A 57,671-nucleotide genomic window follows, 5' to 3' on the forward strand; every position below is an offset into this window, starting at 1 on the left:
TTGTATCAATAATGTAATCTTGTTTTTCATTTTTGTTAGAAAATAGCTTTCTATAAATCTTCTTTAATATTGTTTCCATTCACAAGGTGTATAAATTAAATTATATGATTTATTTACAGATTTCCCTCCAAAAATCTGTAATTCTGATGGTATTATTTCTATTGAAATAATACCATCTAAGAAATCTATTGTTGATAATCCATTATTTAGGGATAATGAAAAGTTATAAATCCCATCAAAAACATTTAATTTGTCAATAATTAATTCGATTATTTTAGAGGTTGAATCTAATTCGATTCCCATTTCAGAAGTTCTCCATGCAGCAATACCGTTTCCATATACATCATTCATTCTAACATTAATTCCTAAATCGTTAAAACTTTCTTGAATATCTAACTCAATTCTTAATTTAATTTTCTCCCCCATCTTAAAAGATGTTTTTTCTAACTGTGAGTCAACATCAATTAAACTTAGAGATTTTATATTAGTTTTAAATTCGGACTTAAATTTTTTAACAAGATTCTTTGTTTTTAGATTAGCATTATTTCCTAATAAATATGAATCAATTGTTTTCTGTATTTCTCCAGAATATCTTATTGTGCCATTCTCCATATAAGCTCCATAATCACATAAGTTTTGAATCGCAGCCATATTATGACTTACAAACAAAATAGTACGTCCTTCTCCTTTGGTTACATCTCCCATTTTACCGAGACATTTCTTTTGAAATTCGGCATCACCAACAGCAAGAACCTCATCAACAATCAGAATTTCTGACTCCAAATGTGCTGCAACAGCAAAAGCTAAACGAACATACATTCCCGAAGAATAACGCTTAACTGGCGTATCGATATAACGTTCTACTCCTGCAAAATCTACAATTTCATCGAACTTACGTGTAATTTCTTTACGCGTCATTCCAAGAATTGCTCCATTCAAATAGATATTTTCACGACCTGTCATTTCAGGATGGAAACCTGTACCAACTTCTAACAAAGAAGCAATACGTCCTTTGTATTTTATAGACCCTGTTGTTGGCTTTGTAACTCGAGAAAGTAATTTCAACAATGTTGATTTTCCTGCTCCATTTCGCCCAATAATCCCAACAGCTTGCCCCTGTTCTACTTGAAAATTAATATCTTTTAATGCCCAAACGTAATCCGAATCTCCTTTTTGAGTACGATCATTGGTTTCTCCAATCTTAAGATATGGATCTTCTTTCCCTCTTACATTTGCCCACCAACGTTTGATATCATGTTGCAATGTCCCAGTTCCGACCTCACCTAAACGATACTGTTTTGAAACATTTTCAACATCTAAAACTATATTTTTTGACATAATTAAATTCTTAAAAATTAAACAGTATCCATAAATGATTTCTCTACCTTATTGAAGATAATCGTACCTATCATAAGAATAACAAAAATAACAGCTGTTGAATATGTTAACATTCCTGCATTAAAATCTCCAACACCCAAATACGCATATTTAAAACATTCGAAAATTCCTGTCAAAGGATTGATATCTGCAATCCATCTGTATTTTTCTGGAATAGATGATACTGGGTATACCACAGGCGTAACATACATATATAAAGAAACTCCAAAACTTAAAAGCATAGACAAATCTTTATATTTTGTCGTCATAGAAGAAAAAATCATTCCTGTTCCCATCGCAAATGCAGCCATCAAAATAATTAAAAATGGTGTTGCCAACACCCATAAATTAGGATGAACATTCTGGTCTACAATCAAATAATAGATTAAAAAACCTAAGAAAAGACAAAATTGTACAGCAAACTGCATCAAGTTGGACGTTACGATTGCTAAAGGCATTACCAAACGTGGAAAATAAACTTTCCCAAAAATAGAGGCATTTCCTCTAAAGACATTCGAAGTATTATTTAAACAAGAAGAAAAATAATTCCATAAAATAACTCCTGATAAATAAAAAGGAATTTGCGGTGCACCATCTGTTGATAGATTTGCAATATTTCCAAATACAATCACATACATAATTGTCGTGAATATTGGATTGATAAAAAACCACAAAGGTCCTAAGATAGTTTGTTTAAAAGAAGTTACAAAATCTCGTTTAACAAGCATATAAACCAAATCTCTATATCTCCAAACTTCTTTTAAGTTTAAAGAATACAATGATGATTTCGACTCAATAACTTGTGACCAATTTTGATTTGTTTCTGAGTTCAAACTCATAAAATAAATAAATTTAGGTTGTTTAAAATTTTAGGTTCTTTTTTCAGAACCTAAAACTATTTAATTATATTGTTTTTCGTAATAATTTTGGTAATCACCAGACGTCACATTGTCTAGCCATTCTTTGTTTGATAAAAACCAATCGATAGTTAGACTCAAACCTTGCTCAAACGTCACACTTGGTTTCCAGCCTAATTCTTCGTTGATTTTAGTCGCATCAATTGCATAACGCAAATCGTGACCTGGACGATCTTTCACAAATGTGATTAATTGTTCTGAAGTTCCCGCTTCTTTACCCAATTTTTCGTCCATTTGTTTACACAATTCTTTTACCAAATCGATATTTTTCCATTCGTTGAAACCTCCTACATTGTAAGAACCTCCATTTTTTCCTTCATGGAAAACTAAATCAATCGCTTTGGCATGATCGATCACAAATAACCAATCGCGCGTATATTTTCCATCTCCATAAATTGGAAGTGGATTTCCATTCAGAATATTATGAATACATAACGGAATTAATTTTTCTGGGAAATGATTTGGTCCGTAATTGTTTGAGCAATTCGTCATCACAATTGGTAAACCGTACGTATCATGATATGCTCTCACAAAATGATCTGAAGATGCTTTTGATGCCGAATATGGTGAATGCGGATCATAAGACGTTTCTTCTGTAAAAAACCCTTCATCTCCTAAAGCTCCAAAAACCTCATCTGTCGAAACATGATGAAAACGCTTTCCTTCGAAATTATTGTTCCAAATCGCTTTTGCAGCATTCAACAAATTCACTGTACCAATCACATTTGTCATCACAAAATCTAACGGATTTGTTATTGAACGATCCACGTGAGATTCGGCAGCTAAATGAATAACACCATCTGGTTGATGCTTTTCAAAAACCTCTAAAATATGTTTTGCATCCGTAATATCAGCTTTTACGAATTCGTAATTTGATTTACTTTCGATATCTTTCAAATTCTCTAAATTTCCTGCATATGTCAACGCATCAAGGTTGATAATCTTCGTTTCAGGATATTTCAAGACAAATTCTCTTACAACGTGAGATCCGATAAATCCAGCCCCACCTGTAATTAAAATAGTTTTCATAGTATTTTAGTTGTTATTTTTAATCGTTTCCAAACAAATCGCGCGTATAAACTTTCTCTTTCACATCAGCTAATTCAGGTGCATTTCGATTCGAGATAATCACATCACATTCTTGTTTAAAAGCTTCAAAATCATTCACCACTTTTGATCCAAAGAAAGAATCTTCTTTCAGAACTGGTTCATAAACCACCACTTCAATTCCTTTTGCTTTGATTCGTTTCATTACTCCTTGAATCGCAGATGCTCTAAAATTATCCGAACCTGATTTCATAATTAAGCGGTAAACACCAACTTTTTTAGGATTTTTTGCGATGATAGAATCTGCAATAAAATCTTTTCGCGTTCTGTTTGCATCAACAATTGCTTGAATAATATTATTCGGAACTGCATCATAATTAGCCAATAATTGCTTCGTATCTTTTGGCAAACAATATCCACCATAACCAAATGATGGATTGTTGTAATGTGAACCGATACGAGGATCCAAACCAACTCCTTCGATAATTTGCTTGCTATCCAAGTTGAAAGTTTGTGCATAGCTATCTAACTCATTAAAATAAGCGACACGCAATGCTAAATAGGTATTCGAAAATAATTTGATTGCTTCTGCTTCTGTTGAATGTGTAAACAACGTTGGAATATCTTTCTTAATTGCTCCTTCTTTCAAAAAATTAGCAAAAACTTCTGCTCTTTCGCTTTGCTCACCAATAATAATTCTTGATGGATACAAATTGTCGTATAAGGCTTTTCCTTCTCTCAAAAATTCAGGAGAAAATAGAATGTTTTGATAATCTAATCTTAATTTTAAGTCCTCTACAAAACCAACAGGAACAGTCGATTTAATAATGATTATTGCATTCGAATTATATTCCTTAACATCCTGCACAACCGACTCTACACTTGATGTGTTAAAATAGTTTGTTTTCGGATCATAATCAGTAGGTGTTGCGACGATTACATATTCTGCATTTGTATAGGCAGTTTCTTTGTCTAAAGTCGCAAGAAAATTAAGCTCCTTATTCTGCAAAAAATCTATAATTTCTTTATCTTCAATTGGAGATTTTTTTGCATTGAGCATTGCAATCTTTTCTGGAACAACATCTAACGCCACTACCTCATTATGCTGAGCCAATAAAATCGCGTTAGACAGACCAACGTAGCCTGTTCCCACTATTGCTATTTTCATTTATGGTTATTTAAAATTAGTTTAAGAGAACAAATTTAGTAAAATTCTCTCAATTCGTACACCAATTTACTAAAAATGAGCAAATAGACAAGTATATTTACGTTTATAAAATTGTAAAAATTGTTATTTCATTTTCAACGAACCGTTTATCTTGTTCTTCATTTGTCAAACTGTAAAAAATATCAGTCAAAATTAGTTCTGTTTTAATATTCAAATTAACTTTACAAAAGTTAAAAATATAAACGTAATGTCTGTAAATAAAGAAATCAAACGTATCACTACCGAAACTGTGCGTAACATGAAATTTACCGGAGAAAAAATTTCGATGTTAACGGCTTACGATTTTACAATCGCTTCGCTTGTAGATGCGGCTGGAACTGAAGTTATTTTAGTTGGTGATTCTGCGGCTAATGTAATGGCTGGTCACGAAACTACTTTGCCAATTACTTTGGATCAAATGATATACCATGCACAATGTGTCGTTCGTGGAGCAAAACGCGCTTTAGTTGTAGTTGATTTACCTTTCGGAACTTATCAATCTGATCCGCAAAAAGCCTTAGAATCTTCAGTTCGAATCATGAAAGAATCTGGTGCACATGCAATCAAATTAGAAGGAGGGAAAGAAATCGAAGAATCTATTCGTCGTATCGTAAATGCTGGTATTCCTGTTATGGGACACTTAGGTCTTACGCCACAATCTATTTACCAATTTGGTTCATATAAAGTACGTGCAAAAGAAGATGCGGAAGCAGAAAAATTAATTAGCGATGCTAAATTATTAGAAGAATTAGGATGTTTTTCATTAGTAATGGAAAAAATTCCAGCTGATTTAGCTGCTAAAGTAACAGCCTCTGTTAATATCCCTACAATTGGAATTGGAGCAGGAGCTGGTTGCGACGGACAAGTTTTAGTTGTACATGATATGTTGGGATTAAACAACGAATTCAAACCAAAATTTGTTCGCAAATATTTAAACTTAGAAGATCAAATTCATCAAGCTGTTGGACAATATGTTGCTGATGTAAAATCGGGCGATTTCCCAAATGTTAATGAACAATATTAAATAAGTCATGAGTAATAAGTTTTGAGTAGTGAGTTTTTCAATAACAACTTGAGGAAATTCTAACTCAAAACTTTTATCTCACCACTCAAAACTCACTTATGAATCCAGAAATTTTATTCGAAGATAATCATTTGTTAATCATCAACAAAAAAGCGGGTGAATTAGCACAAGGAGACGAAACAGGCGACATTCCACTTATCGATAGTCTAAAGGACTATATAAAAGAACGCGATAACAAACCTGGAAATGTTTTCTTAGGGTTGGTGCATCGCTTGGATCGTCCAACTTCTGGTGTGTTGATTTTTGCTAAAACTTCGAAAGCTTTAACACGAATGAACGAAATGTTTCAGAAACGAAATATTGACAAAGTTTACCGTGCTATTGTACAAAGCAAACCGCCAAAAGATTTTGAACGTTTAGAACATTATCTAAAGAAAAATCCTAAAAATAATAAAACAACAGTTTATTCTAAACCTACTGCTGATGCAAAAAAAGCAATTTTAGAATACACTTATTTAGGCGCTTTAGATTCTTTTCATTGTGTCGAAGTGAAGTTATTTACAGGTCGTTCACATCAAATTCGCGCGCAACTTTCTTCTGTTGGTTCTCCTATCAAAGGCGATTTGAAATACGGCGCTAAACGTTCTAATCCTGACGGAAGCATTTGTTTGCACGCTCATCGCATTACATTTGAACATCCTGTCAAAAAAGAAGAAATGACAATTGTAGCTCCAGTTCCGAAAGATGCAATTTGGCAAGCAACGAACAAATTTAATTCGTAAATTTGTCGCTTATTTGTTTGTCAAATGAATAGCATTTTTTATTTCATAATTTATCAAATTTCACGTTTACCTCTTTCGGTTTTATACAAATTCTCGGATTTTCTGTTCTTTCTGCTATACACAGTTATTGGTTATAGAAGACGTGTCATTAGAACAAATTTAGAAAACTCTTTTCCCGAAAAATCTCAGGAAGAAATCAAAGTAATTCACAAGAAATTTTATGCAAATTTTTGTGATTATTTAGTTGAAACTTTAAAAAGTTTTTCTATTTCTCAAGAAGAATTGGACAAACGATTTACATATTCTAATCTCGACGTTTTTAATGAAATAAAAAATGAAAAACGAGATGTCATGATGATGTGTGGGCATATTTTCAATTGGGAATGGTTTATTGGAACGGTAAAACATTTACCAACAAAAGAAAGTGCAGCTGTCTACCATAAAATTAGAAATCCTTTTTGGAACGATAAAATCAATGCAATGCGTGGTCGTTTCGGAACAAAAGCGTTAGATATGAAAGATGTGTTGCGTTTTATGATGAAAGCTCCAAATGATGGAGAATTAGCCTATTTATTTGTCGCAGATCAAAGTCCAAAACAATCGGCTGTTCACTATTTTATTGATTTCCTGAATCAGAGAACGCCTGTTTTTAATGGTTTTGATAAAATTGCACGCCGCAAAGATATGGCTGTTGTCTTTTGTCAAACCGAAAAAATAAAACGCGGTCATTATCACACAACTTTTATTCGACTACAACCTCAACAAGAAAAATTTGAAGAAAATGAAATTGTTCATCAATTTTTTCATCATTTAGAACAAACCATTCAACAACATCCAGATAATTGGCTTTGGAGCCACAAACGTTGGAAATATGCCGATTTGTAATTTTAAATATTCATGAAAACAGCAATTGCAATCCTAAATTGGAATGGCGAAAAATTATTGCCTCAATTTTTACCTTCAGTTATTAACAATTCTAAAAATGCAACAATTTATGTAATTGATAATGCGTCGACTGACAATTCAATCGAATTGTTGACAACTCAGTTTCCTTCTGTCAAAATCATTCAGAACAAAGGAAATTATGGTTTTGCACAAGGCTATAACGAAGGTTTAAAACAAATTGATGTAGAATATTTCTGTTTATTAAATTCGGATGTCGAAGTAACTGAGAATTGGATAGAACCAATTGAAAAGTTATTCGATAATAATTCTGATATTGCGGCTATTCAACCCAAAATATTAGACTACAAAAACAAAGAATATTTTGAATATGCTGGTGCCGGAGGAGGTTTCATCGATAAGTTTGGTTATCCATTTTGTCGCGGACGTGTTTTTTCAACTTTAGAAAAAGATAACGGACAATATAATGATTCCACACAAATTTTTTGGGCAACTGGCGCAAGCTTATTCATCCGAAAAAAAGATTTCTTTGAACAAAATGGTTTTGACGAAGAATTCTTTGCACACATGGAAGAAATCGATTTGTGTTGGCGATTAAACAATGCTGGGCGAAAAATTTATTATTGTGGAGAATCAACTGTTTATCATTTGGGCGGTGCAACTTTGGATAAATCCAATCCAAAAAAATGGTATCTAAATTACCGAAATAGTTTGTGGATGATGCTTAAAAATCTACCTACAAACAAACTTTTTCCGATGCTTTTCACTCGTCTTTCTATGGATGGAATTGCTGCTGTTGCCTTTTTACCAAAACAAGGACTTCCACATGTTTGGGCTGTTTTCTTATCACATATGCATTTTTATTTTGGTTTTATAAAAATGTATAAAAAACGTCAACAACATCAAATCAAAAATTATTCAGATAAAGAATTATTGCCATTTCAGTATTTCATACAAAAACGTCAGTACTTTAAGGATTTAAAATAATCTGTCTTCAAATATTAAATCATTTCTTAAAATTTCTATAAATTTTTAATTCTATTATTGTAGAATATAAAAATATTACTATCATTGTAGAACAAATCAAACTACAATGAAAAAAATAGTTACATTATTTACTTATTTCGTTCTACTTACCACTATTTCTTTTGCACAAAAGCTTGAAGTGAATTATCAAGAGATTGTAAAAGTAAATGCAGAAGAATTTAAAGGTTCTGTAAAATTTTCTACAAATGGTAAAGAAAGTACAATTCCGACTGATGTTTACAATGACATGATTAAGAATATGCAAGAGCCAAAAGATTTTATCTTAACAATCAATGAAAACGAATCATCTTATAAAAAAGTCGAAAAAATAGATAATCAACAAGGAGGAAATGGAATGAGAGTTTCGATGAGTTTTGGAGATTCAGGAAATGGTTTATTCAAAAATTTAACTACAAAAGATTATTTGAAAAGTGTAAAATCATTTGACAAAACTTATACAATAAAAGATAAATTAACCGAATACAAATGGCAACTGACGCGTGAAACAAAGAAATTAATTGGTTTTGATGTCAAAAAAGCAACAGCAATTGTGGATAGTACAACAACTGTAATCGCATGGTATGCTCCAAGTATTGCGATAAAAGATGGACCTGGAATTTATAATGGTTTGCCTGGTTTGATATTAGAAGTAGAAATCAAAAACTCAAAAAATAAAGGAATCGAAAGTAGTACTATTCGTGCAACAGAAGTCAAAGAAGTCCCAAATCTAAAACCAATTGAAAAGCCAAAAGATAAAAATACAATCACCAACGAAGAATATAAAGCGTTAAGTGAAAAAGCAATGGAAAGGCTAAAACAGATGAGCTCTGAAGGTGTTAGTAAGGATTAAAGAAAATATTTTCATCCTTCATTAAACATTTTATACTATTTCTTGTCTAAGAGCTATAATCACATTTAAAATGAAAAAAATAATTTCAGTTTTTATTTTTCTATTTAGTTTTTCTGCCTTTGCGCAACAAGAAAAAGTAGAAATTTCGTACACAACGCGTATTATTTTGCCAGACGATTTTACGTTTCAACCTCCGGGAGGTGGCAATGGACGTACGATGCCAAAAGAAATGCAAGAGCAATTCAAGAAAAATATTCAGGAGCCGCAAGAAGCTAAGTTGACTATTTTGGGAGATGAATCTTTGTATAAAATGGTTGAAAAAATATCAAACGATCAAAGTCAAGGAATAAGGGGTCCACGTGGAGGCGGAATGCGAATGATGTCGATGAATGGAGATAATATTTATAAAAATAGTACAAATCATTTGCTTTTAAAAGAGCAAAGTATGATGGGAAAAAACTATGTTGTAAAAGATTCTTTGCAAAATTTTGATTGGAAATTAACGCGTGAAACGAAAACAATTTTAGGAAACGAAGCCAAAAAAGCAACTGCTATTATTGATAGCGTTCAGACAACAGTTTGGTACATTCCAACTTTGAAATATAAAACTGGTCCAGAAAATTATTGGGGATTACCAGGTTTGATTGCAGAAGTACAAACAGAGATTAACAGAGGAATGTTTAAAGGTTCTAAAATTATTTCTTTGACAGATATCAAAACATCAACAAATACAAAACCAATCGAAAAACCAAAAGATAAAGGTGCTATTTCGCAAACAGAATTTGATAAATTGATGCAAGAACAACGCTCACGTTTCGAAGAAATGAGAAATTCTGGCGTAAATAAACGAGATTAAGGTTTCTTAAAATTCGATTAATTTTCATAAAAATTGGTTCAATTTCATATTATAAAACTTATATTTAATTCTAAATTAATCTTAAGAAATAAAATACTATGAAAGCTTTAATCATCGTAGATATGCAGTACGATTTTTTACCAGGAGGTTCGTTGGCTGTGAATGATGGAGATAAAATTATCGAACGCATAAATAAATTGCAAGAAAAGTATGATGTTGTTGTGGCAACACAAGATTGGCATCCGGCAAATCACAAAAGTTTTGCTTCGCAACACACAGATAAACAACCTTTTGATGTAATCGAATTAGGTGGAAATCGTCAAGTTTTGTGGCCAGATCATTGTGTACAAGGCACTAAAGGAGCTGAAATACACAAAGATATCAAGCAAAATAAAATAAGTGCAATCATCCGAAAAGGTATGAATCCAGAAGTTGATTCGTATAGTGCTTTTTTTGATGTGAATAAAAAGAATCCAACAGGGCTAAATGGATTCTTGAAAGATCATAATGTAACAAGTGTATACATATGCGGTTTAGCGGCTGATTATTGTGTGTATTATACAGCAAAAGATGCTTTGGCATTAGGTTATACGACATATATTTTAGAAGGAACAACAAAGGCTATTAACCAAGAACTTTTTGATGAATTGAAAGAAGATTTTATCAAAAAAGGAGGAAATGTCTCGACGTATTTATTATAAAAAAAAATAAATCGCTAGATAAAAATGTCATTTGAAAATACTTAACTTTTTGAATGACATTTTATTTTTTAGAATAAATTCAAAAAATATCTGTAACATTAGTCTACAAAAGCAGACTAATTAGACAAATACAACAATTATGAAGAAAGCAATCTTAACATTTGCCTTAGGAATTGTCACAACTACAGTTTCTATAGCACAAGACAATAAAACACTAAATATCGATGCAACTTATGTAATGGAAGTTAAAATGGATTACGAAAAAACCATGAAAACTATTCCAGAAGCGTACAGAGCTCAAGTTGGAGGAATGCTAAAAGCCGAAATTGATGCAGGAATTTTTATGACGTATTTCTTTAAAAGTAATTCTAAGTATTCTACTTTCACATTAGAAGAAAAAGTCAATAATGGACAAGGTGGATTAGGAATAATCGCTCAACAAATGGCTGCTATGGATAATAAACCAACTTATAAAGACTTTACTGTAACTCCAAATTTGTATTACAAAGAAGTTGATATGGGTGTAAAACAATATTTGATTAAAGATCAAATTCCAGATTTTAAATGGAAAATCTCACGTGAAAAAACTGATATAGCTGGTTACAAAGCGACAAAAGCAGAAGGCGTTATGATGGATTCTATTCCTGTGACAGCATGGTATGCTCCAGAAATCCCTGTAAAAGATGGACCAACTTCTTTAGCTGGATTGCCAGGTTTGATTATAAAAGCTGAGTTTGAGGCAAATGGAGCCAAATTAATTTACACATTGAAAGATTTAAAAATTTCTGAAAAAGAATTGAAAATTGCTTTACCTACAAAAGGAGAAGTTGTAACACAAGATCAATTTATGAAAATCGTAATGGATATTCAGAAAAAAATGCAAGAACAAATGAATGGAGGTCTAGACACTAAATAATTCATTCAAAACATATAAAAACACATCTGTTTCTAACACATAAACAGATGTGTTTTACAAAAAACTCTATTTGAGTCATCAACTAAAAAATACATATGAAGAAATTACTCTATCTAATTTTATTTACTTCTGCAGCTCAAATCTCGTTTGCGCAAGAATGTAAATTAAAAGGATCTGTTGCAAATGATGCTGGAATTCCTGTTACAGACGCTTCTGTCTCTATTTTTGATAGTAAAAACGAAGGCAAAGGTTTTGTTTTTACAAGTAATATGGGTGAATTTGAATTCAAATTGCCTTGTGGACAAAAATATGACATCGAAATTGAGCAAGCTGGTTACGAAACATATGTTGAGAATGTTGATTTGACTGAAAATGTCAACAAAAAAATAAAGCTTAAACAAGGAAAAGAAATTTCCTTAAAAGAAACAATTGTAAAAGCTCAACAAGCAATCAAAGTAAAAGGTGATACAATTGAGTTTGATGCAGATTCTTTCAAAGTTGGAAACGAGGAAACATTAGAAGATATTCTTAAAAAATTACCTGGAATTGAAGTTCAGAATGGTAAGGTAATGTACAAAGGTAAACCAATGTCGCAAGTAACAGTTGGTGGACGTGAAGTTTTGGGTGGTAACGAAAAATTATTGAACAAAAATTTACCTTCGGATGCGGTTTCTAAAATACAATTAAACACGAAGTTTAAATCAAATCCTTTTGCTTCTTCATTACAAGAAGATGACGAACAATTCTCGTTAAACATCGAACTAAAAGATGATATGAAACGTCTTGCATTTGGTAATGTAACACTAGGTGGAGATGCGGACAAACATACAGATGCACAAGCAAAGATTTTCTATTTCTCAGAAAAAACAGACGGGACATTAATCAATGATTTTAATACATTCGGGAAACAAGTTTTTGATCAAGATGATTATATGAGCTTCTTTGGTGGGTACTCTGAATTTAATTCTGAAGGAAGTATCTATTCATTAAGAGGAAATTCGAACAATCTAAACTTAATGACAAAAAATGATGCGCCGAGTATGAATACCTATAATGGTGCTGTGCATTTTGGTGTTGAACCAAATAAGAAACTAAAAATCTCTGGGTTTGGTTTACTTAATACAAATAACATTCGTTACAATTCTAAATCAGAACGTTATTACAACAACATCGAAACACCTTATACAACTGTCGATCAGGAACAAAATAAGAGCAATATTTTGATGGGAATGTCGCGTTTGCGTTTAGATTATAATCCGAATGATAAAGGACAAATTAAGTATCGCTTAAACTTTAATTATTTAGATAGCGAAAACGAGCAATTGGTTAATAGTTATTATAATGATCAAAAAAATAGTTTTAGAAATGTAAATTCTGAACAAAAGAATTACTCTTTATCACAAACTTTATCTTATATCCGCAAAGTTGGTCGCGATGATAATGTTGGTTTATATTTCCGTCATCAATATCAAAAAGACACACCAGATTACAATGTTTTATCAACAGCAAATCCGTTCTCATCTTTTAATTTGTTCAAAAATTTATCTCAAGTAAATAATCAATATAATATCAATCAAGATCAAAACTTTGTTTTGAATACTGTTCAATTATATGGAATCTACAATCACTTGTTGACAAATACATCTAACCTTAAAGTGAAAGTTGGAACAAATTTCAGTACACAAGATTTTGAGAATAAAATCTATGATTTCCAAAAATTAATGAATGATAATTCATTAATCAGTAATACAGATTTAGATTACAACGAGACTTTTGCTGATGTAACGTTGACAAAAAAATTAGGAAACTTTCAAGTAGATGCGGGAGCTGGAGTTTCGTTCTTTAATGAGAAATCGAAATACCAAGATGGTGAAAAATTAAATCGTTCGGAAACGAAATTTTTACCTCACCTAAATTTGCAATACAAGTTCAACAATGCAACAAGTGTTCGCGCTAGTTATACACAAAACTATAGCTATCCGTACACAAAAGATTTTAATGACTCGTATACCATTCAAAGTTATCAATCGATTTTCTATGGAAATAGAAACTTAAGACAAGCTTTGACACATACAGCAAGTCTTAATTTTAGTCATTTTAACTCATTCACATTCTTTAATATTTTTGCGAATTTGAGTTATACATTACAAGAAAAAAGTATACAAACACAATCTGTTCTAAACCGTGATTTTATCATCTCTGGAAACGATACAATTGTAAATAACTATCAGTTCAATACCTTAATTAATTCTGGTAATAATCAAGAAACTTATTCAGGATATTTCATGATTGGGAAGCGTTTTGCTAAATGGTACAATGCACGATTAACAGGTAATATTTCTACTTCTAATTATTATACCATTACACGAAATATTGAATACAAAAATGGGGTTGTAACAAATGATCAATTAAACAATGTTAACAACAAGAGTTTTAATCAAACTTATAATTTAGAAAACTCTTTTACATTCAAAAAGAAATTTGAATTGAAGGCTGGGGTTAATTTAAACCTAAGTAAATATCAATCATTATCTGAACAGAAATTTACGAACTGGCGTCCATACGGGGAAGCTGCTTGGTCCGCTACAAGTAAATTATTAGTTCAGACCGATTTCTCTTATCGCTTACAATACCGTGATGGAGTAGAAATAAACACAGCAAAAGAGTGGAATGCTTCTGCACGATACAATATTGCGAAGAAAACTTATTTGACTCTTACAGGTGGAAATTTATTAGGAAACAACGTAATTGTTTCGAATGGATTTAATGATAACTACATATCGACTACAACTAAAAATGTTTTGGGAAGATATTTTATCGTGAGTTTACGATATAAGTTCTAAAATAAATGAATTAAATAGTAAAAGCCCTTCTATAGAAGGGCTTTTATTATTTAATCACTTGTGGATAATCAAACAAATTATTTGGATCATATTTCTTTTTCAACTTTTGCAATCGAACCAAATTATTTCCGAAATAAGCATTATTTGCATCAGGAAAATTAATATCCGGATAATTTCGGTATTGTTTCACATTTCCAAGATTTCTTAACAATTGTTGTACTTCTTCAAATGATTTTGTCAACTTTTCTTCTTGCGAAGGCAAATCCCAATACGCTTGTAATTCGCTTAAATAATTAATATCACGATGCGGATAAGCAGAATCTGAAGCTTTGACTTCATTGATTTTTCCACCCAAAGTATTGATCTGATAAATCATTCCTTTAGAAGCAACAACTTTTGCAAAAATATCTTCCAAACCTTTTTCTATATCTTCAATTCCTGTGTACAAACCAGCTGAAGAATTTTTGAAATAAATTGGTTCTGTTACGCCATAATAATTTTCGAGCGCAGCAGCCAGATTTCTATTTTTCATCGGTTTGTAATCATTCGCTAGTGGAATTAAACTCGAAAATATTTTCTCAAAATCTGTTTGATTTACTGCAAAATTGGTAAATAAAATGGTCAAAAACTTTCCATTCAACACAAAAGCAGAAAAAGCTTCTTTAGGTAATTTTTCCGTTGCTTGGAACCAAAGTCGAATTAATTTGACAAATTTATCTGATGTTAGATTTGTAAACTTCATACGATATCCGCTGAAAGATTGTGGGACTGGATAAGTTTTGAAATGTAATTCCGTTACAACGCCAAAATTTCCATTTCCGCCGCCTTTACACGCCCAAAGTAAATCGGGATCTTTATCAGAGTCGATTGTATTTCCTTTGTAATCGATCATTTTTACACGAAGCAGATTATCACAGGTCAACCCATATTTTCGGCTAAAAAAACCATAGCCACCGCCCAAAGTCAAACCACCAATAGCCACAGTTCCACATGATCCAGCTGGAATAATTCTTTTCTTAGGTAAAAAATTAGCATAAATTTCCTGCAATAAACAAGCTGGTTGTAATTTCACTTTATTCTCTTGCAACCACGTAATTTTGTTCATCAGTCCAAGATGAATCAACAATCCGTTATCAACATTCGAAAAACCTTCAAAACTATGCCCTCCACTTCGAATTGCAATTTTTAGTTTCTTTTCGTTTGCTAATGCAATTGCTTTTTTTATTCCAGTTTCTGATTTACAAACTGCTATAATCTTAGGAAATTTCTCAATTCTTTTATTGAATGATTTTCGGTATTGATTATACTTTTCATCATCTTTTGTCAAGATTATTAAATCATCATCCAAAAAATCATCAAACGAATAAAAAGACATAAAAAAAATCCCTAAACTACCTGTACCAAGTAGTTTTAGGAATTCTCTTTTTGTATAATTTGGTTGTTTCATCGCTAAAATTGGTTTAGCTAAAGATACAACTATTTAATATTATTCTCTTTTAACCAATTTCTATAATTCTCAGCATTTTTCAAATGTTCCTGATAATCGTTGGTATAAATGTGATAACCTGGTTTTTTAGGATCTGCAACAAAGAAAATAAAATCGTGATTTGCTGGTGATAAAACCGCATCAATTGCTCCTAAATTTGGTAAACAAATTGGTGCTGGTGGCAAACCTTTGTTACGATAAGTGTTGTACGCATTCGACGACCACGTCCATTTTTTGTACACACGTTGCACTTTTTGATCCCAACCATTTTCCATTTTATATGCATAAATAGAAGTTGGATCGGCTTCTAAACGCATATCTTTTGCCAAACGATTCATATATGCTCGTGCAACCTTTTGTTGTTCATCCATATTATCAGACGATTCTAATTGAACAATAGATGCTAATGTTGTAACTTGTAAAGGTGTCATGTTAAGCGCTTTTGCTTTTGCTAAACGTTCTGCATTCCATACTTTGTCGTGTTGCGCTACCATTTTATCAACAAATTTTTCTGGTGTTAATCCCCAATACACGAAATACGTTTCTGGAATGAAATATTGCTTTACCGTTTCGTCGTTTAACGTTGTATCGTTTTTTTCTTTCACAAAATCACGAATAGCTGTCAAAACTTCGATAGAATCCATATCAATTTGTTTGGAAACTGATCCCGCCAAATGGTAAATTGTTGGTTCATTTTTGATACGAAGCTTCACTTCTTCTTGCTCTCCTCCTTGCAAACGATCAATAATATCGCGGTTAGAATCTGAGCTTGAGATTTTATATTTTCCAGATTTTATCGTTGCTGGATAATCTGCATCTTCTGCATATTGTTTGAACAATTTTTCATCCTTCAAAAATGGTTTTAAAGAATCTAAAACTTGCTCAAATTTAGCTCCACGAGAAATATAGATATAACCATCTTTGGTTGCATTTCCTTTGAAACCGTCTATAAATGTACATCCTACAAATACGAATGAACAGATTAATATTAATACTAAATTTAATTTTTTCATTGGATTGAATTAAATTTCAATTTCACCTTCAAAAACTTTTACTGCTGGTCCATTTAACCAAACATTGACAAAGTTATGATTATTTTCTTCAAAATTTACAGATAAATCTCCTCCCATTGCTTTTACTTTGATATCTTTTTTGTCTACCAAATTTTTAACATAAGCAGAAATCGCAGCAGCTGTAATTCCTGTTCCGCAAGCCAAGGTTTCGTCCTCTACTCCACGTTCATATGTACGTATCGTAAGACTATTATCTGGCATAACTTCAACAAAATTTACATTAGAACCTTTCTCAAAATAGGGCGCTCCATTACGAATCGCTTTTCCTTTTTTATAAACATTAACATCTTTTACATTCTCCACAAATTCTACGTGATGCGGCGAACCTGTGTTCATAAATAAATATTTGTCGTGATCTTCTACTTCATTTACATCAATCATCTGTAAACGAATAACTTCTTGATCTACGACACCATGATGCAAACCATCAATCGCATTAAATGTCATTTTGTCATTAGCTACATCCAAATCATTTGCAAATCGAATAATACAACGTCCTCCGTTTCCGCACATTGTACTTTCCTTTCCATCCGAATTGAAATACACCATTCTGAAGTCTGAATTTTCATCATTTTGTAACAAAATCAAACCATCAGCTCCAATCCCAAAATTACGATCACATAGCCTATTAATCAATTCTGTAGAGATTGGAAACGTTTTTTCTCGATCATCAATCATGACAAAGTCATTCCCAGCTCCTTGATATTTATAAAATTTTAATTTCAACTTCTTTAATTTTAAACAAAGTAAAGACATTTTTATCACTCTTAACTAATGTTATAAAAGATTTATAATATAGTGTTAACATGCGTTAAACGGTTTGAAATGTTAAAATTTTGGTCTTAAATTTGATTTAATCTAAAACATTAAAAACTTATATAATAAAGATGAAAAAATATACAGGATACTTATTAGTTGGATTAGTGAGCTCTATGACAACTATGGGAGGTTTTTATTTGATGAACGAAAATGGAAGTAATCCATTTATTACAAATGCGAGTAATCAGAAAAACGGAGACTTTGAATTTGTAGATTATAAAGGAAATTATGGATATGATGCGCCAAATTTTGTGCAGGCATCTAACAAAGCAGTACATACGGTTGTGAGTATCAAAAATTATTCGAATCAAAGACAGCAACAACAACAGCAATTCTTTGATCCTTTTGATTTCTTTTTCGGGCAACCAGAACAACAACAAAGAGGAAGACAACAGCAACCAGATCAAGATCAACCATCTGGAATGGGTTCTGGTGTAATTATTTCACAAGATGGTTACATTGTTACAAATAATCACGTGATACAAGGTGCTTCTAAAATTGAAGTGACTTTGAACAATCAAAAAAGTTATATTGCTGAATTAGTTGGAACTGATCCAAGTACAGATATTGCCTTATTGAAAATTAGTGAAAAAGGTTTACCATTCACAAAATTTGTCGATTCTGATGCCATTAATGTTGGAGATTGGGTTTTAGCAGTTGGTAATCCATTCGGACTGACTTCTACTGTTACAGCAGGTATTGTTTCGGCAAAAGGTCGTAGCATTAATATTTTAGGTAAAAATTCTGAATCACCAATCGAATCGTTTATTCAAACCGATGCAGCGATTAATCCAGGAAACTCTGGTGGTGCTTTGGTAAATGCAAACGGAGATTTAATTGGTATTAATACAGCTATTTCTTCACCAACAGGAGCTTATTCTGGTTACGGATTTGCTGTTCCTGCAAACTTGGTGAAAAAAGTTGTTGAGGATATTAAATCGTACGGAATTGTACAACGTGGATATTTAGGTATCAAAGGTTTTGATTTATCGAATGAAGATGCTGTAAAACAATACAACAAACAATTCAAGAAAAATATTAAAACCGATAATGGAGTAATGGTAACTGAATTGGTTGCGAAAGGATCTGCAATTGATTCTGGAATCGAAGAAGGAGACATCATTACAGCTGTAGATGGAAAACCAATTACATCTTTCTCGTCGTTATCATTCATCGTAGGTAGCAAACGTCCTGGTGACAATGTTGCACTTACTGTAAGACGTGGAAACTCTGAGAAAACATACAACATCACATTGAAAGATGCTAAAGGAAGCACTAAAGTGAGAAGCAAATCTGACTTAACGCCAACTGAAGTTCTTGGTGCAGAATTTGAGCCATTAACAGAACGTCAAAAAGATAGTTTCGGAATTAATTATGGTGTCATGGTAAAACATCTAGATAATGCAGGAAAATTAGCGGCAGCAGGTGTTCAAGAAGAATTTATCATCTTATCAATCAATGATAAAAATGTAAGTTCACAAGACGATATCGAAAAAATCTTAAAAAATTATAAAGGTCGCGTGTCAATTAAATTTGCAGATTATTACGGACGAATCTATACAAAAGGATTCACGATGGATTAAAATTTTGAGTCGATTTTAAATTTTAATAAATCATTATAAATAGCTACAACAAGATAAGTTGTAGCTATTTATCTTTACATTAAAATTGTTTAACGAAAAACTATCCCATGTTTATTAAAAATAATTATTCTTTCACTCTTTCTTTTGTTTAGTTCTTTTTCTTATCCAAAAGAAGTTCTATGGGGACCAACCTTAAGCAACTCTAATCAATCTGGAAACTTTGGTAAAGCAGGTTTATTTTTTCTTTTCGGCTTAGGTGATAATATGGTTGATTTTAAATTATACGCAAATGCTAATATGGGATATATGCGAGATAATTTTCACGTAATTCCTGAAGTTGGCATTACAGGATATGTTGCCGCGAGCCAGTTGATGTATATTTTTCCATTTGTAGAAAGTGAATTTACACCTTATACAATTACTCCAAAAGCTGGTATTTCATTAGCTTCTTTTGTAGATTTTGGTTTTGGATATGGTTTTAAGATTAATGAAAAAGATAGTTTTAAACCTATCAAAGGTTTTCAATTTTCAATTGGAGTAAATATACCTTTCAATTTGAAATAAAAAATCATTAATGATGATGAAAATTTATTTTTTGGGAGAAAGCTAAATAATTCATTAATTTTATCACATGAAAAAGTTCATCGCAATCTTTGTTTTTATCATTAGTTTTCAAGCGAAAGCACAACAAAATTTAACCGATTATTTTACAATTAATCTTGGTTATGAATATTGGAACGGAAATTACGGAAAAGTTGGAACAGATTTGTTCTTAGTACAAGATAATAACAATATTTTGACGTTTAGCGCCAATGCTAATTTGGGTTATATGAAAGACAAATTTCGTGTAATTCCAGAAGTTGGAGCTGGATATATGTTCAATTTTCGCAACAATACTGGTGATCCATATAGCTCTAACTTTAACTCCGCTTTTTATGTTATCCGTACTGAAGTTTCTCCGTGGACAATTACTCCAAAAGCTGGTATCGCAGTTTTGAGCATTGTAGAGTTAAATGCTGGTTATTCTTTCGAGTTTAGAGAAAATAAAGATTTTAAAGATATGAGCGGTTTCCGAGCAGGATTAACTATTCACTTGCCGACTCAGCTTTTTTAGTTCTAATGCTTTTACGCAATTCTTTCAAACGAATATATAAATCTGAAGTCGAGGCATTTTCTTCAATCGCATTAAAAATAAAGACTCCTTTATCAGTATAAAAGAAGATAATCGCTTCGTGATCGGCAACTTTAAAAGCATTTGTAATCCCATTTATCTTGTTCTCAACCCAAGATAATTTACATGTTTTTAGATCAAAAATATGATCTTCATTACCCAAAATATCTTTGAAGATTAATTGTTCTCCTTGCGCATACAACACACCACTTCCTTGAAAAGATTTCATTTTAAGAAATCTTCCTTGCGGACGACCAATATTGTAACGCACAACAGCTTTTAGGTCTACCTGATCTGGTAAACTTTTCAGCGTATGTTGTTCATTTTTCTCTCTGACTTTCGCATCAGATACCGCAATAACAAAGAATATCGAAACAAAAATTCCGAAAATCAAAAATATTATTAGGATTGATATGATTGGTGCCATAATGTACTTAAATGTTAAGTAAAGTTATAAAAAAGCTTGAATTAACATATAAATAAACTGCTTTTTTTACCTTAGCCTAGTAAACTGATAAAAATTACGAATGAATAAATTAATTTGGTTGTTATTTCCCGCCACAATCTTTGCTCAAAAAAGAGAAACACAAATAAAAGTTAATGCGTTAACAATGCCACTTGCAATGGTAAATCTTGGTGTTGAACATGCAATCACAGATAGAATAACTTTACAAGCTGACGGTTTTATCTCTCCTTGGAAATCATTTGCAGGTAATCATTTACAAATGTATATGGCTTTTGGTGAAGGTAGATATTACTTTGATAAATCTTTTAGTAAATTTTATATAGGTCCAAACATTGGAGTTGGTTTCTTTGATATTCAAAAATGGAATTATTGGAACACTGATAAATATCAACGTGGAGTAGCAATCTTAACAGGAGCTACAATAGGTTATCAAGTAAAAATTAACGAACATTGGGGATTAGATGTTTTTGTTGGTGGAGGACACTCTCAAGGAAATTACAAAGGATATTATAAAGAAGATTCTCCTAATTTCGGACGATATGATTCTGCGCAATCATTTAATAAAAGTGGGGAGTGGCTGCTTTACAAAGGCGGTGTAATGCTTACTTATAAATTTAAACGAAAAAAATCCAACTAAAATTAGTTGGATTTTTTATATCTAGTATTATTTTACTCTTACACAGGCGTATTCATATCGAAAGCCTCTAGATATTCGGCAACACGTTTTACAAACATACCTCCTAAAGCTCCATCCACAACACGGTGATCGTAAGCATGAGATAAGTACATTTTATGACGAATTGCAATCATATCTCCTTGTGGAGTTTCGATAACAGCAGGTTTTTTCACAATTGCACCAACAGCCAAAATAGCTACTTGAGGTTGAGGAATAATTGGCGTTCCTAATGTATTTCCAAAAGAACCAATATTTGTAATTGTATACGTTCCTCCTTGAATTTCTACTGGTTTCAATTTATTATTACGCGCACGGTTTGCTAAATCATTTACCTGAGAAGCTAAACCTGCTAAATTAAATTGATCTGCATTTTTGATAACAGGAACAATTAAATTTCCACTTGGTAAAGCTGCTGCCATTCCAATATTAATATTTTTCTTCTTGATAATTTTATCTCCATCAACAGAAACATTAATCATTGGGAAATCTTGAATTGCTTTTGCTACAGCTTCGATAAAAATTGGCATGAAGGTAATTTTCTCACCATGTTTCTTCTGAAACTCATTTTTATTCTTATCTCTCCATAACACAATATTCGTCATATCAACTTCTACGAAAGACGTTACATGAGGAGCAATTTGTTTTGCTTGTAGCATATTTTGCGCAATAATCTTACGCATTCTATCCATTTCGATGATTTCATCACCTTCACCAACAGAAATAGGCGCAGATTGCACTTGTGGTGCTTGAGCTTGAGCAACTGGTGCAGCAACAGAAGTCGTAGCAACAGATTTCGCTGGTTGATTTCCTCTATTTTTAACGAAATTCAAAATATCATCTTTCGTTACACGTCCGTCTTTTCCAGAACCTGAAATTTGATCTAACTCAGCCTGAGAAACACCTTCTTCTTTCGCAATAGATTTTACTAAAGGAGAATAAAATTTATCATCAGACGAAGTAATAACCGTTTCAGTTTTGATTGTTGCAACTTCAGCTTCGATAGATTTTGCTGCATCTGCAATTTCCTGATCGCTACTTGTATCTACTTCTTCTACCGAATCAGCTTGTTCTACAACTCCATCAACAGACAAAATTGCGATAGGCTCACCTACTTTTGCAATTCCATCTACCGGAACTAAGATTTCTTTTAAAACTCCTGCAACTGGCGAAGGAACATCAGAATCTACTTTATCTGTTGCGATTTCTACAACCGATTCATCTTCACTAATCGAATCACCAATATTTTTGATCCAATTTGTTACAGTAGCTTCCATTACACCTTCTCCCATAGAAGGTAGAATTAATTTATAGTCAGACATTCTTGTGTTATTTGCTAAATACAAATCTAAACATTTTTTCGATTCAAAAAAATACTGTTAAAAAGATTAATGCTTTTTATTTTTAAATTATTCGCATTAATATCATAAATAATTATCAATTTAATAATTGATCTAACTTTTATAAGATTATTTTTAATGATTTGATAGTTTTGATTACATAAAAAAATCCCCCAATCTAAGATTGAGGGACTTTTTGAAATATTAAGAATGATTCTTAAGCTTCGTAAGTTGCAGTACCGTTGTTTACTTGAGGTTCTTTGATTTCACCAAAGCTTTTCTCAAAGTTAGTTACGTTTTCTGCTAACGATTGAGATAATTGTTTTGCTTGTAATGGAGACAAAATAATTCTTGATTTTACTGATGGTCTAGCACCTGGTAAAAATTGAACGAAATCTACAACGAACTCAGATGGTGAGTGGTTGATGATTGCTCCTGTAGCATAAACACCTTGAGCTACTAATTCGTTTAACTCAATGTTTAATCCTTCGTTTTGTTGATTTTCTGACATTATAATTCTTGTTTTGCGTTTATTAATTCCTCGTATTCACGGTTAGATCCTACGATGATGTTTTGATACTCTTTTAATCCAGTTCCGGCAGGAATTAAGTGTCCAACAATAACGTTTTCTTTTAATCCTACTAAACCGTCTACTTTACCAGCTACAGCTGCTTCGTTAAGAACTTTTGTAGTTTCCTGGAACGATGCCGCAGACATGAAAGATTTAGTTTGTAAAGATGCTCTTGTAATACCTTGTAAAACGGCTTCTGCTGTTGCAGGTAAAGCCTCACGAGCTGTCACTAAGTTTTTGTCTTCACGTTTTAATTTAGAGTTTTCGTCACGTAATTCGCGAACTGTGATGATTTGTCCTGGACTTAATGTGTCAGAATCACCAGCATCTTCTACGACTTTCATTCCAAATAAACGATCGTTTTCTTGCATGAAATCGTCTTTGTGCTCTAAACTATCTTCTAAGAATCTTGAATCTCCTGAGTCTACAATACGAACTTTACGTAACATTTGACGTACGATAATTTCGAAGTGTTTGTCATCAATTTTTACCCCTTGTAAACGGTATACATCTTGAATCTCGTTTACTAAGTATTCTTGAACCGCTGTTGGCCCTAAGATTCTTAAAATATCTTCTGGTGTAATTGCTCCATCTGATAAAGGCTCACCTGCACGTACGAAGTCATTTTCTTGAACTAAGATCTGTGCTGATAATTTAACTAAGTAACGACGGATTTCACCATTTTTAGATTCAACGATGATTTCACGGTTACCACGTTTTATTTTACCAAAAGAAACAACTCCATCCATTTCACAAACAACTGCTGGATTAGATGGATTACGAGCCTCTAACAACTCTGTAATACGAGGTAAACCTCCTGTAATATCGCCAGATTTAGCTGACTTACGAGGAATCTTAACTAAGATTTTACCTGCATTAATTTTTTCACCATCATTTACCATTAAGTGTGCACCTACTGGTAAGTTGTATGTTTTTTCTTCACCATCAATTGTGATAACTCTTAACGCTGGAACTAATTTTTTATTACGTGATTCAGAAATAACTTTTTCTTGGAATCCTGTTTGCTCATCGATTTCAATTTGGAAAGTTACTCCTTGCTCTAATTGTTCGTACTCGATTTTACCAGTAGATTCCGCAATGATAACCCCGTTATAAGGGTCCCAACTTGCAATCTCTTGACCTTTTTGAACTTTAGCTCCGTTTTTAACAGATAAGATAGTACCATAAGCGATGTTAGTTTGTTGACGAACGTTTCCTAAATCGTCAATTACTTTCATCTCTGTAGAACGAGAAACAACTGTATCTACTTTGTTACCTGCATCATCTATCGATTCAACAGTACGTAAATCATCAAACTCAACTGTACCATCAACTTTAGCATTAATTGTATTTTGCTCAGAAACGTTACCCGCAGTACCCCCAACGTGGAAAGTACGTAATGTTAACTGTGTACCAGGCTCACCAATAGATTGTGCAGCAACTACACCAACTGATTCACCTTTCTGAACACCTTTACCTGTAGCTAAGTTACGTCCGTAACATTTAGCACAAATTCCAGTTTTCGCTTCACATGTTAATGGAGAACGAACTTCTACATTTTCAATACCAGCTGCTTCTAAAGCATCACCAATATCTTCTGTAATAATGTTACCAGCAGAAATGATTAATTCACCATTATCTGGGTTGTAAATATCATTTAATGAAGTACGACCTAATACACGAGAAGATAAACTTTCGATGATTTCCTCTTTTTTCTTAAGTGCAGATACTTCTAAACCTCTTAATGTACCACAATCTTCGTGCATTACGATAACGTCTTGTGCAACGTCAACTAAACGACGAGTCAAGTATCCAGCATCGGCAGTTTTTAAGGCAGTATCGGCAAGACCTTTACGCGCACCGTGCGAAGAAATAAAGTACTCTAAGATAGACAGACCTTCACGGAAGTTAGAGATAATTGGGTTTTCGATGATATCCCCACCAGTAGAACCAGCTTTTTGAGGTTTAGCCATCAATCCACGCATACCTGATAACTGACGAATTTGCTCTTTAGATCCACGTGCTCCAGAATCAAGCATCATGAATACAGAGTTAAATCCTTGTTGATCTTCTGTCATACGTTTCATTACAATTTCTGTTAATGTCGCGTTTGTTGTTGTCCAAACATCAATAACTTGGTTGTAACGTTCGTTATTTGTAATAAGACCCATGTTATAGTTCATCTTAATGTTCTCAACTTGGTTGATCGCACCTGAGATAAGGTCTTTCTTTTGTTCTGGGATTAAGATATCTCCTAATGAGAATGATAAACCACCCTCGAAGGCATTACGGTATCCTAATTGTTTCATATCATCTAAGAAAGCAGCCGTTGTAGGGAAATCTGTAATCTTGATAATTTTATTAATAATTGTACGTAACGATTTTTTCGTTAATACTTCATTAATATAACCTACTTGTTTCGGAACGATTTGGTTGAATAACACACGTCCTACAGAAGTTTCGATTAATTGATTTTCTATCAACTCCTCTCCTACACGAATTGTTCCTTTTACACGAATTGGCGCGTTTAAGTCAACAGCTCCTTCGTTGTATGCAATTTGAACTTCTTCATCTGAATAGAAAGTTAATCCTTCTCCTTTTACTGTAAATTGGTGGTCTGTACGACGAATTTTCGTCATGTAGTAAAGACCTAAAACCATATCCTGAGAAGGTACAGTAATTGGAGAACCATTTGCAGGATTCAAAATATTTTGAGAAGCCAACATTAATAATTGTGCTTCTAAAACAGCTTCTGGTCCTAATGGTAAGTGAACGGCCATCTGGTCACCATCGAAATCGGCATTGAAGGCAGTACACACTAATGGGTGTAAACGAATTGCTTTACCTTCGATTAATTTCGGTTGGAACGCTTGGATACCTAAACGGTGTAACGTAGGGGCACGGTTTAATAAAACTGGATGACCTTTGATTACATTTTCTAAAATATCCCAAACAACTGGCTCTTTTCTATCGATAATTTTCTTAGCCGATTTAACTGTTTTTACAATTCCACGCTCGATTAATTTACGAACTACGAATGGTTTGTATAATTCAGCTGCCATATCTTTTGGTAAACCACATTCGTGTAATTTAAGTGTTGGTCCAACAACAATTACAGAACGAGCAGAATAATCTACACGTTTACCTAATAAGTTTTGACGGAAACGACCTTGTTTACCTTTTAATGAATCAGATAATGATTTTAACGGACGGTTACCATCAGCTTTTACAGCAGATGCTTTACGCGTGTTATCGAATAATGAATCAACAGCTTCTTGTAACATACGTTTTTCATTACGTAAGATTACTTCTGGCGCTTTGATTTCCATTAATCGTTTCAAACGATTGTTACGGATAATTACACGACGATATAAATCATTTAAATCTGATGTTGCAAAACAACCACCATCTAATGGAACTAACGGACGTAATTCTGGTGGAATAACCGGAATAACGCGCATTACCATCCATTCTGGGCGGTTTACGTGGTGCATATTTGACTCACGTAACGACTCAACAACTTGTAAACGTTTTAACGCTTCTGTACGACGTTGTTTAGAAGTTTCGTTGTGTGCTTTGTGTCTTAATTCGTAAGATAACTCATCTAAATTGATACGAGATAATAGGTCTTCTAATGCTTCAGCACCCATTTTCGCAACGAATTTATTAGGATCTGTATCTTCTAGATATTGATTCTCGATTGGAAGAGTTTCTAAGATATCTAAATACTCTTCTTCTGATAAGAAATCTAATCTATTTAATTCTTCACCTTCTGGTCCTTTTGCGATACCTGGTTGAATCACTACATATCTTTCATAGTAAATTACCATGTCTAATTTCTTAGATGGTAATCCTAAGATGTAACCAATTTTGTTTGGTAATGAACGGAAATACCAAATATGTGCAATTGGCACAACAAGATTGATGTGTCCAATACGCTCACGACGAACTTTCTTTTCAGTAACTTCAACCCCACAACGGTCACAAACGATACCTTTATAACGGATTCTTTTATATTTTCCGCAGGCACATTCGTAATCTTTTACAGGTCCAAAGATACGCTCACAGAATAACCCGTCACGCTCTGGTTTGTGCGTTCTATAGTTAATCGTTTCAGGTTTTAAAACTTCACCTTTAGATTCTTGAAGAATCGATTCTGGAGAAGCTAACCCGATACGGATTTTTGAGAATTGACTTGTTTTATTTTTTGTTGACATATAGAAATGTATCTAACAATTATATTATTATAACGAAAAAGGTAGAATAATAGGTTACCCTATTATTCTTCCAAGTTTATGTCTAATCCAAGACCTTGTAATTCATGTAACAATACGTTAAATGATTCTGGAATACCAGGTTCTGGCATTGGCTCTCCTTTTACGATTGCTTCGTAAGTTTTCGCACGTCCAATTACGTCATCCGACTTAACTGTTAAGATTTCGCGTAAGATATTAGCTGCACCGAATGCTTCTAATGCCCAAACCTCCATCTCTCCGAAACGTTGTCCACCAAATTGTGCTTTACCTCCTAATGGTTGTTGAGTAATTAATGAGTATGGTCCGATAGAACGCGCGTGCATTTTATCATCAACCATGTGTCCTAATTTCAACATGTAAATCACACCTACAGTAGCTTTTTGATCAAAACGTTCTCCAGTGTTACCATCATATAAATATGTTGTACCGTGTTTTGGAATACCTGCTTCTTCTGTGATGCGATCGATATCAGCGATTTCAGCACCATCGAAGATAGGTGTAGCAAATTTTTGACCCATTTTAAGTCCAGCCCATCCTAATACCGTTTCATAAATCTGACCGATATTCATACGAGATGGTACCCCAAGTGGGTTAAGCACGATATTTACTGGCGTTCCGTCTTCTAAGAAAGGCATATCTTCGTCGCGAACGATACGTGCAACAATACCTTTGTTACCGTGACGTCCTGCCATTTTATCCCCTACTCTTAGTTTACGTTTTTTCGCAATGTAGATTTTCGCTAATTTAACGATACCTGCAGGTAACTCGTCTCCAACAGAAATTGTAAATCTTTCGCGGTTAAGTGCTCCTTGTAAATCATTGTACTTAATTTTGTAATTATGTAACAATTCTTTTACTAATTCGTTCTTATCCTCGTCTGTTGTCCAAAGAGATTCTGCTCCAGTTAAGTTTAAGAAATCTTCAACATTAGATAAGATTTTTTGCGTGTATTTTACACCTTTCTTGATTACTTCTTCGTTCAAGTCGTTGTAAATACCTTGAGAAGTTTTTCCGTTTAATAAAACGTATAATTTCTCTAATAAAATCTCTCTTAATTCGTTGAATTTAACGTCGTACTCAGCTTCTACACTATCAATGATAGCTTTGTCTTGAGAACGTTTGCGTTTATCCTTAATACTACGTGAGAATAATTTTTTGTCGATAACAACACCACGTAATGATGGAGAAGCTTTAAGAGAAGCATCTTTTACATCACCTGCTTTGTCACCAAAAATCGCACGTAATAATTTTTCTTCTGGAGTTGGATCAGATTCTCCTTTTGGAGTAATCTTACCAATCAAGATATCACCAGGTTTTACTTCTGCTCCGATACGGATCATACCGTTTTCGTCTAAGTCTTTTGTAGCCTCTTCCGAAACGTTAGGAATGTCTGAAGTTAATTCTTCCATACCTAATTTTGTATCACGTACATCTAATGAATATTCATCGATGTGGATAGATGTAAACCAGTCTTCGCGAACAGCTTTCTCAGAGATTACAATGGCATCCTCGAAGTTGTACCCTTGCCAAGGCATGAAGGCAACAACCATGTTACGACCAATTGCTAATTCCCCTCCTTCTGTTGCATAACCTTCAGATAAAACTTGTCCTTTCTCTACACGATCGCCAACTTTTACAATTGGTTTCAACGTAATTGTAGTTCCTTGATTGGTTTTTCTGAATTTTGTTAAATTATATGTTTTCTCAGCAGTATCGAAGCTTACTAATTCTTCGTCTTCTGAGCGATCATATTTAATTGTTATAATGTCAGCATCAACATAAGTTACTGTACCTTCACGTTCTGCATTTACTAAGATTCTTGAATCTTTTGCAACTTGTTTTTCTAATCCAGTACCTACAATTGGTGCTTGAGGTTTTAATAATGGAACTGCCTGACGCATCATGTTCGATCCCATTAACGCACGGTTGGCGTCATCATGCTCCAAGAAAGGAATTAATGATGCTGAGATAGATGCAATCTGGTTAGGTGCAACGTCAATTAAATCAACTTCTGCTGGCGTTACAACAGGGAAATCCCCATCTTCACGAGCAGTTACACGTTCAGTAGCAATAGTACCATCGTCTGTCATGTCGATATTGGCTTGAGCAATTACTTTTGATTCCTCCTCTTCCGCAGTTAAATAGATTGGTGCTGATTCGACGTCCACTTTTCCATCTTCTACTTTTCTGTACGGTGTTTCGATGAACCCTAAGTTATTAACTTTAGCGAATACACATAATGACGAAATCAAACCAATGTTTGGTCCCTCAGGAGTTTCAATTGGACATAAACGTCCGTAATGAGTGTGGTGTACGTCACGTACCTCGAATCCCGCTCTTTCTCTTGATAAACCTCCAGGTCCTAATGCTGATAAACGACGTTTGTGTGTAATCTCTGATAATGGATTTGTTTGGTCCATGAACTGAGATAACTGGTTCGTTCCGAAGAATGAGTTGATAACAGATGATAATGTTTTAGCATTAATCAAATCGATTGGTGTAAACACCTCGTTGTCACGAACATTCATTCTTTCACGGATAGTTCTAGCCATACGAGCTAAACCTACTCCGAATTGGCTAGCCATTTGCTCACCTACCGTTCTTACACGACGGTTAGATAAGTGGTCGATATCATCCACCTCTGCTTTAGAGTTGATTAATTCGATTAAGTATTTAATAATCGAAATGATATCTTCACGAGTCAATACTTGTACGTCCTCGCTAATGCTTAAGCCTAATTTTTTATTTAATCTGTAACGACCTACTTCACCTAATGAATAACGTTGATCAGAGAAGAATAATTTGTCAATAATTCCTCTTGCTGTTTCCTCATCTGGTGGCTCAGCGTTACGTAATTGTCTATAGATATACTCTACTGCCTCTTTTTCAGTATTAGTAGGGTCTTTTTGTAAAGTATTATGGATAATTCCATAATCAGCAGAATTGATGTCTTCTTTGTGTAATAAAATCGTCTTAACACCAGAATCTACGATTTGATCGATGTGATCTTTCTCTAAGATTGTTTCACGGTCTAAGATAATTTCATTACGCTCGATAGATACAACTTCTCCTGTATCTTCATCTACGAAATCCTCGTGCCATGTATTTAATACACGTGCAGCAAGTTTACGACCTACAACTTTCTTTAAATTAGCTTTATTAACTTTTACTTCTTCTGCTAAGTCGAAAATTTCTAAGATATCTTTATCTCTTTCGTATCCGATAGCACGTAATAAGGTAGTTAATGGTAACTTTTTCTTACGATCGATGTAAGCGTACATTACGCTGTTGATGTCTGTTGCGAACTCAATCCAAGATCCTTTGAAAGGAATGATACGAGATGAGTACAATTTTGTACCATTCGCGTGGAAAGATTGTCCGAAGAATACCCCAGGAGAACGGTGTAATTGAGATACAATAACACGCTCTGCACCATTAATAATGAATGATCCTGAAGGAGACATATAAGGAATTGTTCCTAAGTATACGTCTTGCACTACAGTTTCGAAATCTTCGTGTTCTTCGTCCGTACAGTACAATTTAAGACGAGCTTTCAATGGTACGCTGTACGTTAATCCTCTTTCGATACACTCATCAATTGTGTAACGTGGTGGATCTACGAAATAATCTAAGAATTCTAAAACAAACTGATTGCGAGTATCCGTAATTGGAAAATTCTCAGCAAATGTTCGGTAAAGACCTTCATTTTTTCGTTGGTCAGGTCTTGTTTCCAACTGGAAAAAATCTTCAAACGATTTGATCTGAATGTCAAGGAAATCTGGGAACTGAGCGACTGCTTTTGCAGAAGAGAAGTTCAATCTTTCTTTTTTCTCAGTCGAGTTGCTTAATGTTGCTTTAGTGGCCAATTTCGAATGAATTTTGGTTTATATAATGACTTTATGCGTAAAAAGGTTTAGACCTAACACGTCCTGTGTTAGGTCCAAACCTATATTTTTGAGTAATAAAAATTACTTCAATTCTACTACTGCACCAGCTTCTTCTAGCTGTTTCTTTAAAGCTTCAGCTTCGTCTTTAGAAACTGCTTCTTTAACTGTTGCTGGAGTTGAATCTACTAAATCTTTAGCTTCTTTTAATCCTTTTCCAGTTAATTCTTTAACTAATTTAACAACTGCTAATTTAGATGCACCTGCTTCTTTTAAGATTACGTCGAATTCTGATTGCTCTTCAGCAGCTTCACCTGCTCCACCTGCAGCAACAACTACAGCAGCAGCAGCTGGTTCGATTCCGTATTCATCTTTTAAGATTGTAGATAATTCATTAACTTCTAAAACTGTTAAGTTTACTAACTCTTCAGCTAATTTTTTTAAATCTGCCATTTTAATGCTTTTTGTTTTTTAAACTTTTATTTGATATGAGTGTGTCTTATTCTTCTGAAGCTCCTTCTTCTGCTTTTGCAGCCTCTTTGTTCTCTAATTGAGAAACAACAGTTTTGATTGGAGATTGAAGTAACATGATGATGTCTGCGATTAATTCTTCGCGAGATTTCAATGCTACTAATTGTGGTAATTTGTCATCACCTACGAATGTATTATCTTCAATCCAAGCTCCTTTTAAAATAGGTTTTTCAGATTTTTTTCTGAAAGTATCGATTACTTTAGCTGGTGCATTACCAACTTCAGCAGTCATTAATGCTGTATTTCCTTTTAAAGATCCGTAAAGCTCTTCGAAGTTTTTGTCTTCGATTTGCTCCATAGCTTTCTTTAATAAAGTGTTTTTTACTACGCGTAAAGATACATTGCTTTTGAAGCAAGCTCTTCTTAATTCAGTAGTATTAACAGCGTTTAATCCGTCGATATCTGCTAAGTAGATGATTTTTGCTTCTGCTAATACAGCTTGCAATTCATCTATCATATTTGCTTTATCTTGTTTTGTCATTGCCATAATCTACTAATTTTAAGCGTTTACACTTTTTGGATCTACTGATACACCTACAGATTGAGTTGTAGAAAGCGTGATGCTTTTTACATATGTTCCTTTAGCAGCTGTTGGTTTTAATTTAATTAAAGTTTGAATTAACTCATTCGCATTTTCTTTAATTTTATCAGCATCGAAAGATACTTTACCAACTGCAGCGTGGATGATTCCGTAACGATCTACTTTGAAGTCGATTTTACCTGCTTTTACTTCAGAAACGGCTTTACCTACTTCTAAAGTTACAGTACCTGATTTTGGGTTAGGCATTAATCCACGAGGTCCTAAAACACGTCCTAATGGTCCTAATTTACCCATAACAGCTGGCATAGTAACGATAACGTCAACATCTGTCCAACCTTCTTTAATTTTTTGTAAGTATTCGTCTAATCCTACATAGTCTGCACCTGCTGCTTTAGCTTCTGCTTCTTTGTCTGGAGTAACTAATGCTAATACTTTTACATCTTTACCTGTTCCGTGTGGTAATGAAACTACACCACGAACCATTTGGTTAGCTTTCTTAGGATCTACACCTAAACGAACTGCTATATCTACAGAAGCATCAAACTTAGCGTAGTTAACTTCCTTTACTAATGATGATGCTTCATCAATAGAGTAAAGTTTGTTTTTTTCTACTTTAGCTAATACTTCTTTTTGTCTTTTTGTTAACTTTGCCATTTCCTAAAATGTTTTAATTATTCTGGAGCTTGCCCACCTTTTACAGTTATACCCATAGAACGTGCAGTTCCAGCAACCATTTTCATAGCAGATTCAACAGTAAAACAGTTCATGTCCGCTAATTTGTCTTCAGCAATAGCTCTAACTTGATCCCAAGTAACAGTACCAACTTTTTGACGGTTTGGTACACCTGATGCTTTTTTCAATTTCGCAGCTTCCATTAACTGAATAGCAGCTGGTGGAGTTTTAATTACGAAATCGAATGATTTGTCTTGATACACAGTAATAACAACTGGTAACACTGCACCTTGTTTTTCTTGTGTACGTCCATTAAATTGTTTACAAAACTCCATGATGTTAACACCTGCAGCACCTAAAGCTGGCCCTACTGGTGGCGAAGGATTTGCTTGTCCTCCTTTAACTTGAAGTTTTACAACTTTTTCAATTTTTTTTGCCATTTTTTTAATTCTTAAAATTAAGCGTTATGTGGAAGCAGCCTAAATTTCTACTTTTAATTTGTTGATAGATTGATTATGCAATCTTTTCAACTTGGTTAAAACTTAACTCTAGTGGTGTTTTACGTCCGAAGATTAAAACCATCACTTCAAGTTTACGTTTATCTTCAATGATTTTTTCAACTGTTCCGTTGAAGCCATTGAATGGTCCGTCGATTACTTTTACAGTTTCTCCTACGATGTAAGATATTCCTAAGTTTGTATCAACGTTTTCTGCTAATTCGTCAACTTTACCTAACATTCGGTTAACTTCCGATTGTCTCATTGGTACAGGATCACCTCCTTTCGTTGCACTCAAAAAGCTAATTACACCTGATGTATTCTTTACCATGTGAGGAATTTCCCCTACAAGTTCGGCTTCTATCATGATGTAACCAGGAAAGTGTACTTTTTCCTTTTGATATTTTTTACCGTTACGGATTTGAATCACTTTTTCCATAGGAACAACAATTTGTCCTACATAATCATTCAAATTTTGGTACTGAATTTCTCTTTCAATATAATCCTTAACTTTCAGCTCTTGTCCAGCTACAGTCTTGATTACATACCATTTCTTTTCACTCATGATTCTAATTACTAAACGGGATATTTTACAAACTAAAAAGCGCCGTAGATAAAGTTAAGCACTTGTGTGAATAATGTATCTACCGCATATAAAAATATAGCTAACAAAACTGTAGCTATTGCAACAATAATTGTGTCTCTTTGTAGATCTGAGAATGATGGCCATGTAACATGATCTTTAAATTCTACAAAGGAATCTTTAAAATATTGTACGACTTTCATATCGTTTTTATTTAGCACGGGCACAAGGATTCGAACCCTGATCAACGGTTTTGGAGACCGCTATTCTACCATTGAACTATGCCCGTAGATAAAAAGAGTGGTAATCATTGAAGATTACCACATCTTCTATATTATATTTTGACTAATTAGTCTAAAATTTCAGTTACCTGACCAGCACCAACTGTACGTCCACCTTCACGGATTGCGAAACGTAAACCTTCGTTTAATGCGATTGGTTGTAATAATTCAACTGTAATAGTTAAGTTATCTCCTGGTAAAACCATCTCAACTCCTTCTGGTAAGTTGATTTCCCCTGTTACGTCAGTTGTACGTACGTAGAACTGTGGACGGTAACGGTTATGGAATGGAGTGTGACGACCACCTTCTTCTTTAGTTAAGATATAAACCTCAGCTTTGAATTTTTTGTATGGTTTAACAGATCCTTGTTTTGCGATAACCATACCACGACGGATGTCAGTTTTATCAACACCACGTAATAATAAACCTACGTTATCACCAGCTTCACCTCTATCTAAGATTTTACGGAACATTTCAACACCTGTTACAGTAGAAGTTAATTTTTCTTCTCCCATACCAACGATGTCAACTGGATCCCCAGAGTTAATTACACCAGCCTCGATACGTCCTGTAGCAACAGTACCACGACCTGTAATAGAGAATACATCCTCTACTGGCATTAAGAATGGTTTATCTTGATCACGAACTGGTTGCTCAATCCACTCATCAACATTGTTCATTAAGTTTAATACAGTTTCAACCCATTGAGGCTCACCGTTTAATGCACCTAAAGCAGATCCTTGGATAACTGGAGTGTTATCTCCGTCATATTCGTAAGAAGATAATAAATCTCTTACTTCCATTTCTACTAACTCTAATAACTCAGCATCGTCAACCATATCAACTTTGTTTAAGAAAACAACGATACGAGGAACGTTTACTTGGCGACATAATAAGATGTGCTCACGAGTTTGAGGCATTGGACCATCAGTAGCAGCTACTACTAAGATACCACCATCCATTTGAGCAGCTCCTGTAACCATGTTTTTTACGTAATCCGCGTGACCTGGACAGTCAACGTGTGCGTAGTGACGGTTAGCAGTTTCATACTCTACGTGAGATGTATTAATTGTAATACCACGCTCTTTTTCTTCTGGAGCATTATCGATTTGATCGAAAGCTTTTGCTTCTGAATAACCAGCATCAGCTAATACTTTAGTAATCGCTGCAGTCAAAGTTGTTTTACCGTGGTCAACGTGACCAATAGTACCAATATTTAAGTGCGGCTTATTACGGTTGAAAGTTTCCTTTGCCATTTTACTTTTTATTAATTTCTATTGTTATACTTAAATTAAAAAAATAACTTTAAATTATTTTCAAGTGTAAAAGTACACTTTTTGATTTATATAAAGATATTAATTTTTGACTCGCGTTAACCTTGGTTTAAATGAGTTTCAACAACTACTTAAAAGATTAACTATACTGGACGAACCAGAATTTGAGCGGGAAACGGGACTCGAACCCGCAACATTCAGCTTGGAAGGCTGACGCTCTACCAATTGAGCTATTCCCGCATTCACTTCTAAAAAGCTTTGCAAATTTAAAGATTAAATCCTAAACCACAAAAAATTTTAAAAATTAAGTTTGTGGGGAGAGCAGGATTCGAACCTGCGAAGGTTACCCAACGGATTTACAGTCCGTCCTCGTTGGCCGCTTGAGTATCTCCCCGCCTTATTTTTTTGTTCTTCTAAAAACCTTGAGCCGATAGAGGGACTCGAACCCACGACCTGCTGATTACAAATCAGCTGCTCTAGCCAGCTGAGCTACATCGGCATTTTTGTTTTTAAAAGCGTTATTTAAAAGAACAGTCCGTTAAATATGTTTGTTTAACGGACTGCAAATTTACGTTGTTTTTTGAATTAACCAAATTTTTAGGTTCTTTTTTTAGTCAATTCCCTATTTTTTATCTTTCGCTAATTTTTTCTTTTTTTCTGATAATTAATTTTTTTAATGTATCTACCGCTAAATCAATACATTCTTCAAAAGATTGTCCTGTTTTACTTACAACAATATCATCTCCTGGTACTTCTAACTTAATATCAACTGTCTTGTTATTTTTTTCTGCAGTATTCTCTAATTTAAAAGAAACATTCGCTGCAATGATTTTGTCTGACAAAGTTTCTAATTTTTCTAATTTTTTCTCTAAATACTCCTCTAAACCTGGTTTAGTATTGAAGTTTACTGCTTGAAAGTTAATTGTCATAATTACTCTTTTTTGTTCTCACGCGGGTGAGCTTTGTTAAACACTTTTTTTAAATTTTCTATACTCCCATGTGTATAAATTTGAGTCGATGACAAACTTGAATGCCCTAAAATATCTTTTACTGCATTCAGATCTGCTCCTGAATCTAACATATGAGTCGCAAATGAATGCCTCAACATATGAGGACTTTTTTTATGTTTTACACTTATAAGACTAAGATAGTATTTTACTTTCGAATAAACAAGATTATCGTACAAAGGTTTTCCTTTTTCTGTTACAAAAACATTCGTACATTGTAAAGTAATTTCGTTATGTTTTCTAGTGTTATAATTCGCCAAATCCTCTAACAGAAAGGTAGAAATAGGAATTATGCGTTCTTTATTTCTTTTTCCAAGAACTTTTATAGAAAGTGTATTCGGATCGATATCATTTTCTTTCAAACCAATTAATTCGGCACGTCGAATTCCTGTTTGATACATTACATCAATCATTAATCGATCACGTAAACCTTCGAATGTGTCAGGGAAAAATTCATCATTATTCAACAAATCATTCAATTCTGCTTCTGTAAAAGGTACTAAAACTTGTTTATTTTGTTTAAGTGAATGAATTTGCTCGATTGGATTAATGGAAAGATGATTTTCTTTGACCAAATATTTATAAAACGTTCGTAAAGCGCTTAATTTGCGATTAACTGTTTTCTCAGACTTTTCTAATTCTGATAAATGCATCACAAATGCACGAATATGATTTTTTGTTGCAAGTTGTATTTCTGACGAATTTTCTTCTTGTTGATAGAACTCAACAAAATCGTCCAAATCTCTTTTGTAGCTAGTAATTGTTAGCGTAGAATAGTTTTTCTCGAGCGCTAAATAATCTAAGAATAGTTGAATAAATTCCATAAAAAAACCTATTCATCAAAGTTACAACTTTAATAAATAGGTCAACAGAAATTAATTTCTTTATATTGTTTAAAACAATTTTTAAGCTTCTTCTTGAGCTAATAAAGATTGTTTGTAAATAGCACGACTTAATTGTTGTCTTTTTGCTACAGAAGGTTTTGTAAATTGTTGACGAGATCTTAATTGACGTACAACTCCTGTTTTATCAAATTTTCTTTTGTATTTTTTTAATGCTCTTTCTATAGACTCTCCGTCTTTTACTGGTATAATTAACATAATATTATCTATTTCTTTTTAAGATGGCAAATATACAACTCTTTAGTAATTAAACAAATCGTTTTTTATTAATCTTTTAAAATATTTCTTCCAATAACTAATTTTTGTATTTCTGTGGTACCTTCACCTATTGTACATAGCTTAGAATCACGGTAGAATTTCTCTACTGGAAAATCTTTTGTATATCCGTATCCACCAAATATTTGAACTGCTTCATTCGAGATTTTAACACACGCTTCCGATGCATAATATTTTGCCATTGCACCTTCTGTCGTCATTGGTTTTTTATGATTTTTTAAATAAGATGCTTTACGAATTAATAATTCTGAAGCTTCGATTTCTGTAATCATTTCAGCCAATTTAAAGTTAATTGCTTGGAAATTTGCAATTGCAGTTCCAAATTGATGACGCTCTTGTGCATATTTCAATGCTGCTTTGTATGCTCCTTTCGCGATTCCTAAAGATAAAGCTGCAATCGAGATACGACCACCATCTAAAATCTTAAGTGCTTGCTTGAAACCATCACCAACATTTCCTAAACGATTTGCATCCGAAACACGTACGTTATCGAAGATTAACTCTGCCGTTTCCGAAGCACGCATTCCTAATTTATTTTCTTTTTTACCCGATGTAAAACCTGGCGTTCCTTTTTCTATTACAAAAGCTGTCGCGTTATTTTTAGCTCCTTTCTCTCCTGTTCTTGTCATCACAACCGCAACATCACCAGAAATTGCATGTGTAATAAAGTTTTTTGCTCCGTTAATCACCCATTCATCTCCATCTTTTACAGCTGTTGTAGACATTCCTCCTGCATCAGATCCTGTGTTGTGCTCTGTTAATCCCCAAGCACCAATCCATTCTGCTGTTGCTAATTTTGGTAACCAACGTTGTTTTTGTTCTTCGTTACCGAATTCTAAAATATGATTTGTACAAAGTGAATTATGTGCCGCTACAGACAAACCAATAGAAGGATCAACTTGTGAAATTTCATCTACAATTGATACATATTCATCATATGACAAACCACTTCCTCCATATTCTTCTGGAACAACGATTCCCATGAATCCCATTTTTCCAAGTTCTTTGAAAACTTCAACTGGAAAAGTTTGAGCTTCATCCCACTCCATTATATTCGGTTGAATGTATTGTTTTGCAAAATCTCTTGCCGATTGCGCGATTAATGATAAATTTTCATTTTCTAAGAAATCCATTTTTTTGAGTTTTTTTGTTTTTTTATGACTTTCCTCCAAAAGTAATAAATTTCTATTAAGTGAAAAGTTTTTCTTTTACGATTATTTTTACTCATTAAAAATAATTGACTATCAGCGTGTTTAAGTTAATAATATCCTTAAAAAAAACAAATGTTTAAAGTCATTTTCGGAAATGATATTTGACATTTTAATTCGGATGAATTAATCCGAGTTTTGTTTCGAAAAATAAAATAAACATTATGAAAAAAGGACTATTAATATTAGGAGCAATCTTTGCATCAGCAATTTCATTTGGACAAGAGGCTAGTGAATTACATATGCGTGTAAGAGCAACTGGTGTAGTTCCTATGGAAGATGCTAAAATAGAAGCAATAGGTGGAAATGTAGCAGTTACAAACAATCTTATTCCAGAAATTGACTTTACCTATTATATTACAAAAAATATCGCGGCCGAATTAATCTTAGGAACATCTAAACACGAAGTTGTAGCGGTAAATACTGCATTAGGAAATTTAGATTTGGGACGAGTAATGCTGTTACCTCCAACTCTTAATGTACAATATCATTTGTATCCAACCAAAAACCTAAAACCTTATGTTGGTGCTGGAATTAATTATACAATCTTCTATGATCAAGGGCAAGGAAAAGGGAGAAACGCAGCCGTAACTAGTGTAGATTACAAAAACAATGTAGGTTTCGGATTTCAATTAGGATTTGATTACAAAATCAATGATAAATTATACTGGAACGTAGATGTTAAAAAATTATACTTAAACACAGACGTTACAGTTGGTGCAGCTTTAGACAAACAAGTTTATGTACCAGCAGATGTAGATCTTAATCCTTGGTTAATCAGTACTGGTATTGGTTTCAAATTATTCTAAAATCGACCTTTTATTATATATTATGATTTTTAAACGAAGGGAAAAATCAAAAAGAGAAGCAATTGCTTCTCTTTTTTTATTTAAATTTATTTATATCAAAATATTGTTCATAAATAGGTTTCAATTCAGTCAAATTTGTACAAGGAGTTTGTTCTAATTTTCGAATTTCGATTCCCTTTTTATAATCACTTAGAATTTCCTCATAATTATTAATGTAATCATAAGCTCCTATTCCAATTTTCTTAAAATTTAAATCTTCATGTTTTATTACAGAAACTTTTTTGTTTGTGAAATAATTCTCATTTACATATAAAATATCGATTAAATCAATGCAATTACCTTCAAAACCTTCTGGAATTCTTCTTCCAAAAATATTATCATTCATCATAAAAGATATTCCGTAGAAAATTATATTATCCTCTTTAAAAATATCAATCACAACCGCTTTAATATTAGTATCCTCAAACAAAATAATATCTCCAAATTTGAATTTTAAATCAGAATCATCAATCTTACCATAATTTGTTTCACTTAAAGCATTATTCTCTGAAACTGATGGATTACAACAGAAAAATGAAAACAAAACAATGCAAATTCCAAAATATTTCATAAGATAAAATTTTACTCTTCCACTCTCTTATCTTCGATGTGATTTGTTCGAAAATATTCTCGAACCGAAACAAAAGTAGGTTCTATATGCACTAATACATCTTTTACTTGTGGCATTTTAGCTTGTACAGCATCTTTCAGATCATGACTAATTTTATGTCCTTCCACCACCGAAATCGTTCCATCGACTATTGCATGCAAATCCACATAATAATTCATTCCATTTTTGCGCACATTACATTTTTCAGTCGCCATAACACCAGGAACATGTGAAGCGATTTCTCTAATTTGCTCAATTTCATTTTCGTACAATTGCTCATCCATAATTTCTCCTAACGCAGGTCGAAGGATTTTGTACGCATTGTATAAAATAAAACTTGAAGCAAAAAGCGCCGCAACATCATCTGCTGCCTCCCAACCTGGTCCCATTACCAACGAAATCGAAATTCCGATAAACGCCATTAATGATGTAATTGCATCTGAACGATGATGCCAAGCATCTGCTTTTAGAGAAGAACTGTTAGTCTCAACACTTTTTCTCATTACATACTGAAACGATAATTCTTTGAATAAAATAATTCCTCCAAGAACTAATAAGGTAAATGGTTTGGGTTGATGATGCGGTGTAATAATATTGGTAATACTTTCTTTTGCAATGATAATCGCAGAAACAATAAGGAAAGTAACCACTAAAAATGTGATTAACGCTTCTGCTTTTCCGTGTCCATAAGGATGATTTTCATCTGCAGGTTTTGCAGAATACTTTAGTCCAAAGAAAACAAATATAGAAGAAAAAACATCTGCCGAAGACTCGATTGCATCTGCAATAAGTGCGTAAGAATTCCCAAAATAACCAGCCAAAAACTTAATTCCAGCCAAAGAAGCGTTTCCTACAATACTAAAAATTGAAGCTTTGATTGCTTTTTCCGAATTATCATTCATACCAAAAAAATAAGCCCTACAAATGTAAGGCTTATTCTAATTTTGTATCTCGAAAATATTATTTTTCTAAGAATGGGTATTTGTAATCTTTTGCAGGAACAAATGTTTCTTTGATTGTTTGAACAGAAGTCCAACGTAACAAGTTCATTGCAGAACCTGCTTTATCATTTGTACCAGAAGCACGCGCTCCACCAAATGGTTGTTGACCTACAACTGCACCTGTTGGTTTATCGTTGATGTAGAAATTTCCACAAGCATTTTTCAATGCTTTAGCAGCTAATTCTACAGCAGCACGATCTTTCGCGAAGATTGATCCTGTTAATGCGTAAGCAGAAGTTTCGTCAACTAATTTTAAAGTTGCTTCAAATTCATTTTCATCATAAACATAAACTGATAATACAGGTCCGAAGATTTCTTCTACCATTGATTCATATTTAGGATTCGTTGCTTTGATAACTGTTGGTTGAACAAAATATCCAACTGAATCATCATAAGTACCACCGATTACAACTTCAGCTTCAGAAGATGCTTGTGCACGATCGATATATGCTTTAGATTTTTCGAAAGAGTTTTTATCGATAACCGCTGTCATGAAATTAGAGAAATCCTCTGGAGATCCTAATCTAACAGTTGCTAACATTTCTTTCATTTGTTTCTCAACTTCGTTCCATAAGTTAGATGGAATATAAGCACGAGAAGCAGCAGAACATTTTTGTCCTTGGTATTCAAATGCTCCACGAACTAAACCTACAGCAACTTCTGTTGGACAAGCTGATTTGTGAACCATTACGAAATCTTTTCCTCCTGTTTCTCCTACGATACGTGGATAAGTTCTGTAATTGTTGATGTTATCTCCAATTTGTTTCCATAAAGTATTGAAAACTTTTGTAGAACCTGTGAAGTGTAAACCTGCGAAATCTTTGTGTTCTAAAACTGTTTTTGCTGTTTCTGCTCCATCAGTTAAGATCATGTTGATTACACCATCTGGTAAACCAGCTTTTTTGAACACTTCCATTGTTACTTTAGCAGCTAAAGTTTGTTTATCAGAAGGTTTCCAAACTACAACGTTCCCCATCAAAGCCATACAAGATGGTAAGTTACCAGCGATTGCAGTAAAATTGAATGGAGTAATTGCGAAAGTAAATCCTTCTAATGGACGATAATCTACACGATTCCAAATTCCAGGAGAAGAAATTGGTTGATCTGCATAAATTTCTGTCATGTATTGTACATTGAAACGTAAAAAGTCAATCAACTCACAAGCTGAATCAATTTCTGCTTGCATTGCATTTTTAGATTGACCAATCATTGTTGCAGCATTTATTTTTGCACGGTAAGGACCAGCAATCAAATCTGCAGCTTTCAAGAAAATTGCCGCTCTATCTTCCCAAGGCATTGCAACCCAAGCTTCTTTTGCAGCTAAAGCTGTATCAATCGCTTTTCTTACATCATCTTGTGTTCCTTCGTGGAAATAACCAACAACTTTTTGGTGGTCATGTGGAGGACGAATTTCTTTTTTATTTCCTGAAAAAATTTCTTCAGAACCAATGTATTGAGGAACTTCAGTTACCTCGTTAAACATTTTTTTGTAAGCGTCTAATAATTGCGCACGCTCTGGTGTTCCAGGAGCATATGATTTTACCTCTTCGTTAACAGCGTGAGGAATTTGAGCAAATGATTTTGACATTTTGATTATTTTGTTTGTTTATACTTTTCAAAGTTCAAATTTAAGAAAAATAAATGGAAATGTTTCAGTTCAGATAATTAAGTCTTTTACCACTTTAAACATAAAATCATCCATTATTCTTCCTTTTTATTTTCTTTTTTATCTTTTGTATGAAGAATTTGATTTTCGATATTCTCTAAATATTGGATTTGCATTTCCTGTATTTCTAATAATTTCTTATTCTGATGAACCAATAAATGATCTATTTTTTCGCTTAATAATTTTATTTCCAATTCAGCTTTCAAGTTAATTTTATAATCATGTTCGGCTCTATCACGGTCTTTATCTTCTTGACGATTTTGACTCATCATAATAATTGGAGCTTGTATTGCTGCTAAACAAGACAAAATCAAATTGAGTAAAATAAATGGATAGGGATCAAAACCTTTGTTGTGCAACATCCAGAAATTAAGAAACATCCAAGCCAATAAGAAAATAAAAAACGAAATAATAAATGTCCAACTTCCTCCGAAAGACGCTACTTTATCTGCAATTCTATCGCCTGTTGTCAATGGCTTTGATGTATTTTCTTTTATATTTTCGGAAAGAATAGAATTATCACGAATTGCTTCTACTACATCTTGATCCAATTTTTCCATTTCACCTTTTTCTTGCGAAATCAAATTTGCAAAAAATTGACGACGATATTTGTTCAATATTTTTATCGAAACATAATCTTCTTCGGTAATTGCTGGATAATCTTGCTCAATCAATTTAAAAATCTCTTGCTGAATTTCTTTTCCTTTTACAGCTTCGTAGCGATTAATTGGTTCTTGAGTTACAAAACATTTCATAATAATCTATTTTAGTCAAAAATCACATTACAAAAAACGCTCCTAAAATTAGAAGCGTTTTAATTATTAAAAGTTATTTGTGTAATAATCGAAATATTTACAATTTGATTTTATTTCTTGATATGTTTTCGTGTCCGAATATTGTTTCAAATTTTTAAAATTAGAACGATAATTTGCCACTTTAAACCCTAAAATTTTATCTTCGTTATCATATTGATTTTCGTACAAACGTTTCAACACAGGGTCTTTTGCATTATAAAATCTTCCTTGTTCATTCTTAGACAATGCAAACAAAATTTGCGCTTTCATTTCTTTGTCTTTTGTCGAATCAAAAGCTTTTTTCAAATAATTTTCTGACGGCGTAAAATTATCTACGTAGTTTCCACCCCAACCGAAACTTTTGTAAAAGAAGTTGCTTGTCGCTTCATATTGATCACCATAATTATTAAATTTTGGTCCATTATCATTGTTTCGATCAAATGTCAACAAATAACGATAATAGCCTAAAGTCGTCGTATTGTAAAAGAAATTCACCAACAAATAATTCGCTTTTGCAGCTTCTTCGGTATTCTTCTTTGCTATTTTATTCAATTCAATCATCGCATTTGTCAATTCTAATTTTGACATTTTTGGTTTGATAAATTTGAATTCATTCAAATATGGTGTTGCGATCACTTGATTTTCGTCACAATTGAAACATTCAATCTTATTATATCCAAAGATTTTATTCGGAATATTATGATAACCATCAAACTGATTTTCTACCCAAGTTTTGCTTTCTTTTTCTGTTGTATAATCGTAATCATAAACAAAATAAGCACTTTCTGACGTGTGATATTTTTGATCAATCTTCTCAAATTCTTTTTTCGCCAAATCAAATTTCATTTCGCCTAAATACAATGTTCCTTTGAAATCGGCTAAATAATCTGATAATTTAAACTGAATTTCTTTTGATTTTTCTGTTCTCCAATCCCATGAACTCGATTTTACTTTTGCATTAATCAAATATTTTTCGAAAGCTGTTTTATTCGATTTTTTATCCAATTTATCTAAATCATTGATAATCGTCCAATCTGGATTTGAACCTAATTGTGTAATTTCATTATGAATCAAAAATGCTTTTCCTTTGTCACCTTGCAAAAAATATCGATTTGCTAAAACATCTAAAATCACATTTTTCAAGTTCATTTTTTGATCATCTTCATCCGAATAACCATAGACATCTTCTGGTAATTTTGGATATTCATAATTCAAAATCGACGCATATTTTTGCATCAATTGATTCTCAAAACTATCTGTAATTTTCTTTTGTTCGAAAATTTCTAATAAAATTTCAATCACTTTTTTCTGTTGTTGAAATTCTTTCGAAGTTGAATTTACTTTTGCTAAATAATCCTTTGTTTCCGCAAAATTTTTGTTCAATAAATTCAAATATGCCACCGATAAATTCCAATATTCTTTGTCGTCAGCTTTTATCACTTGTGATTTTGCCAGAGCAATCAATTCATTGATCTGAACTTCATCTTTTGAATCTTCGGGGTTACTGTAATAATTGCCATTTGTTTTTACAGGCAAATATAAATCTGTATATTTTTTTCGTTCTTGAGAAGAATTCCAATAATAATCTTCAGGATTTTGTTGCAAATATTCGCGTTCAATTAAATTAATAGAACGTGCAAATAAGATTCTCGCTTGTGGAGCATTTACATCATTCGCAATAATTTTTTTGGCAGGAGCTAACGGATTCGAAAAATCATTGTAACCAATCAATAAATACAAATCATTTTTTTCTTGAATCGTTTTGGCATTGGCTAACATTTTCTCATAATTCAAATCTTCTGTCACGCGCATCGATTGATAAGCACTCATTTTTCGATCATTCGAATGAGAAAAAACTTCGAAAAAGTCATAATTCGCTTGAATATAATTTCCAAGTGCACGCTCCGCTCCACCTTTTTGATCTAACGCATAATAATACATCGAATTTTTGAGTCCTTGCGACGCCACATACATATTAAAATAATTGATAGCGTCTTTATATTCGTGGAAATAATGCGCAAAACGCACCAATTGATAACCGTAACGAACTTTTAATTCTTTGTCCGTTTCTGCATTCCAACTTTTCTTTAGAACATCAAGAACTTTCTTATAATTTAGATTATTGACATTTTTTTCTGGACGATCTACATACGACCATTCACCATTATCGATATAATAAAAAGCCATATAAGGCTCTAAATACTTGGCATACGACAAGTAAAGTAAACTTTGCTTATTCTTTTTTACCCAATCTGTTGTCGCAAAATTATAGTTCGTATTGGACGATTTTCCATTCTTTACCATCAAATCAATTTCTTGTTTCGATGCTTTAAAAACTAACTCAAATGCTTGCTGATAGCTAATTCCTAACGTTTTTTGCCAATCCAAAATATTCTCATTCTTTTGATTTGCATCCATCGTATAATATGGATTATCCAACGTCATCAAAAATGGTTGATATTGCGGAGCTTCGCTTAATGTTTGCGAAAAAAGATTGTAGTAATAATAATCTTCTCCGCCTCCATCTGCACAAGCAAATGCTTTGGTTAAACCAAAAGTTAAGCATAAAGTAAGTACTATTTTTTTCATAATTGTGTTGGTATTGTTTTCAAAAATTTTGAGTCTAAATGATAATAAATCAATCGATAATTGTAAGATAATTTTGTATCGATAAATGATTTTGCTTCAACTAATAATTCGGGAGAAATCATTTCAACTTTTATTGTAAAACCTTTGCTCACATAAAAATTTCGTACAAAAAAATCATCTTCCACTTCATAAAATCCATTTCTGATTTTCTTTACAGGTTTTCCTATCAAATCTTGCTCCGAAAAAGAATTGATTAATTTTATTTTTCCTTGATGATTTGTCAAAATTGCCCACGAATAAATTGGCAAAGCAACATCTAATTTGATTGGATAATCGTTCAAGTTTTTTAAATAATCTTTTGCTATTTTCAAATCTAAAATCGAATTATTTTCAGATTGATCAGTTGGATTTTCGGTTGCATAACACATCAAAACCATTTTATCCAAAGGCGGAACTCCTTCTTTGTCTTTAAATTTGACTTGATGCAAACGCAAAGTTGCCGAAAGTTTTTTTCCCGAAATATGTTTCAATTCCGACAAAAACATAAAATAATTCTCACGCGTAGATTTCGTCCAATCACAATCTATCTGAATTTCATTGAAACTTTTTAGATTTCCTCTTTCAGCCGTTTCACTCAAAAAATTATACACATCTTTTGCTAAAATTTTGACTTGATCTTTTGATGTATTCAGAAAAGTTTGATTGGTAATAAAAACCGTCGGAATATAATTGACATTGAGCTTCGTTGCATCAAAATTCTGAATAATTCCAACTGGAGAAATTTTATTCAACTTTTTATCCACATCAAAAAAACGAACATAAATATTTTCCACTTTTAGTGAATCAACCGCTTTTTTCTCTGTTTCATTCACCGAATAATTACTTCGCCAATAATAAAAATCAATTGGTGATTTTTTGGTTTCAGAAGTACATCCAACCAAACTAATTATCGTAAACAGTGTTAAAAATCTAAATAAAAATTTCATACTCAAATTTAACTCAAAATCTATAAATCACAATCGATGAAAATAGTGAGATTTTATCAAATTAATTGTCGAAATTTATCCTCTATAATATTCTTAAAAAATGAATGATAAAAATTTTCAGCGTGTAATCGAAATGTCTTTTGCAAGTGTTTATCCGCATTACATCACAAAAGCAGAAAAGAAAAACCGAACAAAAACGGAAGTTGATCAAATTATTTTTTGGTTAACAGGTTATACTGAAAAAGATTTGGAAGAAATTTTAACGAAGAAAACTAACTTTCATGATTTTTTTGAAAATGCACCAAAGTTTAATCCAAATGCAACTAAAATAAAAGGTGTGATTTGCGGTTATCGTGTGGAAGAAATTGAAAATCCATTGATGCAAAAAATTCGATATTTAGACAAATTAATCGATGAATTAGCCAAAGGAAAAATAATGGAAAAAATTTTGAGAAGTTAAGCTACTTATCTCCTCGAATTTCCAGTTCCATATCCCATCAACACATCGTATCGTTGTCCCCAAGGGCGATAGTAAAACAATGCTTGATATTGATTTTCGGTTTGCCAAAAACTTCCGCTCACATAACTTGGATCGATTTTGCCTGTTTTGGTATTTTTTACGACATATTGATAATTGTAATAACCTTGTTTCAATAATAATTCGGTTACCCAAAATCCTGCATCGTCTTTTTCTAATTTCGAATTTTCATCAATTTCCCAATTATTAAAAGCACCTACAACATACGGAACGTATAATCCATTTTGATCTTCGAAAGCATCTAAGGCAAAATAAACCCATGAATAATCTGCTTCAGAATTTGCTGCATATTCGTTTCCATAACGGTTATTTCGGATATAAAAATTACCATTAATGTCTGGATAATCATCATAAGGTAAATTATATTTCGGAATATCTGCACGCAAAACAGTGTGATAAACACTATCTTTTCTGAATGTTTTTTCTGTTGTTAAACTCGGAACTTCTAAATTTTTGTTATCAAACCAATTGTATTCTGCACCACCGTCAAACAAAATATTAGTATCATTATATGTTAATTGATTTGGACGAGAAAAAGATGGTCGATTGACAAAATAACCTTCGTTCCAATTGTTATTTTTCATCAAAAATAATCTTGCACCATCAGGAACTTCAGTTAAATTTTGTGTTCCACTCGAAACTTGAACTTGCAAACGCTGATTCAATTCTTTTACGGTTGGATTATTGTAACGAGAAACCATCACTCCAACATCCGCAATTGGTTGATAAACGGCAAAACGTTTCGTGAAAATTGGGTTTGAATCATTTTCTAAATACACTTTTAACACATAATTTCCAGGTAATTTTACATTCATTTGATCATTCGGAAATTGAATTTGATAATTGGTATATTTTTGATACGTATTGAATGAATTCTTATATGTTCGCGCATAATCAGCATTAACACCATTTAAAAATTCGGTTTGAAAAATATTCGATTCTGACCAATCTGCATTTCTGTGTTCAATAGAATATTGATAACGCTTATAACCTGCACTGATATCATCAAAAAGAAAAATTAATCTTTCGCTAGAACCTAACTTGATAACGGGTGTATTATCGTTTGTTTGCGGATTAAAAACTTGAACCGTCTTGATATTCTTTGGAGGAATTACATCTTGAAATTGCCCAAAAAGAATTGAAGTCAATAGACAAAGTATAATCGAATAGAATTTCATTTTCATTATAATTTTGATTGTTAAAAATACAAAAAAAGCGCATGCCTTTTTGAAAAAGACATACGCTTATATAACTCTAAAATTTATTTTTTAGTACAAAGCAGGAAACTCGTTTGGTTTCGCTTCGCGCATCAATTCATAAACTTGTTCTGTAATATCATCAACAGAAGGTTTTGAAAAATAATCTCCATCAGTCGCATACGCAGGACGGTGAGCTTTCGCTGTAATCGTCAATGGTGCGCTATCTAATGTAAAATATCCACCTTGTTTCTCGATAATTTCTTGTAACAAGAATGCACTTGCTCCACCTGGAACATCTTCGTCAACAATAACTAAACGATTCGTTTTGTTCAAACTTTTTGCAACATCTGCATTGATATCGAAAGGCAATAAAGATTGTGCATCAATTACTTCAACAGAAATACCTAGTTGCTCCAATTCTTTCGCAGCATCCATCACAATTCTCCAAGTAGAACCGTAAGTTAACAACGTTACATCTTTTCCTTCTTTTGTAATTTCTACTTCACCTATTGGCGTTGTAAATTCTCCAATATTAGTTGGTGCAGGTTCTTTCAAACGATAACCATTCAAACTTTCTACAACAATTGCAGGCTCATCTGCTTGCATCAATGTATTGTAAAAACCTGCGGCTTTTGTTAAATCACGTGGAACTAAAACATTCACGCCACGAACCAAATTCAAAATTCCTCCCATTGGCGAACCTGAATGCCAAACACCTTCTAAACGGTGACCACGCGTTCTGATAATCACAGGCGCTTTTTGACCTCCATTCGAACGATAAAGCACAGTTGCCAAATCATCAGAAATTCCTTGTAAACAATAAAGTATATAATCTAAATATTGAATTTCTGCAATTGGACGTAAACCACGCATCGCTAATCCAATTCCTTGACCAAGAATTGTTGCTTCGCGAATACCTGTATCCGAAATACGATCGATACCATATTTTGCTTGAAGACCTTCTAAACCTTGGTTTACATCACCAATATTTCCAGCATCTTCACCAAAAACTAATGCCTTTGGATATTTTTCGAAAATTTTATCAAAGTTATCACGAACAATTACACGACCATCTTCTAACGCTGGATTTTCTCCAAACTCAGGTTTTACTTGTGGTACTTGAGTTGCCGTTCCTGAAACTAATTTAGTCGAATAGATTTCTTCTTCGCGCTTCATTTTGGCATCTAACCAAGAAATTAATTCAGCTTTTGTAACTAAATTTTCTGAACGTATTAAACGAATTACTTTACGAACAGCTCCATAAACATCACGTTTGAAAGGACTTTTCTTTGATTTTAGATTACTAATTTCAATGTTGATAAAAGCACCGTTTGCACTTTCTGAAGCAATTTTCGTTAATAATTCTAACGCTTCATTTTTCAAATCCAAAATTGGATTCAAATAATCGTCCCAACATTGTTTTTGAGAAGCTTTTACTTCAGCTTTTACTTCAGCTTCTAATTGATCCAACTCTTCCGCAGAAATAATTGCTTCTGAATGATCTGCAAATGCTAAAATATATTCACGGAATTTTGAGATTCCATCAAATTCTTTTTCCCATGTCAAACGCTCCTCTGATTTATAACGCTCGTGCGAACCAGAAGTCGAGTGACCTTGCGGTTGCGTACATTCTTGCACGTGTACAATACACGGAATGTGATGCTCACGCGCAAATCTTTCTGCACGTGTATACGCTTCAATCAAAGCAGGATAATCCCACGCTTTTACAGTAATAATTTCGTAACCTCTTTCCTCTTCCGTTCTTCCGAAACCTGATAATAATTCAGAAAGATTCGATTTTGTGCGTTGAAATTTAGCTGGTACAGAAATTCCGTAACCATCGTCCCAAATAGAAACAACCATTGGCACTTGCAAAACTCCACCTGCATTTATCGTTTCCCAAAAATGACCTTCAGAAGTACTTGCGTCACCAATTGTTCCGAAAGCAATTTCATTTCCGTTTACAGAAAATTGTTGATCTTCGTCTGATTGAGGAACATTTCTAAAATATTTTGAAGCTTGTGCTAAGCCTAATAAACGTGGCATTTGACCAGCTGTTGGCGAAATATCAGCACTCGAATTTTTTTGTTCTGTTAATTTTTTCCAAGAACCATCTTCATTTAAAGAACGTGTTCCGAAATGAGATGTCATTTGACGACCTCCTGATGAAGGTTCTTTCTCTAAATCTGTTAAAGCGTATAATTGTGCAAAAAATTGTTCAACTGTTAATTGACCAATTGCGAACATAAATGTTTGATCGCGATAGTATCCAGAACGGAAATCTCCATTTTTGAATACTTTTGCCATTGCAATTTGTGGTAATTCTTTTCCATCACCAAAAATCCCAAATTTTGCTTTCCCAGTAAGTACTTCTCTTCTTCCTAAAAGACTTGCTTCACGAGACATAAAAGCCGTCTTGTAATCATTAATGATTTGACTTTTAAACTCTTCGAAAGTAATTTTATTTACCTCTTTTGTTTCCATTTCTTTTGTTTGTTGCATCACAAATTTAACAAAAGATTTGTAACTTACACCATACAATTTGCGTCTAACGAATAGATTATAGAATTGTATCATCCAATTAATAACTATAAAAATAAATACATGAAAAAAACTTTACTGAGTATATGTCTGGTTTTTGCCTTTGCAAATTCACCATACTTAATGGCTCAAACGAAATCTGGAAACGCAACTTTTGTGACGCAAGTAGAAGGAATTAAGGAATACAAACTACCAAATGGATTACAAGTTTTATTAGTCTCTGATCAATCGCAAAGTAATGTTGTAGTAAATATTGTTTACAATGTTGGTTCTAAACACGAAGGTTACGGTGAAAAAGGAATGGCGCATTTGTTAGAACATATGTTGTTTAAATCAACAAAAAACTTAGGTGATATCAAGAAAATGTTATCTGACAAAGGTGGACGTGCAAATGGAACGACATATTATGATCGTACAAATTATTACGAAGTTTTCCCATCAAGCGACGAAAATTTACGTTGGAGTTTGGAAATGGAAGCTGATCGTATGATTAATGCAACCATTAAACAAGAAGATTTGGACAAAGAATTTTCGGTTGTACGTAATGAATTTGAAATTGGTGAAAATGATCCGTCAAGTGTTTTAATGGAACGCGTTATTTCTGCTGGCTATTTATGGCACAATTACGGAAAATCTACAATTGGATCTAAAGAAGATATTGAGCGTGTAAAAACACCACAGTTGCGCAAATTCTACGAAAAATATTATCAACCAGATAATGCAACCTTAATTATTGCTGGAAAATTTGACGAGAAAAAAACGATGGAATATGTGAATCAGTATTTTGCTTCGATTCCAAAACCAACTCGTGTTTTAGACGAAATTTTAACAGTTGAGCCAGCGCAAGATGGTGAAAAATTTGTTGAAGTAAAACGTGCAGGAGATTCCCAATCTGTTGGTGTAATGTATCACGTTGCAGCATATAGCGATAAAGATTATGCAGCAATTGATGTTTTAAATAATATTTTAACTTCAGATCCTTCGGGATATTTGTACAAATCTTTAGTTGACACACACAAAATTGCTTCAATTTGGGCGTATAGTCCAGAAGTTCGTGATGCAAGTTTCTTCTATATCGGAACTGAAATTCCAAAAGAGAAAAACATCGAACAAACGAAAAATGATATTCGTGCAGAATTAGACAAAGTTGCTACAATTAATTATACTGATCAAGATGTACAACGTGCGAAAGCAAGTATTGTGAAAAACATCGAAAATCAAAAAAATAATACGATTAATTATGCCATTGGTTTAACAGAAATTGTTGGTGCGGGTGATTATCGTTTAGGTTTCTTATACCGCGATAATATCGAAAAAGTAACCAAAGAAGATGTAAAACGTGTAGCTGAAAAATATTTTAAAGCGAATAATAGAACAGTTGGAACTTTTATTCCGACAAAAGATGAAATTCGTGTAAAACCAGCTGAATTAACGAATAAACAGATTACAGAATTAGTTTCGAATTACAAAGGTCGTGCAGTTGAGAAAGAAGCAAAACCATTTGAAGCTTCAATCAAAAACTTAAAAGCTCATTATGCAGAAGGAAAATTGAACAATGGTCTAAAATATGGAATCATCGACAAAGAAATTAAAGGTGAAAAAGTAATTCTTTCATTTAATTTACCTGTTTCGAATGAAAAAGATTTGGCAAACAAAGGAATGATCGGTCAATTAACGGCTGAATTGTTAATGTCTGGAACGAAGAATTTAACAAAAGAACAAATCAAAGATCAATTAGATGCTTTAAAATCTTCGGTTGGATTTAGATTTGGAGGACAAAATTTATCTGTAACAATTAATACGTACAAAAATTCATTAGACAAAACAATGGATATCGTGCGTCAAATCATTACAGAACCAACTTTTCCTGAAGCTGAATTAGCAAAATCTGTAAATGAATACACAACATATTTAGATGCAAATACAAACGATCCGCAAGCATTAGCCTTCAACGAAATTAGTCGTTTAACATCTAATTATCCTAAATCTTCTATTTTTTATACAGCTTCTTTTGCTGAAACAAAAGATGATTTAAAGAAAATCAAACAAGCTGATTTAGTTGATTTTTATAAAAATATTTTAGGTGCACAAAATGGTGTTGTTTCTATTATTGGAACAAATGACAAAGCGAAAGTTGAAAAATTATTAAACGATACTTTTGGTAAATGGAATAGCAAATCGAAGTACGAAAAAGCGTATCCAACTTTTACAGCAACGAAAAAAGAGGATAAACTTTATAACATTCCAGACAAAGAAAATGCTGCTGCAGTTGGATCAATTAACTTCAAAATGAATCGTGAAAGTGCTGATTACGCCGCAATGGTTATGGCAAATGAAATGATTGGAAGTGGAGGATTTTTATCTGCTCGTATTCCAATGCGATTAAGAGAAAAAGAAGGAATCAGCTATGGTGCAGGTTCATATGTTTCGATTCCAAACGATCCTAAAAACGATGTAGCTTCTTGGGGATATTATGCATTTTTAAACCCTACAAAACGTGAAGCAGTTGAAAAAGCATTGAAAGAAGAAGTTGCAAAAGCATTGAAAGATGGTTTCACAGCGGACGAATTGAAAACAAATATTGTAAGTTGGAAAAACGGTCGTACAACTTCTTTGGGAACTGACGGAACTTTGTTAGGCTTATCGAATGGTTATTTATTGAATGGAATTACGTTTGATGAATTTGATAATTTAGAGAAAAAAGTAGATGCTCTTAATGTAAACCAAGTAAACGAGGTTTTCAAAAAGTACATTTCTTTAGATAAATTAACTTCTGTTTACACAGGAACTTTTGATAAAAAGTAAATACAATTCATATTAATTAAAAAAAAGCTTCAGAATAATCTGAAGCTTTTTTTATGATTTATTTAGAATAAGAATCTGCATAATTATTCATTTTCGGTCTAAAATGTGAAAAAATTTGTTAAAAAATCCTCATTTTAACATCATACTAAGTTTTTGGCATCATAATTTCTTAACACTAAAAACAATAAAAAAACAATTAACCTTAAATAATAGTTCATATGCAAGGATTAGAAGAAAACAATTAACCAACAAACAAAGGAAAAAATGGTTTAGTAGTTCCTTTGGCATTAGTCGGAATATTATTAGCAGGAAGTGTAGGATATAATATTTATCAAGCAAATCAGATCGGAAATCTTGAAAAAAATGAATCTTTAAATTCTCAAATCCTTAAAAACGAAACAGGTCAAAAGGATCAAATTCGTAAACAATATGATTCGATTTTAAACGACTATACACAATATAAAGCACGCATCGAAGATCGTAACAATTTATTGAGCGATAAAGAAAATATGATTCAGTTAAAGAATCAAGATATTCAAGAAATTTTAGATAAAGACAATCCAACTGCAGAGGAAATGAATCGTGCTCGTAAAATGATTAACGATTTAGAAGGAAGTGTAAAAAATTACAAATCTGAAGTTGCTCGTTTACAAAAAGAAAATGCAATTCTTGTACGTAGCGTTGACGAATTAAATAATAAAAATTCTGCTTTAACAACAGACAACAACAATTTAAGAGAAAACAATAAAGAGTTAACATATAACTACGAAACAGAAAAAAGTGTTCGTCAAAAAGACAATGCAATTTCGAAAGGAAAGATCAATGAATTAAGTTCAACTTTATCTGTTTCTAATCAACAAATCAAAGGAATTCGTGTAAGAAATAGCGGAAAAGAAGTTGAAAAAACACGTGCAAAACGTATTGATAAAATTCGTGTTTCTTTTGATGTAGATCGTAATTCGAGAACAGAATCTGGAGACAAAAAATTATATGTTGCTATCTATAATCCTGACGGAACATTAGGAAGATATGGAAATGCGCAAGGCGGACAAATTGAATTGAGATCTGGAGATACAGTTAATTTCTCTGATGCAATCAACTTTAATTACACAAACGGACAAACAAAAAATATTACGTTTGATTGGGAAAACGAGGAATTCCAAAAAGGAGTTTACACGTTCAATGTTTACGAAAATGGATTTAAGATTAGTCAAGCAAAAATAACCCTAAACTAATTATTGACACAAGACTAACCAAGAAAGCTCAGCAATTGCTGAGCTTTTTTTGATTTAATATATCTTTTAAATATTATCGTTTCAAAAGATTGATACTAACAGTTGCCAATTCACTGTTTGGATATTTTTTGAACAATGTTTTATCTGGAACTAAACCAGTTTCTTGACAAATTCGATGAAAAACATCGACTTCTACAATATATTGATCCGAAAATCCATGCGTTGCATCATACGCTGTTGCAGGTGTATTTCCTAAATTCTCCGCCGTTAAATCTGGAGCAATCGTATGTAATTCGATCAATAACAAACCAAATTTATCTACATAAGGCGCCCATTTTTTGAGATGATTCAATAAATTTTGTTCCACATCATTATTTGACAATCGTTTTCCTCTAAACGCAAAAGCTCCTGTAGAAGCACTAATTCGATTTGTTTTGATATCTTCTACATCTTCCCAAATTCGATTATGATCTAAAAATGTTCTAATGTTTAATAAATCACTCAACTCTATTGAATAATCATTTTTCAAATCTGTTGCCAAACGATCTGGATCACCAATATCACCCCAAATCACTTTTGCCCAAATATCATTTTTAATTAAATTGGCACGCGTTACTTTCAGCGCTGCTTGATTATAATCTGCACCAACCAAAAAAAGTGGATATTCGTCGAGATGTTTTCCCCGTAAGGTTTGACGTTCTATCACATCATACAAATGTTGTAAAAGCGCTCCATTCCCGCATCCCATATCCAAAATTCCTTTCGGTTGCTCTTCTATTGGACGATTAAAAATATCTACAATAAACTCATCAATCACTTTGAAATAAGTGGAATGCGCTCCTCCACTACCCCAAACATTCATTTCGCGATTCACGTGTTGTTCATCTTCGCCTTCGGTAATTTCACGCAATTTTGTTGGCGAACCAAAAAGCAAATCATTCAACTTCGCGAACATTGGTAAATAAGAAACTGTAACACCATAAGATGTTGCACGGCGCGCAAAAAATAATCCTATTTCTGTGAATTTATAGTTTTTTTCGTGTTTTGTAAACCAACCTAATTCGGTTAATCGTTCCAATATTTTCTCGAAAGTTTGTGGGTTTTTGTGAAATTCATATGGATTGAAAGAAGCTTCCATAAAGTATTTATGAAACAAACCACTCATTCCCATTCGCACAATAATTGGTCCAACTAAAACGCCTTCGATATGTTTGGTAATTTGATAATGCAAAGGTTTTTCAAGAAACTCTTCGTCGTCAGCAGTCATCAAATAAGTTTTATATTTATCAAATAATTTAATCCATTTTTTACAAAAT

At 33.0% G+C, this 57,671-nt stretch carries 49 protein-coding genes and 4 tRNA genes (1 of these 53 running past the window's edge); 17 read left to right on the forward strand and 36 right to left on the reverse strand.

From position 1 onward, the window contains the following. Window positions 1–63 precede the first annotated feature (63 nt). The 4 genes from G0Q09_RS01410 to G0Q09_RS01425 are packed head-to-tail and all read right to left on the reverse strand — an operon-like array spanning window position 64 to window position 4,509. Window positions 64–1,338: an ABC transporter ATP-binding protein gene (locus G0Q09_RS01410; protein WP_219033744.1), complete on the reverse strand. Its 1,275-nt coding sequence runs from the start codon at window positions 1,336–1,338 to the stop codon at window positions 64–66. A 17-nt stretch (window positions 1,339–1,355) separates the two neighbouring features. Continuing rightward, on the reverse strand, window positions 1,356–2,216 hold the full coding sequence (locus G0Q09_RS01415) for an ABC transporter permease (RefSeq protein ID WP_219033745.1): 861 nt from the start codon (window positions 2,214–2,216) through the stop codon (window positions 1,356–1,358). A 60-nt stretch (window positions 2,217–2,276) separates the two neighbouring features. Continuing rightward, a complete protein-coding gene (gene rfbB / locus G0Q09_RS01420) occupies window positions 2,277–3,323 on the reverse strand; it encodes a dTDP-glucose 4,6-dehydratase (protein WP_219033746.1) in 1,047 nt (348 codons plus the stop codon). 19 nt (window positions 3,324–3,342) lie between these two features. Continuing rightward, window positions 3,343–4,509 carry a nucleotide sugar dehydrogenase gene (locus G0Q09_RS01425; protein ID WP_219033747.1) on the reverse strand — a complete coding sequence of 389 codons (1,167 nt, stop codon included), beginning with the start codon at window positions 4,507–4,509 and terminating at the stop codon, window positions 3,343–3,345. Between the two features lie 247 nt (window positions 4,510–4,756). On the opposite strand from G0Q09_RS01425, the gene panB reads away from it, so the two are divergent. The 9 genes from panB (at window position 4,757) to G0Q09_RS01470 (ending at window position 14,449) form a co-directional block, all read left to right on the forward strand. Continuing rightward, window positions 4,757–5,572 carry a 3-methyl-2-oxobutanoate hydroxymethyltransferase gene (panB, locus tag G0Q09_RS01430; protein ID WP_038331097.1) on the forward strand — a complete coding sequence of 272 codons (816 nt, stop codon included), beginning with the start codon at window positions 4,757–4,759 and terminating at the stop codon, window positions 5,570–5,572. 98 nt (window positions 5,573–5,670) lie between these two features. After that, entirely contained in the window at window positions 5,671–6,354 is a 684-nt protein-coding gene (locus G0Q09_RS01435) for an RluA family pseudouridine synthase (RefSeq protein WP_114998884.1), read from the forward strand. Window positions 6,355–6,378: 24 nt separating this feature from the next. Beyond that, on the forward strand, window positions 6,379–7,239 hold the full coding sequence (locus G0Q09_RS01440; protein ID WP_219033748.1) for a lysophospholipid acyltransferase family protein: 861 nt from the start codon (window positions 6,379–6,381) through the stop codon (window positions 7,237–7,239). Between the two features lie 12 nt (window positions 7,240–7,251). Next, a complete protein-coding gene (locus G0Q09_RS01445) occupies window positions 7,252–8,244 on the forward strand; it encodes a glycosyltransferase family 2 protein (protein WP_219033749.1) in 993 nt (330 codons plus the stop codon). A 106-nt stretch (window positions 8,245–8,350) separates the two neighbouring features. Continuing rightward, the gene (locus G0Q09_RS01450; protein WP_219033750.1) at window positions 8,351–9,133 is read left to right on the forward strand and encodes a GLPGLI family protein; all 783 of its coding nucleotides are present in this window, start codon (window positions 8,351–8,353) and stop codon (window positions 9,131–9,133) included. Window positions 9,134–9,203: 70 nt separating this feature from the next. Continuing rightward, a complete protein-coding gene (locus G0Q09_RS01455) occupies window positions 9,204–9,989 on the forward strand; it encodes a GLPGLI family protein (RefSeq protein ID WP_219033751.1) in 786 nt (261 codons plus the stop codon). Window positions 9,990–10,087: 98 nt separating this feature from the next. Next, on the forward strand, window positions 10,088–10,690 hold the full coding sequence (gene pncA, locus G0Q09_RS01460; RefSeq protein ID WP_114998876.1) for a bifunctional nicotinamidase/pyrazinamidase: 603 nt from the start codon (window positions 10,088–10,090) through the stop codon (window positions 10,688–10,690). A gap of 139 nt (window positions 10,691–10,829) precedes the next feature. Beyond that, entirely contained in the window at window positions 10,830–11,606 is a 777-nt protein-coding gene (locus G0Q09_RS01465; RefSeq protein ID WP_114998875.1) for a GLPGLI family protein, read from the forward strand. A gap of 95 nt (window positions 11,607–11,701) precedes the next feature. After that, the gene (locus G0Q09_RS01470; RefSeq protein WP_219033752.1) at window positions 11,702–14,449 is read left to right on the forward strand and encodes a TonB-dependent receptor; all 2,748 of its coding nucleotides are present in this window, start codon (window positions 11,702–11,704) and stop codon (window positions 14,447–14,449) included. Window positions 14,450–14,495: 46 nt separating this feature from the next. On the opposite strand, the gene G0Q09_RS01475 is transcribed toward G0Q09_RS01470, so the two are convergent. The 3 genes from G0Q09_RS01475 to dapF are packed head-to-tail and all read right to left on the reverse strand — an operon-like array spanning window position 14,496 to window position 17,734. Then, a complete protein-coding gene (locus G0Q09_RS01475; protein WP_219033753.1) occupies window positions 14,496–15,896 on the reverse strand; it encodes an FAD-dependent oxidoreductase in 1,401 nt (466 codons plus the stop codon). A gap of 29 nt (window positions 15,897–15,925) precedes the next feature. Next, window positions 15,926–16,948: an endolytic transglycosylase MltG gene (mltG, locus tag G0Q09_RS01480; protein ID WP_135835346.1), complete on the reverse strand. Its 1,023-nt coding sequence runs from the start codon at window positions 16,946–16,948 to the stop codon at window positions 15,926–15,928. A gap of 9 nt (window positions 16,949–16,957) precedes the next feature. Next, window positions 16,958–17,734 (reverse strand): diaminopimelate epimerase, encoded by a 777-nt coding sequence (dapF, locus tag G0Q09_RS01485; protein ID WP_257468007.1) that lies wholly within the window; start codon window positions 17,732–17,734, stop codon window positions 16,958–16,960. 161 nt (window positions 17,735–17,895) lie between these two features. On the opposite strand from dapF, the gene G0Q09_RS01490 reads away from it, so the two are divergent. From G0Q09_RS01490 to G0Q09_RS01500, 3 genes are all read left to right on the forward strand, one after another. After that, window positions 17,896–19,410, forward strand: coding sequence for a Do family serine endopeptidase (locus G0Q09_RS01490; RefSeq protein WP_219033755.1), 1,515 nt, complete (start codon window positions 17,896–17,898; stop codon window positions 19,408–19,410). A 144-nt stretch (window positions 19,411–19,554) separates the two neighbouring features. Further along, window positions 19,555–19,974 carry a hypothetical protein gene (locus tag G0Q09_RS01495; RefSeq protein ID WP_219033756.1) on the forward strand — a complete coding sequence of 140 codons (420 nt, stop codon included), beginning with the start codon at window positions 19,555–19,557 and terminating at the stop codon, window positions 19,972–19,974. A 67-nt stretch (window positions 19,975–20,041) separates the two neighbouring features. After that, window positions 20,042–20,524, forward strand: a complete 483-nt coding sequence (locus G0Q09_RS01500) for a hypothetical protein (RefSeq protein WP_219033757.1) — start codon at window positions 20,042–20,044, stop codon at window positions 20,522–20,524. Here the strand turns inward: G0Q09_RS01500 and G0Q09_RS01505 are convergent. Then, window positions 20,496–21,008: a hypothetical protein gene (locus tag G0Q09_RS01505; RefSeq protein ID WP_219033758.1), complete on the reverse strand. Its 513-nt coding sequence runs from the start codon at window positions 21,006–21,008 to the stop codon at window positions 20,496–20,498. The two genes, G0Q09_RS01500 and G0Q09_RS01505, sit on opposite strands and share 29 nt — an antisense overlap. Window positions 21,009–21,108: 100 nt before the next feature. Here G0Q09_RS01505 and G0Q09_RS01510 point away from each other — a divergent pair, with 100 nt between their 5' ends. Next, window positions 21,109–21,684 carry a DUF3575 domain-containing protein gene (locus G0Q09_RS01510; RefSeq protein ID WP_219033759.1) on the forward strand — a complete coding sequence of 192 codons (576 nt, stop codon included), beginning with the start codon at window positions 21,109–21,111 and terminating at the stop codon, window positions 21,682–21,684. 38 nt (window positions 21,685–21,722) lie between these two features. On the opposite strand, the gene G0Q09_RS01515 is transcribed toward G0Q09_RS01510, so the two are convergent. From G0Q09_RS01515 to G0Q09_RS01605, 19 genes are all read right to left on the reverse strand, one after another. After that, window positions 21,723–23,042 carry a dihydrolipoamide acetyltransferase family protein gene (locus G0Q09_RS01515; protein ID WP_219033760.1) on the reverse strand — a complete coding sequence of 440 codons (1,320 nt, stop codon included), beginning with the start codon at window positions 23,040–23,042 and terminating at the stop codon, window positions 21,723–21,725. A 235-nt stretch (window positions 23,043–23,277) separates the two neighbouring features. Then, window positions 23,278–23,571 carry a DUF3467 domain-containing protein gene (locus G0Q09_RS01520; protein WP_038331074.1) on the reverse strand — a complete coding sequence of 98 codons (294 nt, stop codon included), beginning with the start codon at window positions 23,569–23,571 and terminating at the stop codon, window positions 23,278–23,280. Then, window positions 23,571–27,848: a DNA-directed RNA polymerase subunit beta' gene (gene rpoC / locus G0Q09_RS01525; RefSeq protein WP_219033761.1), complete on the reverse strand. Its 4,278-nt coding sequence runs from the start codon at window positions 27,846–27,848 to the stop codon at window positions 23,571–23,573. The genes G0Q09_RS01520 and rpoC overlap by 1 nt, the downstream gene beginning before the upstream one ends. Window positions 27,849–27,910: 62 nt before the next feature. Beyond that, a complete protein-coding gene (rpoB, locus tag G0Q09_RS01530; RefSeq protein ID WP_114998857.1) occupies window positions 27,911–31,753 on the reverse strand; it encodes a DNA-directed RNA polymerase subunit beta in 3,843 nt (1,280 codons plus the stop codon). Between the two features lie 102 nt (window positions 31,754–31,855). Continuing rightward, window positions 31,856–32,224: a 50S ribosomal protein L7/L12 gene (gene rplL, locus G0Q09_RS01535; protein ID WP_019974307.1), complete on the reverse strand. Its 369-nt coding sequence runs from the start codon at window positions 32,222–32,224 to the stop codon at window positions 31,856–31,858. A gap of 46 nt (window positions 32,225–32,270) precedes the next feature. After that, window positions 32,271–32,783: a 50S ribosomal protein L10 gene (rplJ, locus tag G0Q09_RS01540; RefSeq protein ID WP_125349460.1), complete on the reverse strand. Its 513-nt coding sequence runs from the start codon at window positions 32,781–32,783 to the stop codon at window positions 32,271–32,273. Between the two features lie 18 nt (window positions 32,784–32,801). Continuing rightward, window positions 32,802–33,497, reverse strand: coding sequence for a 50S ribosomal protein L1 (gene rplA, locus G0Q09_RS01545; RefSeq protein ID WP_038331070.1), 696 nt, complete (start codon window positions 33,495–33,497; stop codon window positions 32,802–32,804). A gap of 17 nt (window positions 33,498–33,514) precedes the next feature. Beyond that, window positions 33,515–33,955, reverse strand: a complete 441-nt coding sequence (rplK, locus tag G0Q09_RS01550; RefSeq protein ID WP_038331069.1) for a 50S ribosomal protein L11 — start codon at window positions 33,953–33,955, stop codon at window positions 33,515–33,517. Between the two features lie 73 nt (window positions 33,956–34,028). Further along, window positions 34,029–34,577: a transcription termination/antitermination protein NusG gene (gene nusG / locus G0Q09_RS01555; protein ID WP_219033762.1), complete on the reverse strand. Its 549-nt coding sequence runs from the start codon at window positions 34,575–34,577 to the stop codon at window positions 34,029–34,031. A 32-nt stretch (window positions 34,578–34,609) separates the two neighbouring features. Continuing rightward, the gene (gene secE / locus G0Q09_RS01560) at window positions 34,610–34,798 is read right to left on the reverse strand and encodes a preprotein translocase subunit SecE (RefSeq protein WP_038331172.1); all 189 of its coding nucleotides are present in this window, start codon (window positions 34,796–34,798) and stop codon (window positions 34,610–34,612) included. A 15-nt stretch (window positions 34,799–34,813) separates the two neighbouring features. Further along, window positions 34,814–34,884 (reverse strand) — tRNA-Trp (locus G0Q09_RS01565). Window positions 34,885–34,944: 60 nt separating this feature from the next. Beyond that, window positions 34,945–36,132 carry an elongation factor Tu gene (tuf, locus tag G0Q09_RS01570; protein ID WP_219033763.1) on the reverse strand — a complete coding sequence of 396 codons (1,188 nt, stop codon included), beginning with the start codon at window positions 36,130–36,132 and terminating at the stop codon, window positions 34,945–34,947. Between the two features lie 185 nt (window positions 36,133–36,317). Then, window positions 36,318–36,390, reverse strand: a tRNA-Gly gene (locus G0Q09_RS01575). A gap of 73 nt (window positions 36,391–36,463) precedes the next feature. Then, window positions 36,464–36,544 (reverse strand) — tRNA-Tyr (locus tag G0Q09_RS01580). Window positions 36,545–36,575: 31 nt separating this feature from the next. Beyond that, window positions 36,576–36,649: transfer RNA gene (locus G0Q09_RS01585), tRNA-Thr, on the reverse strand. 130 nt (window positions 36,650–36,779) lie between these two features. Then, complete coding sequence (hpf, locus tag G0Q09_RS01590) at window positions 36,780–37,079, reverse strand: ribosome hibernation-promoting factor, HPF/YfiA family (protein ID WP_038331066.1); 300 nt, start codon at window positions 37,077–37,079, stop codon at window positions 36,780–36,782. Between the two features lie 2 nt (window positions 37,080–37,081). Beyond that, window positions 37,082–37,981 (reverse strand): tyrosine-type recombinase/integrase, encoded by a 900-nt coding sequence (locus G0Q09_RS01595; protein WP_125349436.1) that lies wholly within the window; start codon window positions 37,979–37,981, stop codon window positions 37,082–37,084. Window positions 37,982–38,062: 81 nt separating this feature from the next. Further along, window positions 38,063–38,257, reverse strand: a complete 195-nt coding sequence (gene rpsU / locus G0Q09_RS01600; RefSeq protein WP_219033764.1) for a 30S ribosomal protein S21 — start codon at window positions 38,255–38,257, stop codon at window positions 38,063–38,065. 68 nt (window positions 38,258–38,325) lie between these two features. Then, complete coding sequence (locus G0Q09_RS01605) at window positions 38,326–39,468, reverse strand: acyl-CoA dehydrogenase family protein (protein WP_038331167.1); 1,143 nt, start codon at window positions 39,466–39,468, stop codon at window positions 38,326–38,328. A gap of 239 nt (window positions 39,469–39,707) precedes the next feature. Here G0Q09_RS01605 and G0Q09_RS01610 point away from each other — a divergent pair, with 239 nt between their 5' ends. Beyond that, the gene (locus G0Q09_RS01610; RefSeq protein WP_125349437.1) at window positions 39,708–40,352 is read left to right on the forward strand and encodes an OmpW/AlkL family protein; all 645 of its coding nucleotides are present in this window, start codon (window positions 39,708–39,710) and stop codon (window positions 40,350–40,352) included. Window positions 40,353–40,428: 76 nt separating this feature from the next. On the opposite strand, the gene G0Q09_RS01615 is transcribed toward G0Q09_RS01610, so the two are convergent. The 6 genes from G0Q09_RS01615 to G0Q09_RS01640 form a co-directional block, all read right to left on the reverse strand. Continuing rightward, entirely contained in the window at window positions 40,429–40,962 is a 534-nt protein-coding gene (locus G0Q09_RS01615; protein ID WP_038331063.1) for a hypothetical protein, read from the reverse strand. An 11-nt stretch (window positions 40,963–40,973) separates the two neighbouring features. After that, entirely contained in the window at window positions 40,974–41,903 is a 930-nt protein-coding gene (locus G0Q09_RS01620) for a cation diffusion facilitator family transporter (RefSeq protein ID WP_114998851.1), read from the reverse strand. A gap of 58 nt (window positions 41,904–41,961) precedes the next feature. Further along, window positions 41,962–43,590: an L-glutamate gamma-semialdehyde dehydrogenase gene (gene pruA, locus G0Q09_RS01625; RefSeq protein WP_219033765.1), complete on the reverse strand. Its 1,629-nt coding sequence runs from the start codon at window positions 43,588–43,590 to the stop codon at window positions 41,962–41,964. 113 nt (window positions 43,591–43,703) lie between these two features. After that, window positions 43,704–44,423 carry a DUF1003 domain-containing protein gene (locus G0Q09_RS01630; protein ID WP_114998848.1) on the reverse strand — a complete coding sequence of 240 codons (720 nt, stop codon included), beginning with the start codon at window positions 44,421–44,423 and terminating at the stop codon, window positions 43,704–43,706. A 66-nt stretch (window positions 44,424–44,489) separates the two neighbouring features. Continuing rightward, window positions 44,490–47,051 (reverse strand): hypothetical protein, encoded by a 2,562-nt coding sequence (locus tag G0Q09_RS01635; protein WP_219033766.1) that lies wholly within the window; start codon window positions 47,049–47,051, stop codon window positions 44,490–44,492. Next, window positions 47,048–48,037 (reverse strand): hypothetical protein, encoded by a 990-nt coding sequence (locus G0Q09_RS01640; protein WP_038331057.1) that lies wholly within the window; start codon window positions 48,035–48,037, stop codon window positions 47,048–47,050. The genes G0Q09_RS01635 and G0Q09_RS01640 overlap by 4 nt, the downstream gene beginning before the upstream one ends. Before the next feature lie 100 nt (window positions 48,038–48,137). On the opposite strand from G0Q09_RS01640, the gene G0Q09_RS01645 reads away from it, so the two are divergent. Continuing rightward, a complete protein-coding gene (locus tag G0Q09_RS01645; RefSeq protein WP_219033767.1) occupies window positions 48,138–48,497 on the forward strand; it encodes a DUF2200 domain-containing protein in 360 nt (119 codons plus the stop codon). A gap of 5 nt (window positions 48,498–48,502) precedes the next feature. Here the strand turns inward: G0Q09_RS01645 and G0Q09_RS01650 are convergent, their stop codons facing one another. Continuing rightward, window positions 48,503–49,759: a type IX secretion system plug protein gene (locus G0Q09_RS01650; protein WP_219033768.1), complete on the reverse strand. Its 1,257-nt coding sequence runs from the start codon at window positions 49,757–49,759 to the stop codon at window positions 48,503–48,505. Window positions 49,760–49,843: 84 nt separating this feature from the next. After that, entirely contained in the window at window positions 49,844–52,258 is a 2,415-nt protein-coding gene (locus tag G0Q09_RS01655; RefSeq protein ID WP_257468009.1) for an alpha-ketoacid dehydrogenase subunit alpha/beta, read from the reverse strand. A 120-nt stretch (window positions 52,259–52,378) separates the two neighbouring features. Here G0Q09_RS01655 and G0Q09_RS01660 point away from each other — a divergent pair, with 120 nt between their 5' ends. Both G0Q09_RS01660 and G0Q09_RS01665 read left to right on the forward strand, forming a co-directional pair. Beyond that, a complete protein-coding gene (locus G0Q09_RS01660) occupies window positions 52,379–55,120 on the forward strand; it encodes a M16 family metallopeptidase (protein WP_219033770.1) in 2,742 nt (913 codons plus the stop codon). Between the two features lie 281 nt (window positions 55,121–55,401). Beyond that, the gene (locus tag G0Q09_RS01665; protein WP_219033771.1) at window positions 55,402–56,355 is read left to right on the forward strand and encodes a DUF8428 domain-containing protein; all 954 of its coding nucleotides are present in this window, start codon (window positions 55,402–55,404) and stop codon (window positions 56,353–56,355) included. Between the two features lie 73 nt (window positions 56,356–56,428). Here the strand turns inward: G0Q09_RS01665 and G0Q09_RS01670 are convergent, their stop codons facing one another. Next, a protein-coding gene (locus tag G0Q09_RS01670; RefSeq protein WP_219033772.1) for a class I SAM-dependent methyltransferase crosses the window boundary here: on the reverse strand, window positions 56,429–57,671 show its 3' portion. The gene runs 359 nt beyond the window's last position; 1,243 of the gene's 1,602 nt are visible here — the last part of the coding sequence; the start codon falls outside the window, past its right edge — the gene reads right to left on this strand; the stop codon is at window positions 56,429–56,431.

The sequence above is a fragment of the Empedobacter falsenii genome (assembly GCF_019308355.1).
GTDB lineage: Bacteria > Bacteroidota > Bacteroidia > Flavobacteriales > Weeksellaceae > Empedobacter > Empedobacter falsenii_B.

Bases quoted from the DNA above. Each gene is read 5' to 3' on its own strand.
- G0Q09_RS01410 (WP_219033744.1), bottom strand. From the start codon at position 1,338: ATGTCAAAAAATATAGTTTTAGATGTTGAAAATGTTTCAAAACAGTAT.
- G0Q09_RS01415 (WP_219033745.1), bottom strand. From the start codon at position 2,216: ATGAGTTTGAACTCAGAAACAAATCAAAATTGGTCACAAGTTATTGAG.
- rfbB (WP_219033746.1), bottom strand. From the start codon at position 3,323: ATGAAAACTATTTTAATTACAGGTGGGGCTGGATTTATCGGATCTCAC.
- G0Q09_RS01425 (WP_219033747.1), bottom strand. From the start codon at position 4,509: ATGAAAATAGCAATAGTGGGAACAGGCTACGTTGGTCTGTCTAACGCG.
- panB (WP_038331097.1), top strand. From the start codon at position 4,757: ATGTCTGTAAATAAAGAAATCAAACGTATCACTACCGAAACTGTGCGT.
- G0Q09_RS01435 (WP_114998884.1), top strand. From the start codon at position 5,671: ATGAATCCAGAAATTTTATTCGAAGATAATCATTTGTTAATCATCAAC.
- G0Q09_RS01440 (WP_219033748.1), top strand. From the start codon at position 6,379: ATGAATAGCATTTTTTATTTCATAATTTATCAAATTTCACGTTTACCT.
- G0Q09_RS01445 (WP_219033749.1), top strand. From the start codon at position 7,252: ATGAAAACAGCAATTGCAATCCTAAATTGGAATGGCGAAAAATTATTG.
- G0Q09_RS01450 (WP_219033750.1), top strand. From the start codon at position 8,351: ATGAAAAAAATAGTTACATTATTTACTTATTTCGTTCTACTTACCACT.
- G0Q09_RS01455 (WP_219033751.1), top strand. From the start codon at position 9,204: ATGAAAAAAATAATTTCAGTTTTTATTTTTCTATTTAGTTTTTCTGCC.
- pncA (WP_114998876.1), top strand. From the start codon at position 10,088: ATGAAAGCTTTAATCATCGTAGATATGCAGTACGATTTTTTACCAGGA.
- G0Q09_RS01465 (WP_114998875.1), top strand. From the start codon at position 10,830: ATGAAGAAAGCAATCTTAACATTTGCCTTAGGAATTGTCACAACTACA.
- G0Q09_RS01470 (WP_219033752.1), top strand. From the start codon at position 11,702: ATGAAGAAATTACTCTATCTAATTTTATTTACTTCTGCAGCTCAAATC.
- G0Q09_RS01475 (WP_219033753.1), bottom strand. From the start codon at position 15,896: ATGAAACAACCAAATTATACAAAAAGAGAATTCCTAAAACTACTTGGT.
- mltG (WP_135835346.1), bottom strand. From the start codon at position 16,948: ATGAAAAAATTAAATTTAGTATTAATATTAATCTGTTCATTCGTATTT.
- G0Q09_RS01490 (WP_219033755.1), top strand. From the start codon at position 17,896: ATGAAAAAATATACAGGATACTTATTAGTTGGATTAGTGAGCTCTATG.
- G0Q09_RS01500 (WP_219033757.1), top strand. From the start codon at position 20,042: ATGAAAAAGTTCATCGCAATCTTTGTTTTTATCATTAGTTTTCAAGCG.
- G0Q09_RS01505 (WP_219033758.1), bottom strand. From the start codon at position 21,008: ATGGCACCAATCATATCAATCCTAATAATATTTTTGATTTTCGGAATT.
- G0Q09_RS01510 (WP_219033759.1), top strand. From the start codon at position 21,109: ATGAATAAATTAATTTGGTTGTTATTTCCCGCCACAATCTTTGCTCAA.
- G0Q09_RS01515 (WP_219033760.1), bottom strand. From the start codon at position 23,042: ATGTCTGACTATAAATTAATTCTACCTTCTATGGGAGAAGGTGTAATG.
- G0Q09_RS01520 (WP_038331074.1), bottom strand. From the start codon at position 23,571: ATGTCAGAAAATCAACAAAACGAAGGATTAAACATTGAGTTAAACGAA.
- rpoC (WP_219033761.1), bottom strand. From the start codon at position 27,848: ATGTCAACAAAAAATAAAACAAGTCAATTCTCAAAAATCCGTATCGGG.
- rplL (WP_019974307.1), bottom strand. From the start codon at position 32,224: ATGGCAGATTTAAAAAAATTAGCTGAAGAGTTAGTAAACTTAACAGTT.
- rplJ (WP_125349460.1), bottom strand. From the start codon at position 32,783: ATGACAAAACAAGATAAAGCAAATATGATAGATGAATTGCAAGCTGTA.
- rplA (WP_038331070.1), bottom strand. From the start codon at position 33,497: ATGGCAAAGTTAACAAAAAGACAAAAAGAAGTATTAGCTAAAGTAGAA.
- rplK (WP_038331069.1), bottom strand. From the start codon at position 33,955: ATGGCAAAAAAAATTGAAAAAGTTGTAAAACTTCAAGTTAAAGGAGGA.
- nusG (WP_219033762.1), bottom strand. From the start codon at position 34,577: ATGAGTGAAAAGAAATGGTATGTAATCAAGACTGTAGCTGGACAAGAG.
- secE (WP_038331172.1), bottom strand. From the start codon at position 34,798: ATGAAAGTCGTACAATATTTTAAAGATTCCTTTGTAGAATTTAAAGAT.
- tuf (WP_219033763.1), bottom strand. From the start codon at position 36,132: ATGGCAAAGGAAACTTTCAACCGTAATAAGCCGCACTTAAATATTGGT.
- hpf (WP_038331066.1), bottom strand. From the start codon at position 37,079: ATGACAATTAACTTTCAAGCAGTAAACTTCAATACTAAACCAGGTTTA.
- G0Q09_RS01595 (WP_125349436.1), bottom strand. From the start codon at position 37,981: ATGGAATTTATTCAACTATTCTTAGATTATTTAGCGCTCGAGAAAAAC.
- rpsU (WP_219033764.1), bottom strand. From the start codon at position 38,257: ATGTTAATTATACCAGTAAAAGACGGAGAGTCTATAGAAAGAGCATTA.
- G0Q09_RS01605 (WP_038331167.1), bottom strand. From the start codon at position 39,468: ATGGATTTCTTAGAAAATGAAAATTTATCATTAATCGCGCAATCGGCA.
- G0Q09_RS01610 (WP_125349437.1), top strand. From the start codon at position 39,708: ATGAAAAAAGGACTATTAATATTAGGAGCAATCTTTGCATCAGCAATT.
- G0Q09_RS01615 (WP_038331063.1), bottom strand. From the start codon at position 40,962: ATGAAATATTTTGGAATTTGCATTGTTTTGTTTTCATTTTTCTGTTGT.
- G0Q09_RS01620 (WP_114998851.1), bottom strand. From the start codon at position 41,903: ATGAATGATAATTCGGAAAAAGCAATCAAAGCTTCAATTTTTAGTATT.
- pruA (WP_219033765.1), bottom strand. From the start codon at position 43,590: ATGTCAAAATCATTTGCTCAAATTCCTCACGCTGTTAACGAAGAGGTA.
- G0Q09_RS01630 (WP_114998848.1), bottom strand. From the start codon at position 44,423: ATGAAATGTTTTGTAACTCAAGAACCAATTAATCGCTACGAAGCTGTA.
- G0Q09_RS01635 (WP_219033766.1), bottom strand. From the start codon at position 47,051: ATGAAAAAAATAGTACTTACTTTATGCTTAACTTTTGGTTTAACCAAA.
- G0Q09_RS01640 (WP_038331057.1), bottom strand. From the start codon at position 48,037: ATGAAATTTTTATTTAGATTTTTAACACTGTTTACGATAATTAGTTTG.
- G0Q09_RS01645 (WP_219033767.1), top strand. From the start codon at position 48,138: ATGAATGATAAAAATTTTCAGCGTGTAATCGAAATGTCTTTTGCAAGT.
- G0Q09_RS01650 (WP_219033768.1), bottom strand. From the start codon at position 49,759: ATGAAAATGAAATTCTATTCGATTATACTTTGTCTATTGACTTCAATT.
- G0Q09_RS01655 (WP_257468009.1), bottom strand. From the start codon at position 52,258: ATGGAAACAAAAGAGGTAAATAAAATTACTTTCGAAGAGTTTAAAAGT.
- G0Q09_RS01660 (WP_219033770.1), top strand. From the start codon at position 52,379: ATGAAAAAAACTTTACTGAGTATATGTCTGGTTTTTGCCTTTGCAAAT.